At 65.3% G+C, this 47138-nt stretch carries 40 protein-coding genes, 6 pseudogenes and 1 riboswitch; of the genes and pseudogenes, 22 read left to right on the top strand and 24 right to left on the bottom strand.

Going from position 1 to position 47138, the window contains the following annotated elements; genetic code table 11:
- Positions 1 to 339: pseudogene (locus tag WJW29_RS12060) on the top strand (integrase core domain-containing protein); the annotation flags it as partial.
- Positions 340 to 370: 31 nt separating this feature from the next.
- Here WJW29_RS12060 and WJW29_RS12055 read toward each other — a convergent pair.
- The 7 genes and pseudogenes from WJW29_RS12055 to raxX form a co-directional block, all read right to left on the bottom strand.
- Positions 371 to 454: pseudogene (locus WJW29_RS12055) on the bottom strand (IS5/IS1182 family transposase); the annotation flags it as partial.
- A gap of 145 nt (positions 455 to 599) precedes the next feature.
- Complete coding sequence (locus tag WJW29_RS12050; RefSeq protein WP_011409252.1) at positions 600 to 1685, bottom strand: type VI immunity family protein; 1086 nt, start codon at positions 1683 to 1685, stop codon at positions 600 to 602.
- Positions 1682 to 2752, bottom strand: a complete 1071-nt coding sequence (locus WJW29_RS12045; protein WP_011409251.1) for a type VI immunity family protein — start codon at positions 2750 to 2752, stop codon at positions 1682 to 1684. Before WJW29_RS12045 ends, WJW29_RS12050 begins: the two co-directional genes overlap by 4 nt.
- A 7-nt stretch (positions 2753 to 2759) precedes the next feature.
- Positions 2760 to 3455 (bottom strand): VRR-NUC domain-containing protein, encoded by a 696-nt coding sequence (locus tag WJW29_RS12040; protein ID WP_113186839.1) that lies wholly within the window; start codon positions 3453 to 3455, stop codon positions 2760 to 2762.
- Entirely contained in the window at positions 3452 to 3901 is a 450-nt protein-coding gene (locus WJW29_RS12035) for a hypothetical protein (RefSeq protein WP_011260010.1), read from the bottom strand. Before WJW29_RS12035 ends, WJW29_RS12040 begins: the two co-directional genes overlap by 4 nt.
- A 329-nt stretch (positions 3902 to 4230) precedes the next feature.
- Positions 4231 to 7194 (bottom strand): aminomethyl-transferring glycine dehydrogenase, encoded by a 2964-nt coding sequence (gene gcvP, locus WJW29_RS12030; RefSeq protein ID WP_178383675.1) that lies wholly within the window; start codon positions 7192 to 7194, stop codon positions 4231 to 4233.
- A gap of 90 nt (positions 7195 to 7284) precedes the next feature.
- Positions 7285 to 7399, bottom strand: a riboswitch (glycine riboswitch).
- A gap of 257 nt (positions 7400 to 7656) precedes the next feature.
- Positions 7657 to 7839 carry a RaxX family RiPP gene (gene raxX, locus WJW29_RS12025; protein WP_027703308.1) on the bottom strand — a complete coding sequence of 61 codons (183 nt, stop codon included), beginning with the start codon at positions 7837 to 7839 and terminating at the stop codon, positions 7657 to 7659.
- Between the two features lie 430 nt (positions 7840 to 8269).
- On the opposite strand from raxX, the pseudogene raxST reads away from it, so the two are divergent.
- The 5 genes and pseudogenes from raxST (at position 8270) to WJW29_RS12000 (ending at position 14340) form a co-directional block, all read left to right on the top strand.
- A pseudogene (raxST, locus tag WJW29_RS12020) lies at positions 8270 to 9138 on the top strand (RiPP modification sulfotransferase RaxST).
- 61 nt (positions 9139 to 9199) lie between these two features.
- On the top strand, positions 9200 to 10438 hold the full coding sequence (locus WJW29_RS12015) for an HlyD family efflux transporter periplasmic adaptor subunit (RefSeq protein WP_011409246.1): 1239 nt from the start codon (positions 9200 to 9202) through the stop codon (positions 10436 to 10438).
- Positions 10435 to 12594: a peptidase domain-containing ABC transporter RaxB gene (gene raxB, locus WJW29_RS12010; RefSeq protein WP_041182251.1), complete on the top strand. Its 2160-nt coding sequence runs from the start codon at positions 10435 to 10437 to the stop codon at positions 12592 to 12594. The genes WJW29_RS12015 and raxB overlap by 4 nt, the downstream gene beginning before the upstream one ends.
- A gap of 294 nt (positions 12595 to 12888) precedes the next feature.
- Positions 12889 to 13919 (top strand): annotated as a pseudogene (locus WJW29_RS12005) (MFS transporter).
- Positions 13920 to 13935: 16 nt separating this feature from the next.
- A complete protein-coding gene (locus tag WJW29_RS12000; RefSeq protein WP_011260005.1) occupies positions 13936 to 14340 on the top strand; it encodes a hypothetical protein in 405 nt (134 codons plus the stop codon).
- 81 nt (positions 14341 to 14421) lie between these two features.
- On the opposite strand, the gene WJW29_RS11995 is transcribed toward WJW29_RS12000, so the two are convergent.
- The 4 genes from WJW29_RS11995 to WJW29_RS11980 form a co-directional block, all read right to left on the bottom strand.
- Entirely contained in the window at positions 14422 to 16440 is a 2019-nt protein-coding gene (locus tag WJW29_RS11995; protein ID WP_011409243.1) for a M2 family metallopeptidase, read from the bottom strand.
- Positions 16441 to 16551: 111 nt separating this feature from the next.
- Positions 16552 to 18222: a phosphoethanolamine--lipid A transferase gene (locus WJW29_RS11990; RefSeq protein WP_011260003.1), complete on the bottom strand. Its 1671-nt coding sequence runs from the start codon at positions 18220 to 18222 to the stop codon at positions 16552 to 16554.
- On the bottom strand, positions 18219 to 18983 hold the full coding sequence (locus tag WJW29_RS11985; protein ID WP_011409241.1) for a phosphatase PAP2 family protein: 765 nt from the start codon (positions 18981 to 18983) through the stop codon (positions 18219 to 18221). The genes WJW29_RS11990 and WJW29_RS11985 overlap by 4 nt, the downstream gene beginning before the upstream one ends.
- A 99-nt stretch (positions 18984 to 19082) precedes the next feature.
- Entirely contained in the window at positions 19083 to 20816 is a 1734-nt protein-coding gene (locus tag WJW29_RS11980; RefSeq protein WP_041182250.1) for a glycosyltransferase family 39 protein, read from the bottom strand.
- Positions 20817 to 21034: 218 nt separating this feature from the next.
- Between WJW29_RS11980 and WJW29_RS11975 the strand changes: the two genes are divergently transcribed.
- Both WJW29_RS11975 and WJW29_RS11970 read left to right on the top strand, forming a co-directional pair.
- Entirely contained in the window at positions 21035 to 21751 is a 717-nt protein-coding gene (locus WJW29_RS11975) for a response regulator transcription factor (RefSeq protein ID WP_011409239.1), read from the top strand.
- Positions 21744 to 23036, top strand: a complete 1293-nt coding sequence (locus WJW29_RS11970) for a HAMP domain-containing sensor histidine kinase (protein ID WP_027703305.1) — start codon at positions 21744 to 21746, stop codon at positions 23034 to 23036. Before WJW29_RS11975 ends, WJW29_RS11970 begins: the two co-directional genes overlap by 8 nt.
- A gap of 151 nt (positions 23037 to 23187) precedes the next feature.
- Here the strand turns inward: WJW29_RS11970 and WJW29_RS11965 are convergent, their stop codons facing one another.
- The 5 genes from WJW29_RS11965 to WJW29_RS11945 form a co-directional block, all read right to left on the bottom strand.
- Entirely contained in the window at positions 23188 to 23679 is a 492-nt protein-coding gene (locus tag WJW29_RS11965) for a hypothetical protein (protein ID WP_027703304.1), read from the bottom strand.
- A gap of 68 nt (positions 23680 to 23747) precedes the next feature.
- Entirely contained in the window at positions 23748 to 24005 is a 258-nt protein-coding gene (gene minE / locus WJW29_RS11960; protein WP_003484370.1) for a cell division topological specificity factor MinE, read from the bottom strand.
- Between the two features lie 2 nt (positions 24006 to 24007).
- Positions 24008 to 24817, bottom strand: a complete 810-nt coding sequence (minD, locus tag WJW29_RS11955) for a septum site-determining protein MinD (RefSeq protein WP_012444318.1) — start codon at positions 24815 to 24817, stop codon at positions 24008 to 24010.
- A 35-nt stretch (positions 24818 to 24852) separates the two neighbouring features.
- Positions 24853 to 25593 carry a septum site-determining protein MinC gene (gene minC / locus WJW29_RS11950; protein ID WP_027703303.1) on the bottom strand — a complete coding sequence of 247 codons (741 nt, stop codon included), beginning with the start codon at positions 25591 to 25593 and terminating at the stop codon, positions 24853 to 24855.
- A 4-nt stretch (positions 25594 to 25597) separates the two neighbouring features.
- On the bottom strand, positions 25598 to 26194 hold the full coding sequence (locus WJW29_RS11945) for a GNAT family N-acetyltransferase (protein WP_011259995.1): 597 nt from the start codon (positions 26192 to 26194) through the stop codon (positions 25598 to 25600).
- A 244-nt stretch (positions 26195 to 26438) separates the two neighbouring features.
- Here WJW29_RS11945 and WJW29_RS11940 point away from each other — a divergent pair, with 244 nt between their 5' ends.
- The 5 genes from WJW29_RS11940 (at position 26439) to WJW29_RS11920 (ending at position 30953) form a co-directional block, all read left to right on the top strand.
- Positions 26439 to 27635: a sensor histidine kinase gene (locus tag WJW29_RS11940; protein ID WP_011259994.1), complete on the top strand. Its 1197-nt coding sequence runs from the start codon at positions 26439 to 26441 to the stop codon at positions 27633 to 27635.
- Complete coding sequence (locus WJW29_RS11935; protein ID WP_010371538.1) at positions 27635 to 28276, top strand: response regulator transcription factor; 642 nt, start codon at positions 27635 to 27637, stop codon at positions 28274 to 28276. Before WJW29_RS11940 ends, WJW29_RS11935 begins: the two co-directional genes overlap by 1 nt.
- A 350-nt stretch (positions 28277 to 28626) precedes the next feature.
- Positions 28627 to 29808, top strand: a complete 1182-nt coding sequence (locus WJW29_RS11930) for an SRPBCC family protein (RefSeq protein WP_011259992.1) — start codon at positions 28627 to 28629, stop codon at positions 29806 to 29808.
- 81 nt (positions 29809 to 29889) lie between these two features.
- Complete coding sequence (locus WJW29_RS11925) at positions 29890 to 30276, top strand: DUF423 domain-containing protein (protein WP_027703302.1); 387 nt, start codon at positions 29890 to 29892, stop codon at positions 30274 to 30276.
- Positions 30277 to 30278: 2 nt separating this feature from the next.
- A complete protein-coding gene (locus tag WJW29_RS11920) occupies positions 30279 to 30953 on the top strand; it encodes a DNA-3-methyladenine glycosylase (RefSeq protein WP_011259990.1) in 675 nt (224 codons plus the stop codon).
- Between the two features lie 63 nt (positions 30954 to 31016).
- On the opposite strand, the gene WJW29_RS11915 is transcribed toward WJW29_RS11920, so the two are convergent.
- From WJW29_RS11915 to WJW29_RS11900, 4 genes and pseudogenes are all read right to left on the bottom strand, one after another.
- The gene (locus WJW29_RS11915) at positions 31017 to 31814 is read right to left on the bottom strand and encodes a M15 family metallopeptidase (RefSeq protein WP_011259989.1); all 798 of its coding nucleotides are present in this window, start codon (positions 31812 to 31814) and stop codon (positions 31017 to 31019) included.
- A gap of 130 nt (positions 31815 to 31944) precedes the next feature.
- Positions 31945 to 32124 (bottom strand): Arc family DNA-binding protein, encoded by a 180-nt coding sequence (locus WJW29_RS11910; RefSeq protein WP_011259988.1) that lies wholly within the window; start codon positions 32122 to 32124, stop codon positions 31945 to 31947.
- Complete coding sequence (locus WJW29_RS11905; protein ID WP_011259987.1) at positions 32121 to 32405, bottom strand: hypothetical protein; 285 nt, start codon at positions 32403 to 32405, stop codon at positions 32121 to 32123. Before WJW29_RS11905 ends, WJW29_RS11910 begins: the two co-directional genes overlap by 4 nt.
- Before the next feature lie 9 nt (positions 32406 to 32414).
- A pseudogene (locus WJW29_RS11900) lies at positions 32415 to 32822 on the bottom strand (SPFH domain-containing protein); the annotation flags it as partial.
- Positions 32823 to 33021: 199 nt separating this feature from the next.
- Here WJW29_RS11900 and purT point away from each other — a divergent pair.
- Complete coding sequence (gene purT / locus WJW29_RS11895) at positions 33022 to 34224, top strand: formate-dependent phosphoribosylglycinamide formyltransferase (RefSeq protein ID WP_011409230.1); 1203 nt, start codon at positions 33022 to 33024, stop codon at positions 34222 to 34224.
- A gap of 199 nt (positions 34225 to 34423) precedes the next feature.
- Here purT and WJW29_RS11890 read toward each other — a convergent pair whose 3' ends face one another.
- The 3 genes and pseudogenes from WJW29_RS11890 to WJW29_RS11880 all read right to left on the bottom strand — a co-directional run bounded on the left by WJW29_RS11890 (position 34424) and on the right by WJW29_RS11880 (position 35906).
- Positions 34424 to 34822: a transposase gene (locus tag WJW29_RS11890; RefSeq protein WP_143704877.1), complete on the bottom strand. Its 399-nt coding sequence runs from the start codon at positions 34820 to 34822 to the stop codon at positions 34424 to 34426.
- A pseudogene (locus tag WJW29_RS11885) lies at positions 34808 to 34978 on the bottom strand (transposase); the annotation flags it as partial. The gene WJW29_RS11890 and the pseudogene WJW29_RS11885, both read right to left, overlap by 15 nt.
- A 262-nt stretch (positions 34979 to 35240) precedes the next feature.
- The gene (locus WJW29_RS11880) at positions 35241 to 35906 is read right to left on the bottom strand and encodes a hypothetical protein (RefSeq protein WP_228329761.1); all 666 of its coding nucleotides are present in this window, start codon (positions 35904 to 35906) and stop codon (positions 35241 to 35243) included.
- 274 nt (positions 35907 to 36180) lie between these two features.
- Between WJW29_RS11880 and WJW29_RS11875 the strand changes: the two genes are divergently transcribed.
- The 6 genes from WJW29_RS11875 to WJW29_RS11850 all read left to right on the top strand — a co-directional run bounded on the left by WJW29_RS11875 (position 36181) and on the right by WJW29_RS11850 (position 44518).
- On the top strand, positions 36181 to 37059 hold the full coding sequence (locus WJW29_RS11875; RefSeq protein ID WP_011259982.1) for a M15 family metallopeptidase: 879 nt from the start codon (positions 36181 to 36183) through the stop codon (positions 37057 to 37059).
- A 109-nt stretch (positions 37060 to 37168) separates the two neighbouring features.
- Positions 37169 to 37429 carry a PAAR domain-containing protein gene (locus tag WJW29_RS11870; RefSeq protein WP_011409228.1) on the top strand — a complete coding sequence of 87 codons (261 nt, stop codon included), beginning with the start codon at positions 37169 to 37171 and terminating at the stop codon, positions 37427 to 37429.
- Between the two features lie 59 nt (positions 37430 to 37488).
- Positions 37489 to 38970 (top strand): hypothetical protein, encoded by a 1482-nt coding sequence (locus tag WJW29_RS11865; RefSeq protein WP_011259981.1) that lies wholly within the window; start codon positions 37489 to 37491, stop codon positions 38968 to 38970.
- 15 nt (positions 38971 to 38985) lie between these two features.
- Positions 38986 to 42723 carry a type VI secretion system membrane subunit TssM gene (gene tssM, locus WJW29_RS11860; RefSeq protein ID WP_011259980.1) on the top strand — a complete coding sequence of 1246 codons (3738 nt, stop codon included), beginning with the start codon at positions 38986 to 38988 and terminating at the stop codon, positions 42721 to 42723.
- Positions 42720 to 43703 carry a type VI secretion system-associated protein TagF gene (gene tagF / locus WJW29_RS11855; RefSeq protein ID WP_113084380.1) on the top strand — a complete coding sequence of 328 codons (984 nt, stop codon included), beginning with the start codon at positions 42720 to 42722 and terminating at the stop codon, positions 43701 to 43703. Before tssM ends, tagF begins: the two co-directional genes overlap by 4 nt.
- A complete protein-coding gene (locus tag WJW29_RS11850; protein ID WP_041182249.1) occupies positions 43700 to 44518 on the top strand; it encodes an OmpA family protein in 819 nt (272 codons plus the stop codon). The genes tagF and WJW29_RS11850 overlap by 4 nt, the downstream gene beginning before the upstream one ends.
- 52 nt (positions 44519 to 44570) lie before the next feature.
- Here the strand turns inward: WJW29_RS11850 and tssA are convergent, their stop codons facing one another.
- A complete protein-coding gene (gene tssA, locus WJW29_RS11845; RefSeq protein ID WP_011409224.1) occupies positions 44571 to 45644 on the bottom strand; it encodes a type VI secretion system protein TssA in 1074 nt (357 codons plus the stop codon).
- A 610-nt stretch (positions 45645 to 46254) separates the two neighbouring features.
- Between tssA and WJW29_RS11840 the strand changes: the two genes are divergently transcribed.
- Entirely contained in the window at positions 46255 to 46473 is a 219-nt protein-coding gene (locus WJW29_RS11840; protein WP_228329634.1) for a hypothetical protein, read from the top strand.
- Positions 46474 to 46593: 120 nt separating this feature from the next.
- Positions 46594 to 47138: type VI secretion system Vgr family protein (locus WJW29_RS11835; protein ID WP_146767481.1), on the top strand; the 545-nt coding region annotated here is incomplete at its 3' end.

Below are 47138 nucleotides of genomic sequence, written 5' to 3'. Positions count from 1 at the left end.
ACACAGTCGTGGCCTGCCGAAGGTGATCCGCACCGACAATGGTAAGGAGTTCTGTGGCAAGGCCATGGTCGCCTGGGCGCATGCCAATGGTGTGCAGCTACGCCAGATCCAGCCTGGCAAGCCGAACCAGAATGCCTACGTCGAATCCTTCAACGGCCGGCTACGCGACGAATGCCTCAACGAACACTGGTTCCCAACGCTGCTGCATGCGCGCACCGAGATCGAACGCTGGCGCCGCGAATACAACGAACACCGCCCCAAAAAACAATCGGCGGAATGACGCCGGCGGCCTATGCCCAGCAGTTGGCCAATAGCGAGATCATCAACCCCGGACTCTAAACCCGACTGCTACTCAGGATGGGGGGACGTCGCGCTTGCGGGCTTGCTCCAGAATCGGGCGAATTTGCTCGAACCGCTCACGGCTCACGTCACTTGGATCGTTCTTCTCGCGCATTCGTGGAGTTTGCACGGGTTGAATAAGATCGTGAACAGGTTCTCAGGGCCAGAACGCATCAACAGGCCGCCCGGCAACTCCAGCTTGTCTGCGTGCCCAGCCAGGAGGTTGGCCCAGGCGGCATCGATCGGGGAGCGCCCGTGTGTCATAGCGGCTCGGGCAGCACCGTGTCGGGCTTCAACTTGGGCATGTTCAGCAGCTTGGCCTGGTAGGTCACGAGGTCTTCGTCGGGGATGTCGAAGCGTCGCAGCCATTGCGCGGTGCCGACCACGCCCAGGAAGGGCTCCCCGCCCAGGGTGGCGCCGTGGAAGTCCTTGAGGGTGGTGCTGCGGAAGCGCTTGAGCAGGTGATTGACCAGCACGTAGGTGGCGGGCATGGGGTCGTCGTCGACGCTGGCGATCTGCGGCACGGGGCCGGCCTGGATGACGGTGCCGGCGCCATAGTCGTAGTAGGCGAACCAGTCGCCGGGCAGCTCGTTGCGCAGCGCGTCCAGGCCGGTACCGCCGTCGAGTTGCTGCAACATCGAATGATTGATGGCGGTGAGCCAAGAGACGGTTTTGATGCCGTCTAGGACTTTGCGCGCAATACTCGTCGGGTCGCCGACGTCTGCGCCGTGTAGTTTCTGCGACATGTACGCCTCGGTCGGCGCATCCGCGTCTCCCATAAGTGAGAGTACAAACCCGTAGCCGCCATGCCCATGCTCGGCCCTGAGGCGACGGGCAAAGTCGACGAAAAGATGTTGGAAAGTCGAAGGATGCTGCGCTATAAATTTCAGCGGCACTGAAAAACGCAGGGCATTGAGCCCCCAGCTGCGCTGTTCTTGCCACTGCCGTAAGTTTCCAGTGTAAAACTCGAATGCGCTCGCGTCCTCAGGCTTATTGCCGCCGGTATAGGCGAAGAGCGGTGAGTCGTCTGGGTCCAGTTTAAGCAACCAATCGCGCAAGGGCTTGGAGCGATTGAATTGCACCGGCTTTGTCTCATCCTTGATCAACCAGCGTAACTGGTCGCCAATGGTCGCCACATACTGATCGAAGCAGGCGCAGATCGCCTCACGCACCTGGGTGGTATAGCCGCCCTTGTAGTAAAGCGTGCCAGTGATCGCCAGCACCGTGCCCACGTAATCCCTTGGGCCAGAACGCATCAACAGGCCGCCCGGCAGCTCCAGCTTGCCTTCGTGCTCGGTGAGGAGGTTGGCCCAGGCGGCATCGATCAGGGAGCGCCCGTGCGTCATAGCCGCTCGGGCAGCACCGTGTCGGGCTTCAACTTGGGCATGTTCAGCAGCTTGGCCTGGTAGGTCATGAGCTCTTCGTCGGGGATGTCGAAGCGTCGCAGCCATTGCGCGGTGCCGACCACGCCCAGGAAGGGTTCCCCGCCCAGGGTGGCGCCGTGGAAGTCCTTGAGGGTGGTGCTGCGGAAGCGCTTGAGCAGGTGATTGACCAGCAAGTAGGTGGCGGGCATGGGGTCGTCGTCGACGCTGGCGATCTCCGGCACGGGGCCGGCCTGGATGACGGTGCCGGCGCCATAGTCGTAGTAGGCGAACCAGTTGCCGGGCAGTTCGTTGCGCAGCGCGTCCAGGCCGGTACCGCCGTCGAGTTGCTGCAACATGGCGTGGTTGATGGCGGTGAGCCAGGAGACGGTTTTGATGCCGTCTAGGATCTGTCGGGCAACGCCGCTGGGTCGGCCAACGTCGGCGCCACGTAACTTTTGGGACATATATGCTTCGGTAGGTGCATCCAAATGATTATTCAACAGTGAAAGCACGAAGCCATGTCCTCCGTGTCCGTGTTCGGCCTTTAGCCTGCCCGCGAAATCCACGAAGAGTCGCTGGAATGCAGACGGGTGATCTAGGGCAAATTTCAGCGGCACAGAGAAGCGTAAGGCGTTAAGTCCCCAGCTACGCATTTCCTGCCATTGACGAAGGTTGGCGTCGTAGAACTGGTACGCGCTTGCGTCCTCTGGCTTGTCGCCAGCGGTGTAGCCAAAGATCGCCGAGTCGTCCGGGTCGAGTTTCAGTAGCCAGTCGCGCAAGGGCTTTGCGCGTTTGAACTGCACCGGCTTGGTTTCGTCCTTGATCAGCCAGCGTAACTCGTCGCCGATGGTCGCCACGTACTGATCGAAGCAGGCGCAGATCGCCTCACGCACCGGGGTGGTATAGCCGCCCTTGTAGTAAAGCGTGCCAGTGATCGCCAGCACCGTGCCCACGTAATCCCTGGGGCCAGAACGCATCAACAGGCCGCCCGGCAGCGATAGTTTGCCTTCGTGTTCGGCTAGAAGTTTTGTCCATTCGTCATTGCTCATGAATTGCTTACCTTGCGGGGATTGGGCTGCGGCCGCCGGAAGCCAGGAAGGCTAGCCAGGCAGCTAGAGTTGCCACTGGCGCCAATTGCTCGATCTCTACCGGAGCAACGTGCTTTTGCGGCTGCTCTTGCTTGCTGCATTTGCACTCCGATGACTCAAGCAGTATCGGATCCTTACCCGCGATGCGCCTGTAGTCTTCTCGCTGAGCGTCACTCATCTCATCCCCCGGAAACTTTATCTCGATCACGTCCTCCAGATTGTCCTGGGTCGGTGGCCGGGTGGGGTCGATGACGGTCACCACGTCCGGGCGGCGGATCAGCCCGGCGCGCGGGCGGAACGGTGGACGGTCCTTGCCCGGCTCGTCCCAATACTTGTCGATCCAGCCCTTGAGCCAGTCGTGCGCCTTGGTGGCCAGGCCGCTGTCCATGATCGGCGCGGGCGGCTGCTGGGTCATGTCGTAGTTGACCTCGGGCTTGTAGCGGGACATGTGGTTCCAGTCCAGGCTGCGCAGTTTGCTGGAGACGCACAGTTGATAGAGCTTCTGCCCGGCCACGCCGGTCAGCGGGTCGTGCAGGCAGCTGCAGATGATCGGGCACAGCACGGCCATGTCCTGCGGCTTGGCGCGGCCGACGCCGGCTTGGTTGGTGCGGCCATCGACGGCCAGGCTGCCCTGGTCCTGCGGTAGTGCGGGCTCGTTGCTCATGGCGCGATGTCCTCGTCGGCATCCAGCAACTGGAACATCAGTGGCTCGTCGATGTCGCTGGCCAGCCAGTCGGTCATGCCGTGTGCGTCGGTCACGCAGTCCAGCTGCTTGCCGCTGGGCGTGCTCAGGCGCACGCGCCGGCCGGCGACCGGTTGCCGGCTGGCTTGGTCCAGCAGTTCGAAGCGGCCGGAGAACGGCGGGGCGCTGTCATGGCGTTGCAGCGCGTTGGCGAGCAGGCCGGCGCCGATCGCGCTGCCGGCCTGCTGCAGGCCGGAGGCCGCCGCGGCCGCGCCTCCGGCGTGTGGTGCGGTGGGGGTGACATCGAAGCTGGCGCCCAGCGTGCTCAGGGCATGGCAGCCGCAGGCCAGCCGGTGCCCCTGCAGCACGATGCCCAGGTCGTTGAAGGTGCTGCTGTCGTCGGCTTCGACAAAGTGGTGTGCGCGCAACAGTAGCCCAGGGCGTCGCCCACCGACAACCGCGTGTCGCGCCGGCAGGCTCCCAGCGCTGCGAGCGATATGCCTGATCAGGCAGTGCTAACCGCTGGGCATTTCCCCCAGGTGCGCCGTCGTGTGCGCCAGCGACTGCATGCGGCGCCTGGCCTGCAGATGGTTTGCCGCGCAGGCCAACGCTGGCGGTGGTGGCGATGCGATCACGCCGCCTTTGGACGGACGCAGCCAGCGGGTGCGTCCAGCCTGACATCGCGCACCGTGCGGCACGAAAAACCCCAGCCGTCCCCGGCTGGGGTTTCTTTAGTTCTACTGCGTACGTCCGACGCTCAGGCTTCGGCATCTTCCTTATACGCATCCACCGGGATCTTATACGCATCCACCGGGATGCACGCGCACATCACGTTCTTGTCGCCATACACGTTGTCCACGCGCGCCACCGGCGGCCAGTACTTCTGCTGCTTGAGGCTGGGCAGCGGGAAGGCGGCCAGTTCGCGCGGGTAAGCGTGGGTCCACTCGCTGGCCGACACCTGCGTTGCGGTATGCGGTGCGTGCTTGAGCGGGTTGTCCTCGCGGTCCAGACGGCCGTCTTCGATGGCGCGGATCTCTTCGCGGATCTGGATCATCGCGTCGATGAAGCGGTCCAGTTCGTGCTGCGATTCGCTTTCGGTCGGTTCCACCATCAGCGTGCCGGCGACCGGGAAGCTCAACGTCGGTGCGTGGAAGCCGAAGTCGATGAGCCGCTTGGCGATGTCTTCGGCGCCGATGCCGCTGGTCTTTTCCAGAGGGCGCACATCGAGAATGCACTCATGCGCCACCAGCCCGTTGCGGCCGGTGTAGAGCGTCTTGTAATGCGGTGCCAGACGCTTGGCGATGTAGTTGGCGTTGAGCAGTGCCACCTGCGTGGCCTTGCGCAGACCGGCGCTGCCCATCATGGTCACGTACATCCAGCTGATCGGCAGGATCGAGGCGGAGCCGTAGGCGGCCGCGCTGACCATGCCGCCGATGCGCGAGGAGTGTCCACTCCCGCTTCCGGAGTTGAATCCGCCGCCATGGATGGCGGCAGTTTGACCTTCGCCGGCATGGAGGCCGGCACGCGGCAGGAACGGCGCCAAATGCGACTTCACCGCACACGGGCCTACGCCCGGGCCGCCGCCGCCGTGCGGGATGCAGAAGGTCTTGTGCAGATTGAGGTGCGATACGTCCGAGCCCCACTTGCCGGGCTTGGCCACGCCAACCAGCGCGTTCATGTTGGCGCCGTCGGTGTAGACCTGGCCGCCATGGGCATGCACCGCTTCGCAGATGGCCACCACGTCTTCTTCGAACACGCCGTGCGTGGAGGGGTAGGTGATCATCAACGCCGCGAGACGGTCGGAATATTTCTCCGCCTTGGCGCGGATGTCATCCACGTCCACGTTGCCGTTGGCGTCGCACTTGGTCACCACCACGGTCATGCCGCACATCTGCGCCGAGGCCGGGTTGGTGCCGTGCGCGGATTCGGGAATCAGGCAGATATCGCGATGCGCTTCACCGCGCGAACGGTGATACGCGCGGATCGCCAGCAGGCCGGCATATTCGCCCTGCGCACCGGAATTGGGTTGCAGGCTCACCGCGTCGTAGCCGGTGCACTCGACCAGCATCGCTTCCAGTTCGTCGATCAGCTGCGCGTAGCCGGCCGATTGTTCTGCCGGTGCGAGCGGATGGATGGCGCCGAACTCGGGCCAGGTCACCGGAATCATTTCAGCGGTGGCATTGAGCTTCATGGTGCAGCTGCCCAGCGGGATCATGGTGCGATCCATCGCCAGATCCTTGTCGGCCAGCGAGCGCATGTAACGCAGCAGTTCGTGTTCGCTGTGGTGGGTGTTGAACACCGGGTGCGTCAGGAAGGCACTGCTGCGCAGCAGGCCTTGGGGCAGGGCATCGGCGGTGGCCGCATCGAGTGCGTCCACATCGGCCATGGCACCGAACAGCTGGGCCAGCGCAACCACGTCGGCGCGCGTAGTGGTTTCATCCAGGCTGATGCCGACCGCTTCGCTGTCGATGGCGCGTAGATTGATACCGGCCGCACGCGCACGGGCGTGGATGGCATCGGCATCGATCGCCTTGACGTGCAGCGTATCGAAGAAATGCTCGCCCACGGTAACGCCAGCGCCACGCAATGCGGCAGCCAGAATGGCGGCCAGGCGATGGGTGCGACGCGCGATGCGGGTCAGCCCATCGGGGCCGTGATACACCGCATACATCGACGCCATCACCGCCAGCAGCACCTGCGCAGTGCAGATGTTGGACGTGGCCTTTTCGCGGCGGATATGTTGCTCGCGGGTCTGCAGGGTCAAGCGATACGCCGGGTTGCCGGCGGCATCGATCGACACGCCGATCAAACGGCCGGGCATCGAGCGCTTGTAGGCGTCGCGGCAGGCCATGAAGGCGGCATGCGGGCCACCGAAACCGAACGGCACGCCGAAGCGCTGCGAGTTGCCGACCACGATGTCCGCACCCCATTGGCCCGGGGCGGCGATCAAGGTCAGCGCCAGCAGATCGGTGGCCACTGCGACCAGTCCGCCTTGTGCGTGCACGGCTTCTGCCAGTGCAGCGTGATCGCCGATGTGACCGAAGCTGTCTGGGTACTGCAGCAACACGCCGAAGCACTCGGCCTGCAGCGCTTCTTCCGGGGTGCCGACGCGCAGCATGATGTCCAGCGGCTCGGCGCGCGTGCGCAGCAGTTCCAGCGTCTGCGGATGCACCGCGTCGTGCACGAAGAAGATGTCGGACCTGGACTTGGCCGAACGCTTGGCCAGCGTCATCGCTTCGGCCGCGGCGGTGGCTTCGTCCAGCAGCGAGGCGTTGGCGATCTGCATGCCGGTGAGGTCGGCGCACAGGGTCTGGAAGTTGATCAGCGCCTCCATGCGGCCTTGCGAGATTTCCGCCTGGTACGGCGTGTAGGCGGTGTACCAGGCGGGGTTTTCCAGGATGTTGCGCAGGATGACCTTCGGCGTGTGGGTGCCGTAGTAGCCCTGGCCGATGAAGTTGCGGTACACGGTGTTCTTGTCGGCGATGGCGCGGATCTTGACCAGTGCTTCTTCTTCGGTGAGCGCCTCGGGCAGCGCCAGTGGTGCGGGCGACTTGATGTTGCCCGGCACGATGGCATCGGTCAGCGCATCCAGCGAGGCGTGGCCGACCACCTCCAGCATCTGCGCGATTTCCGCGTCGTTGGGGCCGATATGGCGTTCGACGAACGCGCTGTGGTGTTCGAGGTCGCGCAGGGAAGAGGGGGTCTGGGACATGGCGGGCATCCGGGGCAGGGGCAGACGAATGGTCGACCCGCACCGCAACTGGCATGACGCGCGCGTGCGCCCCACGACCTGCCGCAGCGACGGTCTTCCTCGCGCCCCTCTGTCCTTTTGCCTGAGAGTTTAAAAACGCGTCAAGGCGCGTGGCCCGCCTGCGTTTCGTGCCCCTTCGGCGCCGGCATCGGCCGGTCTCTCCAGAGTTGTCCTGCGGATGGTATCGGGCCTGAGCGATTACGGGCTGTTGCGCCTTCGGCAGCGGCAATGCCGCTTCTCCCACCGTGTTGCCCGGCTAGTATAGCCAGCGCCCGGCCGCTTGGCGAAACGCGTCGCGGGGTCATGAGCCGCTGGAGGCCGAACCAGTCGCCTGGTCCGGCCTCCAGGGTTTCAGCGCTCGCTGTTCTCCCCGTTACCGGGTGGTCCGGCAACGGCAACGCCCGCTCGCTCGCTCCTGCTAGCGCAGGCGGATCAATGGTGCCCGGGGTTGCGCGGCGGCGGATCGTGCTTGGGATTCGCGCCCGGCGGGGGATAGTCCCCACCGCCGACATGCTTCCACAGACGCTGGTCGAGCGGCTCCGGTCGGCCCTTGGCCCCGGCGGGCCGCTGCAGCGATGCCGCACCCTTGGTGGGCGATTTTTTCGAGTGGTTCATTCTGACGTCCTCGCAGGTTGTGCCCTTCTTACGCACCGTCACAGCGCCTGAAGGGACGGCGGCGTGATCGTCTGGTCCATCTGCCCGGTGGCGGGTGGCCGATGAGACGACAGTGGCCGCTGGAGCGCAGAGCCGGTGGCAGGACCATGGGCTCCAGCCTGCGCGGCTGCCTTTGCGACCCCAGGCCGGCGCACGACGGTGTGTGCGCGGGAACGAACGTCGCATCCGCCAGGTCCGTGCCGGTGCACGGCGATGTGATGCCGGTCACTGCAAGCGCTGCCGACCGCTCAGCCGGATCGCCGGCATTCGCAAAGCGCAGCGCTTTTGCGCAGTGTGTCCGCGTGTGCTGTGGCGCACGATGCACGCTTGGCTGGCGATGCGTCCCGCCGGCATGCCGCCGCCGACCAGCATCGGACAGGGGAGGCGCGACGTGGACTACCATTTCATTTCCGGGCTGCCGCGTGCGGGCTCGTCCCTGCTGGCCGCGTTGCTGCGGCAGAATCCGCAGCTGCACGCCGATGTCACCTCGCCGGTTGCGCGACTCTACGCGGCGATGCTGATGGGCATGAGCGAGGAACATCCCTTGTCACCTCGCCGGTTGCGCGACTCTACGCGGCGATGCTGATGGGCATGAGCGAGGAACATCCCTCCAACGTGCAGATCGACGACGCACAGCGCGTGCGGCTGCTGCGTGCGGTATTCGACGCCTACTACCAGAATCGCCAGGAGCTGGGCACGGTGTTCGACACCAACCGTGCCTGGTGCAGTCGCCTGACGGGACTGGCGAGGCTGTTTCCGCGCAGCCGCATGATTTGTTGCGTACGCGATGTTGGTTGGATCGTCGATAGCTTCGAGCGCCTGGCGCAGAGCCAGCCGTTCCGTTTGTCGGCGCTGTTCGGCTACGACCCGGAGGATTCAGTGTCGATGCACGCGGATCTGCTGACCGCGCCGCGGGGCGTGGTGGGCTATGCGCTGGACGGGCTGCGCCAGGCGTTCTACGGCGACCATGCTGATCGCCTGTTGCTGCTGCGCTACGACACCTTGGCGCAGCGGCCGGCGCAGGCGATGGAGCAGGTCTACGCCTTCCTGCAATTGCCGGCGTTCGCGCACGACTATGCCGGTGTCCAGGCCGAGGCAGAACGTTTCGATGCCGCGCTGCAGATGCCAGGCCTGCATCGCGTGCGTCGCGGGGTGCATTACGTACCACGTCGCAGCGTGTTGCCGCCGGCGCTGTTCGATCAGCTGCAGGAGCTGGCCTTCTGGGAAAGCGCGCCTTCGCATGGAGCGCTGCTGGTATGAGCAGGCGCGCGCAGTACAGCACCGGTGGACAGCACGCCGGGGCGTCGGCGGCCGCCGGCCGATGACGCGCTTGTTTCGGCGCGAGGTGATGGATGCGCAGCAGCGCAGTCGGCTGGGGCCAGTGGTGCTTCGCCAGCGTGGCGCGCTGGGTTGGTGCGTGGGCGTGCTGATGGCAACGGTGATCCTGCTGCTGGTGGGATTTTTCTGCCTGGGGTTCGCGCGTCGCCAGACCTTGTATGGCGCTGTCGTCCCGGCTGACGGAATGATCGCCATCACCACCCCGCAATCGGGCGTGGTGGCAAACGTCGGCGTCGTGCAGGGCCAGAGGGTTGCCGCTGGTCAGGTGCTGTTCGTGTTGGCGGCCGAGCATCGGGATGATCGCGGGCGGCCAAGCCAGCAGGCCGCTGCCGTGCTCGCCGAGCAGCAGCGCCTGACTGCCGAAGCGATGGTCCAACTGCGCGCCCAGGGCCGCTTGCAGCAGCAAGCGGCCGCGCGGGCGCTGGCCGGCCTGCGCAACCGCCTGGAGCAGGTCGACGCCGAGCTTGGCGTGCTGCGCCATCGGCAGCAGCTGACCCAATCCATCGAGCAGCGTTACCGCACCGCCTTGACGCGTGGCCTGGTCAGTCAGCAATTCGTCGATGAGAAGCAGGCCGACGTGCTCGACCAACGCGCGCATGCATTGGAACTGCAGCGCGAGCGCTTGACCTTGGCCGATGCCCTGGCGCAGGCCCAGGCCGAGTTGCAGCAACTGCCGGTGAGCTTGCGCCAACAATTGGCGCTGGCCGGTGCCAGCCTGCAGGCGGACCGGCGTACGGCGATCGAGCAGGCAGCCGCCTCGCGTTGGGAAGTGCGCGCTCCGCGTGCAGGGCGTGTGGCGTTGCGACCGCTGCAGCGTGGGCAGGCGGTCGGGCAGGGGCAGCGGCTGGCCGATCTGCTGCCGACCTCGACGGCGACCGAAGTGGTGTTGTACGCACCCTCCCGGGCGGCAGGGCTGATCGGCCCCGGCATCCCGGTGCAACTGCGCTTCGATGCCTTGCCCTACCAGCACTATGGCCAATTTGCCGGGCGTGTGGTCGAGATCGCCGCCGTGCCCGAACCGCCGCGTGCCGACGCGCCGTTGGCGAGCGAACCGTTGTACCGCATGCGGGTGCGCCTGGCCGGGGATGCCGCCCTGCGTGCAGGACATGCTGCGGTGCTGCGACCGGGCATGCGCGTGCAGGGCACGCTGGCATTGGAATGGCGGCGCTTCTCGCAGTGGGCCTTCGAGCCGCTGTCCAGCCTGCACGGCACGCTGCGATGAGCCGCTGGTTGGCGCAGCTGCGCAGAGCGTCCGGCGAACGCGCGCTGCCGATGATCTTGCAGGGGCAGGTCGGCGAATGCGGATTGGCGGCCATGGCCATGATCGCCCACTACCACGGTTGCCAGATTGGTCTGGCCGAACTGCGTCGTCGTTTCCTGCTGTCGCGCCAGGGAACCAACCTGGCCAATCTGGTCGCGATCGCGCAGGCGCTCGGTTTGCAGGCGCGCGCGCTAAGGCTGGAGATGGACGGGGTGCCGGATCTGCAACTGCCCTGCATCGTGCATTGGGATCTGAATCATTTCGTGGTGCTCAAGCGGGCGGGTGCCCGCCGTCTGCAGATCCACGATCCGGCCAGCGGGCCACGTGTGCTCACGCCGGGTGAATTCGCTCGGCATTTTTCCGGGATCGCGCTGGAACTCAGCCCGACCGCCGATTTCCGTGCGCAAGCTGCGGCACCGCCAGTGGCATTGTCCTCGTTGATCGGTCGCGTCCACGGGCTTGGACGGGCGGTCTGGCAGGTGCTGGCGTTGGCATTCGCGCTGGAGGTGCTCAGCCTGGGCATGCCGTTCCAACTGCAGTGGATCGTCGATCAGGCGGTGCCGTCGGCCGACATCGGGCTGATCCATGTCCTCGGTGCCTGGTTCCTGCTGGTGGTGGTGCTGCAGTCCTGCATCGGTCTGCTGCGTGGATGGTTGATCGCCAGCGTTTCGGCGCAGTTGGGCTTTCAATGGATGGGGCAGGTCTTCGCGCACCTGCTCGCGCTGCCGTTGGCGTATTTCGAGAAGCGTCACCTCGGCGGCATCCAGTCGCGTTTCGCCTCGATCACGCAGGTACAGCGCACCTTGACGACCGGATTCACCCAGACGTTGGTCGATGGTGTGCTGGTGGTCGGCACCCTGGGCCTGATGCTGGTGTACAGCGCTGGCCTCAGCGCGATCACGCTGGTGGCGGTGGCGCTGTATGCGGCGACGCGTCTGCTGTGGCTGAGCCGGATGCGCGAGGCGACAGCCGAGCAGCTGCTGTGGGACGCGCGCCAGCACACCCACTTGCTGGAAAGCGTGCGCTGCATCCAGGGCGTGCGGCTGTTCGGTCGCCAGCAGGTGCGGCGCATGGATTGGACCCATCTGCTGGCCGAACAGACCAATGCGCAACTGCGCCTGGCGCAGGGTGAGGTCTGGCAGTCGGCGATCAAGCTCTTGCTGTTTGGGGGCGAGCGCGTGCTGGTGATCTGGCTTGCCGCGTTCGCGATCCTGCGCGCGGAGCTATCGCTGGGCATGCTGCTGGCGTTCATGGCCTATCGCGAGCAATTCGCCATGCGCTTGTCCGCGCTGATTGACCGGCTGGTGGAGTTCCGCCTGCTGCGCGTCCATCTGGAGCGGGTGGCCGACATCGTCCATCAGCCGCGCGAAGATGCCGATCAGCGGGTTGATGCGCCAGACTGGAGCGACACCACCATCGAAGTGTGTGGCATCGGTTTTCGCTACGCTGACGATGCCCCTGCGGTGCTCGAAGAGGTCAACATACGGATTGGCAGCGGCGAATGCGTGGCTATTACCGGCCCGTCAGGATGCGGCAAGACCACCCTGGTGAAAGTGATCCTCGGGCTGCTGCAACCCAGTACCGGGCAAGTGAAGATCGGCGGGCGTCCGCTGACCCGCGCAGCGCTGGCGCACTATCGGGGCATCGTCGGCACGGTGATGCAGGACGATCTGCTGTTCACCGGTTCTGTGAGCGAGAACATCAGTTTTTTCGACCCGGAGCCGGACCAGGGGCAGATCGAACGCTGCGCGCGCATCGCTGGCGTACACCAGGAGGTGGAGCAGATGCCGCTTGGCTACGCGTCGTTGTTGAGCGAGGCCGGCACCGGCTTGTCTGGCGGGCAGCGGCAACGCGTCTTGCTGGCGCGCGCCCTGTACAGGGCGCCGCGCATCCTGGTGCTGGACGAGGCGACCAGCCATCTGGACGTCATCAATGAGCACCGCGTCAATCACGCCATCCAGGCGATGCAGGTGACCCGGATCATCGTGGCGCATCGGCGCGAAACGGTCAGCATGGCCGCGCGGGTCATCACCCTGGAACGGGGACGGGTGACGAGCGATCAGCCCATCGCCGCATGGCAGCGCCTGCAGGAGCACTCCGCCGCCGCTGCCGACTGATCGGTGTGGCGCTTGGCACTGCGGGCCTCGTCGCTGCCTGCACGCGCGCGGGCTCGGCTGGTCGGGACGATGATGCACTGAAACGCAGCGGGCGCGACAGCGGCTGGCGTTCTGCATGCCGCGCACCCGATCCACATCGCGGGCGCACCCGGTGGCCATTGGCGTGAAGTGTCCACCTCCGCTGCCCGCGCGCGCCGCAGCGGTCGTTGGCCTGCGCCGCTGTCGGTGCCTGCGCGTTGGCAGCCCTCCGGGTGCCGTTGCGCATGACGTCTGCTGCTTCCCTCCACCCATCGCATGGCGCTGCTGTTTGCCTGGCTGGCGATGTTCGGCCCGTTTTCGATCGACCCCATCTTCCCGGCGTTCTCGCAGCTCAGCCGCAGCCCGGCGGTGGACCAGGTGGCGATCCAGCAGACAATCAGCGTCTATCTGCTGGCCTACGGCCTGATGAGCATCGCGCATGGGCCGCTCTCCGATGTGTGGGGCCGAGCGGATGATCCTGGGCGGGCTGGCGTTGTTCATCGCTGGCTCGATCGGGTGTGCGCTGTCGCAAGACTTGCCCAGGTTGCTGGCGTTCCGCGCGCTGCAGGGCCTGTCGGCTGGCGTGGGTATGATCGTCGGGCGGGCGATGATCCGCGACCTGTTCAATGGACCGGATGCGCAGCGGCTGATGCGCCATGTGTCGATGATTTTCGGCATTGCACCAGCCATCGCGCCGATCATCGGCGGCTGGATCCTGCTCAGTGGCGCCGGCTGGCCGTTGATCTTCCGTTTTCTGGTGGTGTTCGGCCTGGTGCTGCTGGTCGCAACCATTCATGCAGCATCTGAAGCTGGGCGAAGGCGACTTCGCCTGGCGATGCATTCCTGCCATCGGCGGCATGACCCTGGGTGCGTTCTTGTCCGGGTGCATGGAGCCGATGCGGCAGATCCGCATCGGCTCCATCTGCTGCGGGGTGGCGGCGCTGGTCGATCTGGCCTACACCTTTGCTGTAGCGCAGATCGCCTTGCCGTGGGCAGTGCTGGCGATCTTCCTGACGGGCCTCGGCATGGCGCTGATCTTCCCGATCCTGGCGCTGGCGGACATGTACCCGCAGCAGCGCGGCCTGGCCTCCTTGCTGCAGGCCTTCACCCAGTTGATGACCAATACGGTGGTGGCCGGGGTGCTGTCGCCGCTGCTGAGTGAACACCCACGGGACCTGGCGATCGGCATGACCGGTTTTTTCTTGCTTGGCTGGCTATTCTTGCGTTGGGAACGCCGCAGCGGCCGCCGGTTACGGCACCGCCAGGCCACCAAGGCAGTGCCTTTGGAGCCGGCCGACCACCTCTGACCTCACAGGAGCCTGCATGTCCACCGATTCCAAGTTGCGCCGTGATGCCCGCAAGCGCGCCGCCGAGCGCCAGCGCAACCAAGCCGCTGCCAATCCCGCGCCGGTCTCTCCGATCGAACCGCATGCCGAACTCCGCGACCAGCAACGTACGCTATTGGCTGGCATCGTCCGCCGCGACGGCGAATGGGTGCTGGGCATGGATGGCCGCATTGCCGGCGAAAGCACCAGCGCCGCCCAGGTGCTTGCGCTGATCATGCGCGCCGCCGAGTTGCACGAGCGCCAGGGCACGCCGGTGCGGCTGACTTACTCGGACGCCCTCAAGGACGCCGCCCACGCCGAAGCCCGTGCCGACGGCATGGAGTTCGAGCAATTCAAGACCAAATTGAGCGAACGGTTGCAGGGGGGCGCCAAGCTCAATTGAGCTTGTTGCAGAAGTGCGTTGAGCGACAACAGGTTATGTTGTTGCGCGAGCCGGCAGTGACATAACGGTGAGCACCGTGTGTCAGCGCGGCGCAGCAGGCGCAGTTGTCGTGCTAGCTGGAGCGGCAGCCGCTGCCTGCCACCCACACATCTGCCCCTGATTCTGCTGCTTCAGCCATTCGCTCATTGGCGCGAAATATTCCAGCATCGGGCCGGCATCGAGTTTGTCGTTGCCGGTGAGTTCCTTCAGTGTGGTTTGCCAGGGTTGGCTGGAACCACGTTGCAGCATCGACCAGAACTTCTGCCCGGCATCCTTGTTGCCGTAGAAGCTGCATTCGTAAAGCGGGCCCTGATGGCCAGCGGCCTGGCACAGGCTTTTGTAGAACTGGAATTGCAGGATATGCGCCAGAAAATAGCGCGTGTACGGCGTGTTGCCCGGCACGTGGTACTTGGCGCCAGGGTCGAAGAAGTCTTCGCCGCGCGCGCTCACCGGCGCCACGCCCTGGTACTTTGCTTTCAGTTCCCACCAGGCCTGGTTGTAATGCTCGGGCGTGATGGAGCCATCGAACACGCCCCAGCGCCAGCGGTCGATCATCAAACCGAACGGCAGGAACGCCACCTTGCTCAGCGCCATGCGCATCTGCCAATTGATCAACGCCTCGCGGCCGGTCCGTTGCTCGCCCACCATGCCGATCGACTGCAGGTACTTGGGCGTCATCGCCAGCACGATGGTGTCGCCGATCGCCTCGTGAAACCCATCGTTGGCGCCGTTCTGAAACAGCGGCGGCAAGGGCTTGTAGGCCAGGTCGTAATAGAGGTGGCCGAGCTCGTGGTAGATGGTGGTGAAGTCTTCTTCGGTCGGTTGGATGCACATCTTGGTGCGCACGTCCGCGCCGATGTTCTGGTTCGCCTCGCCACCCATGTTCATATCCCAGGCGCTGGCGTGGCACACCACATCGCGGTCCAGCGGCTTGATGAACTGCGAGCGCTGCCAATAGGTGTCCGGCAGCTTGGGCATGCCCAGCGATGTGTAGAACTCCTGCGCGCGCTCGGTCATCTGCTTGGCGGTGCGCAGCTGCGCTTCGTGCTCGGCGTTGAAGCGTGCGGTCGCGCCACCAACGCCACCGGTGTTGCGTGCCAGCACTGCGGTGAGGTTGCCCTGGTACTGTTTTTCCAGCGCGGAGGTAATGTCCAGATCGCCGGCCCCGGGGTAGGGCTGCAGCAGATCCCACAGATTGCTCCAGTCCTGCTGCCACATATTGCCCATCAGATGTGCAGGCAGCAGACCGCCAGGCACCTCGCCCTTGTCCTTGCCGTATTGCGTATCGAGTTTGCCGCGCGCATAGCACTGCAACTGCACGTACAGCGTTTTGACCTGTTCCCACAGGCGGTCGGTTTCGCTGGCCAGTTGCGCCGGCGGCATGTCGTAGCCACTGCGCCACAACACCCCGACGTCGGCGAAGCCGAATCCGCGCGCGCCTTCGTTGGCGAGCTCGACGAAGCGTTGGTAATCCTTGCGCATCGGCCGTGCGGTGCTGTGCCAGCCCTGCCAGGCGTCGAGTTGTTCGTTGTAGTCGCGGCTGCTGGCCAATACTTGTTCCAGTTCGCCGAGCTGGCGGCAGCGGCGCTGTTCGCCTTCGCCCACGCAGTAACTGCCGGCGCCGTAGTCGCCTTCCATCTTGGCGGCGATGCGGGTGAGTTCGGCGAGTTTGGCCGCATCGCGCGGTGCGGGCAGGGCGCTCATCAATTTCAGCAACTGCAGCGCGCGCGCGCTGTCGGCTGACATCGGTGTGCCGGCGTACTGCTTGGATTGTTCGATCCAGCGATCCAGCTGCGCCAGCGAGCGCTCGTTGGCCTTGGCCGCGAGCAATTGCGAATCGCCGTTGATATAGGTCGACGACAGCCACTGCGCGGCGGTGGTTTCCGGATAGGCCGCCTTGTATTGGGCGCTGATGCGCGCAACGAACTGGTCGGCGCTCTCCGCCGGCGCGGTCTTGGTCGCGACGGGTTTGGCCGGCGGTGCCGCATCCCGGCGGCAGGCCGACAAGCTCAGGGTGCCGACAGCCACAGCCAACGCCAGCAACAGCAAACGAGGATTCACGGGTGGTCCTTGCAGTGAAGTCCGGCGAAGGCTAGAGCGCACCGGGTTTCAGGGCAAGGGGCAGCACCCGCCACGCATCCACTGTGGCGGTCTAGCTGCAGGCGCTGCCGATCAGCGCAGCGTCGTCGTGCCTGTGCACTTGGCGAACAGATCGCGCTCGGACGCGTAGACGCTGGTCTTGACCTGCATCAACCCCAGTACCGACGAGAACAGCGCGTCCTGATCGGTGTATTGCCCTGCACGATGGCGCAGGCAGGCTTCATCCAGGCCGCGATCGCGCGCGAACTCCGGCGAGAACCACATCACCATCGGCACATGGGTCTGCTCCTTGGGCGCAATGGCATACGGCACGCCATGCAGATACAGGCCTTTTTCGCCGAGCGATTCGCCGTGATCGGAGAGATAGATCATCGCTGTGTCGTAGTCCTGCAGACCGCGCAGGGTGTAGATGGCCTGATTGAGGAAATGGTCGGTGTACAGGAGCGAATTGTCGTAGGCGTTGACGATGTCCTGGCGGCTGCAGCTGCCCAGATCTGCGGTCTTGCAGACGGGCTTGAAGCGTTCGAACTGCGCCGGGTAACGTTCGAAGTAACTCGGCCCGTGGCTACCCAGTTGATGCAGCACCACCACGCGGTCGCCAGGCTTGGCGCGCACCTGCGCGGCCAGGTCGCTCAGCAAAATCTCGTCCATGCAGCGGCCATCGGCGCACAGACCCGGTGTGGTCGCATCGTCCAGCGTCTGGAGCTCCAACCCGTCGCACACGCCCTTGCAGCCGGACTGGTTGTCGCGCCATAGCGTCGAAATACCGGCGTGTTCCAGCACGTGCAGGAACGACTGATGGCTGCGAATCATGTCCTCGTTGTAATCGCGACGCCCGTACGGCGAGAACATGCAGGGCACCGAGACCTCGGTGCTGGTGCCGCACGAATGCATGTCCGGGAAGTTGATCACCCCGGTCTGCGCCAGCTCCGGCGTGGTCTGGCGGGCATAGCCGTTGAGGCCCCAGTTCTGCGCGCGTGCGGTTTCACCCAGCACCACCAGCAACAGACGCGGGCGGCTGCCCGGCGCACGCGGAGTGGCCGTGGCGTCGTGTTCGATCGGCTGCTTGGGCGCGCGCTTCATCGGCGAATCGGATTTGAGATTCTGCCGCAGTGCCACGATGTAATTGATCGGCGTGGCCAGGTAGCGCACTTCGCGATGGTTGCGCATCAATGCGGAAATATCCTGCGATGACAGCATGGTGCCCGCAGCACCTACCAGCGCCACGACCAGCAGAAAACCTGCCCGCACTAGGAACGCCTTGCCCACGCTGCGCGCGCGCAGACGCGTGCGCCATAGCAGCGCGCTCGGGATCAGGAAGTAGCACAGCAGCGGCAGGATCAGGCCCGGCGTGAGCAGCTCACGCGATTCCTTGTGATCGGTATGCAGCACGTTGCGCAGCATGTCCGCATCCAGATAGACGTTGTAGCTGTCCATGTAGTGCGCGGCCAGGGCGGTGGTAAACAGCAACAGCGTCAGCAGCGGCTTTGCATTCCAGCGCCACACCACGATGCCCAACAGCAGCGCATGCACGGCCACCAGCAACGCCATCAACGAGATGCCAAATCCAATGCTGCCCGGATGCGTGGCCATGGCCGTGCGCCAGAAGAGCTGATTGCAGACGAATGCAAAAAATAAACTCGACAGCAGTACCAGCGCTTCGGTCGACACTGTCGGCCGCGTACTCCACGTCAGCGCCCGCAGGCCACTGCGCCTGCGCGGTTCCGGTAACCAGGTACTCATGCTGCGTTCCCCGTTAGCAACATCAAGCCAAGTACGCGACGCGGCCGTTGCAGCATCACGCAGTACAGTGCAAGTGCGCTCACCCAACACACTGCCAACGACCACAGGTCGTGCGAGAGAAAATGCGCGCCGCGCAGTTGTTGTGCAACACCGAAAATGAGACCTGCGGCCAACCCTATGAACAAACCTGCAAACCGCCATGCAGGACGGAGCGCGAGCGCGCAAAAATACAGCGCCACCCACGCATAGCCGGCACTGGCATGACCGGCGGGAAAGCAACCGGAGGCGGCAATACCGTGACGCGATTCAAACAGACCGATCATCGCTTGCGTACCGCCGTAGCGGCTCAGGTCCCACGGGCAATCCATCGCCGTCCACGACTTGAGCATCGACACCAGCGAGGTCGACAGTGCGACCGATGCGGCCAGGTAGGTCAGCGGCCAGCGCAGCACCTTCAGGCGTGGCCTGCACCAGGCGACAATGGCCAGGACCAGCACGCCGACGCCGGCAGCCGTGCTCAACCATTTACCAACGCGGTGGATCACGCCACTGGTGAACCAATGGTCCTTGAGCAGCCAGTGGCCGCCTTCCACCCGATACAGCACATCGGCAATCCATTGGTCGCCACCGGCGCCCATCAACAGTGCACTCGCCAGCAGCACGCAGGCCAGCGGCAGCCACAGATGGCGCACAAAGAAGTGCGCCTCCAGACCGCTGGCGGTATGCGCCACGGTTGGCACGTGGCTGGGAAGCGTTGTCATCGAGATGTCGGCCTGTGTCAATGTACGACATCTTCGAAACCCGGATGTCGGAAAGCGGTCGGACCGGAGTTGCTCGGCCGTTAATCTTACAACAAGCGTTCAGTCAGCATCGCCTTCGCTACCGGTTGGTTCGGCGTCGGACGCAGTGGAGATGCAACCGGCATGCCATGCCGTGCCCGGCAGCAATTCCCATTGATTGCGATTGGACTCGCCGATCGCGATGCGTTGCGCCGGATCGATGCATGCCGGTACCGCCTGCTTGAGCACGAACAGCCAGCGGGTGTGCGGCGATTGCGCGAGCCATGGGCCGGCCTTGGTCCATTGCTCCTCCCAGCTCGCCTTGAAGCCGAAGTCGGTCACCGGGCGATCGGCCTGCAGCAGGTTCTGTTCGCGCCAGGCCAGCATGCCCAGCTCTGCGTCCGGGCCGATGCGCTGGCCCACGCGCTGCATCAACCGTGCGGACGAGCTATACGGATCCAGCGCCGGCATTAGACCCAGGCCGTACACCGTCCACAGCGCGGTGGTCATCACCACCAACGCGATCCCCGCGCGTCTGCCACGCGACCATGTCGTCGCGGCCACGCCGACCACGCCCAGGCCGATCAACCAGAAGCCAACCCACTGCAGCGAGGCGAGCTCCATGCCGCGCTTGACTGCGGTGTTTTCGGCCCAGTGCAGATGCAGCGCAATGCCGCCGCCCAGCACCAGGCCAGCGACGGCAAGCAGCAGCACATACCCGGTCAGCAGCATCCGCACGCCGCGCTGGCGCAACAGCCCGGCCAGCAAGGGCGCCGCGGCAATGCACAGCGCCGGCAGCATCGGGAAGATGTAAACCTCGCGCTTGCCCGGGCTGGCGCTGAAGAACAGCAGCACCAACACGCTCCAGGCCAGCAGCAGCACATAGCGTGGGTCGCCGCGCCGTAGTCGCCGCCACCAGGCTGGCAGCAAGCACGGCAACAACAGGCAGCCTGGCAGCCACAACGTGGCGATCACCTGCAGGTAGTACCAGAACGGTTTGACGTGATGCCAGGCATGCGCGTAGCGCGTACCGGTCTGCTTGAACAACAGTTCGTGTGCATAGGCGTGCAACTGCGGGTCGTCGCTGTGCAGCAGCGCAATGCACAGCGGACCCAACCACACTGCAGTGCCCGCCACGAAGGCCGGCAGCACCAGCAACCAGCTACGTCCTGCCTGCGCACGCGCCGGCAACACGCTCACATGTGTGCGTCGCAGCGCCATCCACGGCAGCAACAGCAGCAGCGGCAGAAAGCCGACGCCCTTGGTCACCGTGCCGACACCGGCGGCAAACAGGCCCAGCGTCCATGCGCGCCAGTCCGGCCCGCGCAGCAGGTGGCGCAACATTCCCCACAACGACAGGGTGGTCAGTGCCACCAGCACCATGTCGATCTGCGCACGCTTGGCCATCAGGCCGAACTGCAGCACGGTGAACAAGGCCAGCACTGCATAGGCCGCCACGCGCCGATTCCACAGCCGGCGCGCGATATCCCAGGTCAGCCACAACGTGGCCAGCGCGGCCAGCAGCGACGGCAGCAGGAAGGCCACCGGCCAGTGCGGTATCGCCGCGTAGGTCGCTGCCTGCAACCACATGAACACCGGTGGTTTTTCGGCGTACAACTCGCTGCCACGGTGCGGCAACAGCCACTGACCGGTCTGGACCATGGCGCGTGCAGCCAGCACGAAGCGCGGTTCGTCCGGCGGGTTGGGCTGGCGCATGCCCAGACCGGCCAGCAGGCTGACAACGATCAACAGCACTGCCGCCAGCAGCGCGCGCTGGCGGGATGGCGAGGCAGCGATGGCAGGCGACACGCGCACGCCCTGAGTAAATGCGGGAACACACTATCTTGCAAGTGGGTCGGAAATTTGTCGAAGCAGAGCGCGCCGCATGCAGGGTGGCAGCGCAGGCATCGCAGTTGCGCGGGGGATTCGAGCGCAACCGATGGGAAGGCCGTACCGGCGATACCGGCCGTGTTTGGTTGGCCTCGGTTAGGATGCGCACACCGTGCCTGCTGGGCCGCCCCGGAACCCCGCTCATGCGGCTGCTGGTCATTGAAGACAACCGCAATATGGTTGCCAACCTGTTCGACTACTTCGAAGCGCGCGGGTATACCCTGGACGCTGCGCCCGACGGCATCACCGGCCTGCACCTGGCCACCACCCACCACTACGACGCCCTGATCCTTGACTGGATGATGCCGCGCATGGATGGGCCGGAAGTGCTGCGCCGGCTGCGCGAACAGCACCAATCCGAGCTGCCGGTGATCATGCTCACCGCGCGCGACGAACTGCCGGACAAGATCGCCGGCTTCCGCGCCGGCGCCGACGACTACCTGACCAAACCCTTTGCACTGCCCGAGCTGGAAGTGCGTATCGAAGCCTTGCTGGCCCGCGCGCATGGCCGTCGTCGCGGCAAGCTGCTGCAAGTGGCCGACCTGCGGCTGGACCTGGCCACCCTGGAGGCCACCCGCGCCGGCCAGGTGCTGCATCTGTATCCGGCGTGCCGCAAGTTGCTCGAAGTGCTGATGCAGGCCAGCCCGGCGGCGGTGACGCGGCAACGCCTGGAGCAGTCGCTGTGGGACGACGACCCGCCCGACGGCGACATGCTGCGCTCGCATATCTACGAGCTACGCCGCAGCGTGGACGGCCCGTTCGCAGAAAAACTGATCCACACCTTGCCGCGACTCGGCTACCGGCTGGCGCAGCTGTATGCGGCCGAGGCGCCTGGCGCGGGCGACAGCAGCGATGTCTAAACAGCGCCCCTTGGGTCTCCGCGTGCTGGTGTGGTTGTTCGGCTACACGCTGTTGATGACGCTGGCGGTGTTCGGCACTGCGCAGTACCTGCACGAACGCGCCGAACACGGCGTGTGGCGCTCGTTGCTGAATTCCGAGCTCGACAGCATTCTCGAGCGCAGCGTGCAGAACCCGGATTACCACTGGCAGGACTCGGACACCTTGCGGCTGTATCACATCGACGACGTCGCGCGCGCACCACCGGTCTTGCGCACCCTGCCTCCGGGCTTGCACGACGGCCTGGAAATCGCCGGCCGCCAGAGTGCAGTGATGGTGCGCGACACCGCGCATGCCGGCCGCCTGGCGCTGGTGCTGGACATCACCGATTTCGAAGCGCTGGAAAAATTCCTGACCCGCTGGATGCTGGCCGCGGGCATCGCGTTGATCGGCATCACCTTGCTGATGGGCACTTATGCGATGGCTCGGCTGGTGCGCCCGCTGGTTGAACTGGCGCGCGATATCGGCGGCTTGCGTCCGGAGCAGCGCGCGCAGCAGATTGCGGTCGGGGCGCAAGGCAGTGCCGAGCTGTACGTGATTGCCGATGCGCTCAACGATTATCTTGAGCGCAACAGCCAGTTCGTGGACCGCGAACGCGCCTTCATCGACAGCGCCAGCCACGAATTGCGCACGCCCATCGCAGTGATCGGCAATGCGGTGGAGTTGGCGCTGGATCAACCCGGCACGCCGCCGGCGGTACGCCATCAACTGCAGCGCATCGCGCAGACCAGTGCCTCGGTCGAACAGTTGATCACCTTGCTGCTGGTGCTGGCCAAGGACCCGGGCCGGCTCGTGCGCAGCGGCGATTCGTTGCGGCTGGACAAACTGCTGCCGGATATCGTGGCCGACCACACGCATCTGTGCGCCGACAAGGATCTGCAACTGGTCCTGGAGGAGCCGCTGCCGCCGTGCAGCTTGGTCGCGCCGGTCGCCATCGTGCAGACCGCCATCGGTAACCTGCTGCGCAACGCCATCGAAAACAGTGATCGCGGCATCATCCGCATCTCGCTATCGGCGCCCGGTGTCGTCCGCATCGCTGACCCGGGCCACGGCATGACGCCGGAAGAGATCAGCGCCATCTACATGCGTCTGGCACGCGGCAACGCACGCCAGGGCAGTGGCATCGGGCTGGAATTGATCGGGCGGTTATGCGAACACCTGGGCTGGCATCTGCAACTGGATTCCAACGCAGGGCAGGGCACGGTGGCGACGCTGGATATGTCCGGCGCTACTGCCACGGCTCGCTAAAAGCGTCGATGAACCAACTGCGCTCGCTGCCTGGCCGCGGGCTTGGTGCTGCATGTAGCACGCGTCCACCAGGATTCTTGCGCGCTTCATCCACGCATGCCTGACGACTGCCCGCCACGGTTCGGTTGCCGCTCAAACGCTCAGCGCAGGATCACGCAGGCAACAAGCCGCGTGCGTCCAGCCAGCTGCGCGCATTCTCCGCGTCCTGCTCGAACCAGGCGCGCGTGGAGCCCAGTCGATACGTATAGCCCCAGCTGTCCATGTCGGCCATCAGGCGCGCGCTGCCCACGCCGGGCAACTGCTGGGCCAGCAGGATCTGCAGGTAACAGGTCGCGTCTTCTTCATCCACCGAATCGGTGGCGTCCGTATGCACCGCGGCGCGTTTTTCCGGGGGCAGCACGATTAGATGTCCTGCTTCGTGCAGGAGCGAATGCACCGGCGTGTCGTCGCGCACATACACATCGCAGCCGATGATGCCGGCTTCCGGTTCGCCCCAGAAACTGCCGGGAATCGCTGCGCCAGCGTCCACACGACGCAGGCGCAAGCCATAGCGCGCGAGCAGGGCAGCAGGTGCGTCCAGGCCGATATCGGCCACGCACAGAACATCGCTAGAAGTGGGTGTAGCACTAGGGGCGGTGGTCACACACAATCGCTCGCGGTCGGGTCACAGGCAACAACGGCACCGTGCGAACGCGGTGCCGTTGTTGGCGCTTACTTGTCGCCGTCTTCCGGCAAGGCGACCGAGATATCCAGCACGTCGTGTTCGCCATCCTTGACCAGATCCACACGGACCGCATCTGCATCGATGTTGACGTACTTCTTGATCACTTCCAGCAATTCGCGCTGCATCAGCGGCAGATAGTCCGGCCCGCCGCGGTGGTTGCGCTCCTGCGCAATGATGATCTGCAGGCGGTTCTTGGCAGTCTCGGCGGTGTTCTTCTTGCTCTTGAGAAAATCGAGCAGGCCCATGCTTAGCCTCCGAACAGCTTGCTGAAGAAGCCTTTCTTCTCCACGGATGTGAATCGCATCGGGCGCTCCTCGCCCATGATGCGGGCGACTGCGTCGTCATACGCCTGGCCGGCCGGGGATTCGGCATCCAGGATCACCGGCTCGCCCTTGTTGGAGGCGTTGAGCACGTCGCCGGATTCGGGAATGACGCCGATCGCCTTCAGGCCCAGCACTTCTTCCACGTCGGTGATGCTGAGCATCTCGCCGCCTTCCACGCGGCCCGGGCTGTAGCGGGTCAGTAGCAGGAACGCCGGCACGGCCTTGCCTTCCTCGGCCTTGCGGGTCTTGGAATCGAGCAGGCCGATGATGCGATCGGAGTCGCGCACCGACGACACTTCCGGGTTCACCACCACCACCGCGCGGTCGGCGAAATACATCGCCAGGAACGCGCCTTTTTCGATACCGGCCGGCGAATCGCAGACGATGTAGTCGAAGCCGTCGGCAGCCAGGTCCTTGAGCACCTTTTCCACGCCTTCCTGGGTCAGCGCGTCCTTGTCGCGGGTCTGCGAGGCCGCCAGCACGTACAGGTTGTCGAACCGCTTGTCCTTGATCAGCGACTGCTTGAGGGTTGCTTCGCCGTGCACGACATTGACGAAGTCGTACACCACGCGCCGCTCGCAGCCCATGATCAGGTCCAGGTTGCGCAGGCCGACGTCGAAGTCGATGACCGCAACTTTCTTGCCGCGCTTTGCCAGCCCGCAGGCCAGGCTTGCGCTGGTGGTGGTCTTGCCGACGCCGCCCTTGCCGGAGGTGACTACGATGATTTCAGCCAAAGGATTTCTCCGAATATTTCTGTGGTTGGGCCGCGTCAATCAAGCGCAGCGATCTTGATCTGATCCTGCTCCAGCCAGACCTGGACGGCCTTGCCACGCAGGTCCATGGGAACATCGTCCAGCACCTTGTAGTTGCCAGCGATGGCAACCAGTTCGGCGTGGAAGTCGCGGCAGAAGATGCGCGCGTCGGGGTTGCCCTGCGCGCCGGCCAGAGCGCGGCCACGCAGGGTACCGTAGATATGGATGCTGCCGTCGGCGATGACCTCGGCCCCGGCACCGACCGTACTGAGTACGGTCAGGTCGCAGTTCTCCGCATACAACTGCTGGCCCGAACGCACCGCGGTGCGTTGCATCCGGCCCGGGGCCGGTCGCGCGGCAGGCGGTGCCGGTTCGGCACGTGCGGGCGGCGGCGGTGGCGGGCTCACCCCCGCCGACTCGTACTGGGCGCGGAATTTGGCCAGCAACGGCACACCCAACTGCTGGGACAGCAGGTCGATCTCGCTGGTGCCGTAGGCCAGCGCTACCGGCAGCACACCGGCTTCGTGCAGGCCGTCCAGCAGCGCCTTGGCGGTGGCCAGGTCCGGCACCTGCGACAGTCCGCCGAAATCCAGAATCACCGCGGCACGGCCGAACAACTTGGGTGCGCGGGTCACGCGCTCACGCATTTCCTGCACCAGCCGCGGCACGTCCAGCGTGCGCACGCGCAGGTTGGCGATGCCCACCTGGCCGATCTTGAGTTCGCCGGCCTGTTCAAAATCCACATTCACACTTGCCACTACTTCAGCTCCGCGTCGATGGGTTGGCGGTGGCGGCATGACGCGGCCGGCCCACCCAAGGCAAGTCTTCGGGCAACTTGCCGCCATAGGTCTCTTTGATCCAGGGATAGCTGCACATGTCCTTCATCAGCATGCTGGCGCGCACTTCCACATCGACCATGGTGTTCTGGCCAACCGCGCGGAAGCCGAAGCTGCCATGGAACAGCAAGGCCGCATCGGCGCCGTGGTCCAGGAACACCTCGCAGGCCAGCTGCGGGTAACGCAGCTCGGTATAGCTCTGCACATCGGCATATAACGCGCGACCGACACCGCCGCCGCGGCGGCGGCTGGCGACCACAATGCGGTCGATGTAGAAGAATTCCGGGTAAAGGTCCCGGAACCAGGCGAAATTGCTGCTGTCGTGGGCACTGCCGCTGCCGAATCCGACCAGAAACCCGGCCAGGTTGCCGTCGCGCTCGGCGACGCGGAAATATTCGGCCTGCTCGTAGAAACGTTGCAGTTTGGTTGAATCCAGCGGCAGGATCGCCAGTCCGGCATTGTTGTTCAGGGCCAGGACGGAATCGAGCTCGTGCTCGCGCACATCGCGGATGACGATCGACATTGGGGCTCCGTGGGGTAACGCGTCGACCCGAAATCGGATCTGCGTTGGATTATTACATGCGGGGCCTGAAGCGGCGACCCAGCGCACGCGATCGGTCCGGCGCGCGGCATGCATCCGTATGCATCGCCGCGCAGCACTCCCGCCTCTGCTGCTACCACAGCCGCTGAGCCCATCCGCGTCCACCTGCCGCATGCATGACTTCCGGCAAGAGGGCAGCGCGGTCGCTTACGCCTAAGATGCGGACATGTTGGGATATCTCAGTCATACGCGCGTCCTGCGCTTCGCCGGCCTGTTCACCTGGGCGATGATCGTCATGCCGTTGGTGTATACGTACTGGCCGCCGGCCGAAGAGGGCGACCACCGCAGCGTGGCCGAGGCGGTGATGATGTCGGCGTTCTTCATTGGCTTCGGTGCCAGCTACTTCTGGCTGACCCGCGGTTTGAACAGCGGCGGTCACGCGCACTGGTACGACCGGCTGATCCTGCTGCTGCTCACCATCTGCGCGCTGGCGGTGAGCTATCTCAGTGGAACCGGGCTTGGCAGCATCCTGATGATGGTGGCGGCCGGGGTGATCCCGTGGCTGCTGCCGCTGCGCGTGGGCGTGCTGTGGCTGGTGCTGAGTCAGTTGGCGGTGCTGCCGGTGTTCTACTACCTGCGCCCGGACTTCACCCTGTTTGCCGCGCTGATGCAGTCGTTGCTGTACGGCGGCTTTTCGATGTTCATCTTCGTCACCAGCCTGGTGGCGCGTCAGCAGACCGATGCGCGCGAAGAACAGCGCCGGCTCAACGCCGAGCTGCGCGCCACCCGCGCGCTGCTGGCCGAAAGCGCACGCATCAACGAGCGCACCCGCATCTCGCGCGAACTGCACGACCTGCTCGGCCATCACCTCACCGCGCTCAGTCTCAATCTGGAAGTGGCCGGCCATATCACCGAGGGCCAGGCGCAGGAACATGTGCGCCAGGCGCATACGCTGGCCAAATTGTTGCTCACCGATGTGCGCGAGGCGGTCAGCCATCTGCGCGACAGCGGCGCGATCGACCTGGAAGCGGCGCTGCGCCCGCTGGTCACCCAGGTGCCGTCGCTGGATATCCATCTGGATATCGCCCAGCCGCTGACCCTGGACGACCCCGAGCGCGCCCACGTGTTGCTGCGCTGTACCCAGGAAATCATCACCAATGCGGTGCGCCATGCCGGCGCGCGCAACTTGTGGATTCAGGTGCGCCGCGACGCCGATACGGTGCTGATCGACGCGCGCGACGACGGCCACGGCGCCGATGCGGTCGCCCCCGGCAACGGGCTGCGCGGCATGCACGAGCGGCTGAACCAGTATGGTGGGAAGCTTGAGATCCAAACCCGGCGGGGTGACGGCTTCGGCCTGCGCATCGCTGTTCCAGGCGCGCCGGCCCTGATGCCTGCGGCCGTGACCCAAGGAGTGTTGTGATGATCCGTGTGTGCCTGGTCGACGATCAAACCCTGGTGCGCCAGGGGATCCGCTCGCTGTTGGCGCTGGACGACGGGATCGAAGTGGTGGCCGAGGCCTCCGACGGCAAGCAGGCGGTGGAGCAGATTCCGCAGATCCAGCCGGACGTGGTGCTGATGGACATGCGCATGCCGGTGATGTCCGGCCTGGAAGCGCTGCAGATGCTCTCGCGTAACGGCACGCTGCCGCCGACGATCATCCTGACCACCTTCGACGACGACCAGCTGGTGCTGGCCGGGCTCAAGGCCGGCGCCAAGGGCTATCTGCTCAAGGACGTCTCGCTGGAACAGCTGGTTGGCGCCATTCGTACCGTGGCCGACGGCGGCTCGCTGGTGCAGCCGGCGGTGACCCAGCGCCTGCTGTCGGGCCTGGAACATATGCGCAACGAGTTCGTCAGCCTGGATCGGCCCGATCCGCTCACCGACCGCGAGACCGAGATCCTGCGGTTGATGGCGAGCGGATTTTCCAACAAGGAAATCGCCAACTCGCTGGGCGTGGCCGAGGGCACCATCAAGAACCACGTCTCCAACATTCTCTCCAAGCTCGGCGTACGCGACCGCACTCGCGCGGTGCTGAAGGCGTTCGAGTTGCAGTTGGTGTGAGGTTGGCGCGCCGCCGCTGACCTCGATGTGCGCGTGCCGGCGGCAGGGCGGGGAATCGCATTCAGGGCGCCGCCGCCCCGTTCAAGCCGCGCTATGGGGCCGTGCAATGCCGCACGGCAAATGCGACATCACACACCCGCAGCGCGCGATGTGCATGATAGCGGCGCGCAATCGCTCAAACCCTTGTGCAGGTTGGGATTGCGCATCCCCCACGCGTCGTGTTGCGCGATGAATGACACCGTAAGACCGCGCTACCCGTCGCACAACTGAACATCTTTCTCGAAGCCTGCTAGGATGGTGGCTTCGCTTCACTCAACCCGGCCGTGGGATCGGCCCCGGAGACCTCCTGAATGACCCGTATTATCGAGTTCCTGATCGCCTTGGGGATCGTGGCTGGCTTGTTTGTCGTGGTGGGCTTGGTGTTGCCCTCGGAGCGGCAGATGTCCGAGAGTGTTGAGACCAACCGCAGAATGACGATTGTTTACGACACAGTGAACAGCTTCCGTCGTTTCAAGGATTGGAACCCGCTCGTGCTGCGTGACCCGAAGATCCAGCTGAAGCTGGCCGGCCCGGAAGAGGGCAAGGGTGCACGCGTCGAATACAGCTCCACCGAGGGCTATATCGGTAACGGCAGCTGGGAGATCACCAACAGCGTCAAGAACGAGCGTGTTGAGATCGCGATCGAAGATCCCACCAAGGGCTACGACAAGGTCACCAATTTCACCCTGGTGCCGACCGGCAAGAACAACAAGAACGTCAAGATCACCCAGGACTACAGCGTCAAGTACGGCTGGAACCTGTTCGGGCGTTATGCCGGCCTGTACGTCAGTCGCCACGTGGGCGACGACCTGAAGCTGGGTCTGTCGCGGCTTGCGACCGTACTGGCCACTGTTCCGAACTTCGACTACCGCGCTGAGCTCGACGGCAAGCCGGTGTTGAGCGACCTCAAGATCGTCGATGTGCCAACCGAGGACCTGTTGGTCGTCACCGCGGGCAACATCGATCGTGACAATGAGACGATCAAGAAGTCGATCAAGGACAACCAGGAGTGGATCAAGCGCGTCATGGATTCCAACGGCCTTGAGGCGGCTGGTCCGGTGCGCATCGTGACCACTGACTTTGCCTCCGACAAGTACGCGTTCGACGTCGTGCAGCCGGTGCGCAAGCGCGCTGGTGGCGCTCCGAAGACCGACGCCAAGGCAGACACCGCCAAGGCCGACGCCAAGAAGGACGGCGCTGCTGCCGCTGCACCGGTCGATGCAACGCCAGTGGCTGCAACGGGCGACGAGCTGAAGCTCAACATCCCCTCTGAAGCACCGGTGAAGTACCAGCGCGTTCCGGCGCACCGTTCGGCATTTGCGACCTATGCAGGTCACATGGCCGGTCTGGATGCAGTGCGTAACTCGCTGCGTGCATGGGCTGTCACCAGCGGCATGGATGTGACCGATCGTCCGTACGAAGCCTGGAAGGGTGGTGTGGACAAGTCGTTCACACAGGACGGCACGTACGACGTCTATTGGGCCATCAAGTAATCGTCTCAGCACGATGACCTGATCCAGACCGAAAACGCGCCGCAGCCCTGCGGCGCGTTTTTTTTGCGCTACGGCGCTGCCATGGAAGTTGCCTGCATGTCGTTGCTCGATCGTCGTAAGAAACACGCTTCGCTGCTGGCGTTCTGCGGCGGCCTGTTGGCTGCGACTGCCGTCGGTCTGTCGGCCTACGCCTCGCACGGCGTGGCTGATGCACTGGTGCAGTCGCGACTGCAACTGGCGGCGCTGTATGCATTTGGCCATGGCGCGGTGCTCACCGTGCTGGGTGCTACCGAAACGCGCGCGCTTGGCCAGGTAGGCTTGTACTTGCTATTGCTCGGCACCTTGCTGTTCGCCGGTAGCCTGGTTGGCGGTGCGTTGCTGCATTGGCCGACCAGCCTGGCGCCGATTGGCGGGAGTGGCCTGATGCTGGGCTGGGTGGTGCTGGCCATCGGCGCCTTGAGACACTGAGCATGCCGCGCCACGCCCGCGGATTCGATGTGGAGGCTGCGTTCGCGCATCTTGCTCGGCGTGACCGCGCGTTGGGCGCGTGGATGAAGCGCATCGGCGCGATCGCCCCGCAGCCGGGGTGGCGCAAACCGTTTGATCCGGTGGATGCGCTGGCGCGCGCGATTCTGTTTCAGCAGCTCAGCGGCAAGGCGGCTTCGACCATCGTGGCGCGGGTGAAAGTGGCGATCGGCGCGCAGCGGCTGCATGCCGATACGCTCGGTCGCATCGACGATGCAGCACTGCGTGCCTGCGGCGTTTCCGGTAACAAGGCGCTGGCCCTGCGCGATCTGGTGCGGCGCGAAAGCGCAGGTGAGATACCGTCGCTACGCAGGCTCGCTTTCATGGAGGACAACGCCATCGTCGACGCGCTGGTGCCGGTGCGCGGCATCGGCCGCTGGACGGTGGAGATGATGCTGATGTTCCGCCTGGGCCGCCCGGATCTGCTGCCCATCGACGACCTGGGCGTGCGCAAAGGTGCGCAGCGCGTGGACAAGCAGGAGCATATGCCCACCCCCAAGGAGCTGGCCGTTCGTGGCGAACGCTGGGGCCCATACCGCACCTACGCCGCGTTCTATCTGTGGAAAATCGCCGACTTCAGCGTGGCGACGAACGTGCCGACACCGCGTTCGCAGGAGTAGCGCGCTCGCACGCGGGGCCGACGCGACGGTCGGTTGTGTCGCGTCGCATGAGGTGCCGCCGACTTACGCTGCCGACCAACGCCAGTGCCACGGCTCGTAGACGATGCCATGCGGGTTGTCGCGTGGATAACTCAGGCGGTAGCCGAACGCGTTCGCGTTGTTGCGCAACCAGGCGAATGCAGGCGTGGTTGCGAAGGATTCCTCGGCCGGCGGTTCGCCCGGTGTGCCGATGTCCAGGGCGTCGCCGCTGTGATGTTCGCTGAAACCTGGCGCGGCGTTGACCGCCAGAATCTGCTCAAGGGTGAGCCCGCGCGCGCGCTTGCGCTCGAAGATGCCCAGTTGGTAGTCGTGGCTGCGGTAGCCGGAGATCGCATCGAGCACGATGTCCGCGCGCAGCGCAGCCGCGCGCAGCTGTCGCCATGCACGCGCAGCGCCGGCACTGAGCCACAGCGGACGACCGAAGCGATCGCGCCCGCCAAACTGCAGGGCAACCGGTTCGGCGATCAGTTGCAGACCGGTCTGCTCAGCATAGTCGTTTGCAGCGAGTCCCAGTTGGCTCAGTCGGCGCTGCAATCCGTCGATCGCAAGCACGTCGTCGAGGACTTGGCCGGCGCGGCCACTGGCGGTCTGCAGACGGTCCAACGCGTCATCCAGGCCCGGCTCGCGTGCCAGCCGCGGGATCAACGGCATCATGCCTTGTGGCAGATGCGCCGCCAGATAGCGCCCATCGCGCTTACGTCGCAATAGCCAATCGGCCTGCGCCAGCACGCGCGCATCCGCGTTGCCGCGCGCGCGCAACAGATCGGCCGGCCACAGTTCGATCGTGCTGGTATTGAGGAGCAGACGTGGGCAATTGCGCATCCGCCCAGCTTAGCCGGTGCTGGGTGAGGGCTGCCAGTGCGCAGTGCGGTGAGCGCTTGCATGCGTCCACGGAGAGTTCGACCGAGACTGGAGCAGTCGCCCTTTCGCCATCAATCACGCTTGAACGCATTCAAGGGCCGGAGTCTTTCTCAGCCTGCGGCTTCGGCAGTCGCCCGGCCTTGCGCAGTGCATCCCGCAGCACGTACGCGATCTGTGCATTGAGGCTGCGCAATTCATCGTCGGCCCAGCGCTGCACGGCGGCCAACACATCGGCGTTGATACGCAGCGGGTAGGCCTTTTTTTCGCTCATTCGCCGTCTCTGCCGCTGCCGTGCCGGCGCAGGTGCATCACCATCGACACGATCAGCACGTTGACGCCGATGATCATGCCGATCACCACCGCATAGATGCCGGCGCGATTGTCGCCAGCCAAATACAGGCACGCGGCGCCGACCAGGATCACTAGGCTGATCAGCGCCCAGCGCAGGCCCAGGCCGCGTGCGCGGTCGTCATCGTCCGCGCCGATAGACGCGGCGATCACCAGCGCGGGCACGCCGGAAAGCGCAACCACCAGGGGCACCATGACATTCATCGATTTGCCTCAATACAGCGAGCCGGCGTTGACCACCGGTTGGGTCCCACGATCAGAACACAACACGGTGAGCAGGTTGCTGACCATATGCGCCTTGCGCTCTTGGTCCAACTGCACCACGCCGTTCTTCTGCAGTTCCGATAGCGCCATTTCGACCATGCCCACGGCGCCAGCAACGATGCGCGAGCGTGCGGCAATCACGGCATTGGCTTGCTGACGCTGCAGCATGGCCTGGGCGATTTCCGGTGCGTAGGCAAGGTGGCTGATGCGCGCTTCGATCACGTCCACGCCTGCCTGAGTGAGGCGCTCGTCCAGATGGCGTTTGAGCTGCTCGCTGATCTCGGCCGGATGACTGCGCAGCGAGATCTGGTCGTCCTCGTGCTGGTCGTACGGATAGCTGGCCGCCATCGCGCGCAGCGTCGCCAAGGCCGGCGCCTGCGACGAGAACGACGGGAATGCCGGGTAACGAACCGATCGTCTTCTCTATTCGTGAGGGCGAGTCCTTGTGGAGTTGGAAAACCATATCAATATGATATCAGGCAAGCAGCAGTCGTTCGTCCGGCGTCGGCCTTGGCAGCCGTTAGAATGGCGCCCCCCTTCGTTCTGGACTGCGCCCATGACCACCCTTGGCACCCCGCTGTCGCCTTCCGCCACCCGCGTGCTGCTGCTGGGCTCTGGTGAGCTGGGCAAGGAAGTGGCGATTGAACTGCAGCGTTTCGGCGTGGAAGTGATCGCGGCCGACCGCTACGCCAATGCGCCGGCGATGCAGGTGGCGCATCGCTCGCACGTGCTGGATATGCTCGACCCCGCAGCGCTGCGCGTGCTGATCGCCAGCGAGCGGCCGCATGTGATCGTGCCGGAGATCGAAGCGATCCATACCGAAACACTGGTGGCACTGGAACGCGAGCAGGGCCAGAAAGTCATCCCCGCTGCGCGTGCCGCACGCCTGACCATGGACCGCGAAGGCATCCGTCGGCTGGCTGCCGAAACGCTGGGCCTGCCGACCTCGCCGTATCGCTTCGTCGACACCGCTGCCGACTACCGCGAGGCGATTGCGGCAGTGGGCCTGCCATGCGTGGTCAAGCCGGTGATGTCGTCCTCGGGCAAGGGCCAGAGCACCTTGCGCAGCGAAGCCGATATCGATGCGGCGTGGGAGTACGCGCAGACCGGAGGGCGTGCCGGCGCCGGCCGCTGCATCGTCGAAGGCTTTATCGATTTCGATTACGAAATCACCTTGCTCACCGTGCGCCATGCCGGTGGCACCTCGTACTGCGATCCCATCGGACATTGGCAGCAGGACGGCGACTATCGCGAAAGCTGGCAGCCGCAGCCGATGTCGGCCGCTGCATTGCGCCGCTCGCAGGAGATCGCCAAGGCCATCACCGACGATCTCGGCGGCTGGGGCCTGTTCGGCGTGGAATTGTTCGTCAAGGGCGACGAAGTGTGGTTCAGCGAAGTGTCGCCGCGCCCGCACGACACCGGTCTGGTCACGCTGGTCTCGCAGGAACTGAGCGAATTCGCGCTGCACGCCCGCGCCATTCTTGGCCTGCCGGTGGGCGCAGAAGACGGCGGCGTGATCGGTCAGAGCGGCCCCTCCGCATCCTGCGCGTTGCTGGCGCACGGCAATGGCGTGCCGGTGTTCGACAACGTGGCCGACGCGCTACGCGATCCGAACACCGCATTGCGCCTGTTCGGTAAACCCCGCGTGGATGGTCATCGCCGCGTCGGTGTCACCCTGGCGCGCGCGGACAGCATCGATGCTGCGCGCGAGAAGGCGCGTGTGGCGGCGGCTGCGCTGGGGATACAACTGACTGCCTGAGCTTGCGGCCGACTCGCACTGGTGCAGCGGCAGGATTGCTGCATTGACCATTTAGGGCACCTCGAAGAACCAGGTCGGAGCCGATGCAGCGCATGCATGGCGCTGACTATAGCTTTCGAAATATCAGCAATCTGCCATGTTCGGCCATGCTCTCAGCTTGCCGATGCAACGCGCGATGCGCTCTTCCGGTTTGCGGCATTCATCCCGGCCGCATCCCGGCCTGCTGCAATCGCGCCAGACGCAGCAGGTGATGGCCGGCAACCTTCAACCCGATCACCCCCTTCGCACGTGCCAAGCCGAGCGTGCGTAGGCACTTGCCACCTTGGTGCATCAGTCGCGCGAACGCGTGCTCGACAAACACCCGATCTTTGGCGATGCGCTGATTGCGACGCTGCTGCGCCCGGCTCAATGGGTTGCCGCGTGTACCGTTGTGCTGGATATCCACGCGATATCCCTCTTCCTTCAAGCGAGCTTTAGGGTCTCGATCGGCATAAGCGCCATCGACACGAATCGTGCGGGCGGTATTACCCGCATCCAGCAACCGCTCGAAGTGCCGCCTGTCATGCACGATCGCGCCGCTGACATCGTGTACGCGCATGCCGCCGAACTTGCTGCGCCACAGGGAGTACGAGGCCTCACTGAAGCCATGCCGATGGCAGAGATCCTTGATCGGCATGCCGGCCTCGGCTTCGCGCAGGAAGCCGATGATCTGCTCTTCGGAAAAACGCTTCTTCACGTCCAATCTCCTCGGGATAGGGAATTGGACTCCAAACTGAGGTGCTACTCAAACTCGGGCGGACGTCGGGCACACGGTGGAGTACCGCTAAGACCTGCGCGACCAGGTGGTCGAGGTGACGATCAACGACGACGCGCCCATCGCCATCGAGCGCGACGCGCTGGGCCGGCGCGTGTTCAAGCGCAACCCGACCCATACTACTTCGCGTGGCGGCGCCAGATAGTGCAGCGACGTGGCGCCCATGGCCGCAATGGCGAGGAATCGCTTGCGATGCGCCGCGTCAGTGCGCCGGGCAGGCCGGATCTTTGCCGGTGAGCGCTGCGCAGATATTTTTGCGGCACTCCAGGCCAGCCATCGTGTTGGCGTCGGGACATTGACGCAGTTGGCTCTGCACGTTGGAGCTGGTCGACGCCGAGCGCGAGCCGATTGCGTCGAATGCCGCGTCGGTCTCGGTCGCGTTCTTACTGTCATTGGCCTGGATCTTCGCGATCAGCGAATCAATCGAGTCTTGTTTTGCCGTCGGCTTTTCGTCGCGCTTGATGATGCCCATCAGTGTGGCCAGCAGGTCGCTGCTGTCGTCCTGTACGTGCTTGCCGCTGGCCGGCGCAGCGCGTGGTTTGCGCTGCGAGGCGGCCGCAGCCGGCTTGGCTGGCGCAGTCGCGGCGCTGGTGGTGCTGGCGGATGCGGCGCGGGGCAATCCGTCGACGGCGTGGGTCGGATCGCTGACGGCGTTGTCGTCTACGATCATTGCGCCGCCCGGCGCCGGTGTTGTGGCGGTGGTGCCGGTGCCGGCGGCCGTTGCGGGATTGGCCGGAGAGACGGTGTCGGTTGCCGGTACGGTGGTGTAGGCGTCGAACTCGGCGTCGGCCTCGGCACGTCCGGCATTCCAGCGCAGCGCCGTGAACGCCGCGCCCAGCAGCGCCACTCCGAGGACGGCGATCAGCACCAAGCGGGTGCGGTGGGTCCGCGGCGCCTTGTTGACACGGACGCTGGATGGCGCGCTGGTTGCGCGGCCTTCCATATCGGCCAAAATGCGCCCGGAGCCGAGTGGCTGGGTCTGTCCCCGGCCCGAAAGAAGACTCGGTCGATTTAATCGGCCATTATTCAAGTGCAATCCAGCCCTTGTTCGGCGAGCGCCGGGGATTTGTCTATCTTCATTCTAGTGCTTGGCGCCGGCCCGTCAACCGCACAGGAATCATCAGCATAATCAGGAGGATGTAGTGGCAGTCGTCGTTGCGGGCGTGGTGATCTTCCTGCTGGTGGTGTCTATCGCCTGCTGGCTGCTGTTGTTTCCGGAGGCGCTGGAGCGGGTGCAGGCCTGGTTAGGCGAGCGCCTGCGCGGCCTTCGGCAAGGCGCCGGGCGGGTCGGCCAGCGCGTGGGCCGCAGCGCTGGCGGAGTCGGCGAGGGGGTGCGCGGCGGGATCGGCGGGGTGACGGATTTCTTTCGGCGCCATCGCTGGGTCATCCTGTGCGCGACGCTGCTCTTGCTGTTGCCGCCGAGCGTGATCCTGCTGGTCCGGCAGAACGTGGTGCTGGAGGATTTCCGTGCCGACGACATGAATGAATCCAGCAGCATGGTGGCGCAACTGCTGCGCGGCGAACGCTTGGTGCCGCCGCTGGCGCCGCCGCCGGAGGTATTCACCACCGAGGAGATCCGCCGCACCCGCCCGGAGATCGTCACCGCGGACCGGCGCTGGGAAAGCATCGACGCCGACCTGCAACAGCGCGTGCTCGCGATCTACGAGGTCATGCGTCGCCAGTACGGCTACGAAATGGTGCTAGTGGAGGGCTATCGCAGCCCGGAGCGCCAGGCCGAGTTGATGGGCGGCGGCCGTGCCACCCGCGCCGGCTCTTGGCAGAGCTGCCACCAGTATGGCCTGGCGGTGGACAGCGCGCCGCTGCGCGACGGCAAGCTGCAGTGGGACATGGGCGATCCGTGGACCAGACGCGCCTACTTCCTCTACGGCGAGCTTGCGCAGCAGGCCGGGCTGGAGTGGGGCGGCAGCTGGCGCAGTATCAAGGACTACGTGCATCTGGAGAAGCTGGACGCCTGCCGCAGCGCCCGCGCCGCCAAGCGCGCTGAATTGGCCCAAGGGTGAGCCGTGGCTGAACTCCTGCTATCTTCTCCTGCGTGGCGGCGATCGCGTCCCACGGGGGGGATGGCGGCGACGGACCGGCCCCGGCACAAAGACCATGGAGGCAATACTTATGTCACGACCTTTTATTGTTGTAGGCGATCAGCTCGATCATGGCGGGCGCGTGGTCACAGGTTCGGCCGAAACCGATGTGGACGGCAAGCCGGTGGCGCGTATCGGCGACAAGGTGGTGTGCAACGTGCACGGTCAGACCGAGATCGCCAGCGGGGACGCCACGGTGATGATCGACGGCAAGCCGGTGGCTCGGCACGGCGACAAGACCGCCTGCGGGGGTATACTTATCTCCACTCAGGGAACGACTGGCATCGGATGACGACGCGAGGTAATTCGGCTCCCGTCGATGCCTAATCCACTCATGGAACGAGGATGCTAATGTCCGGAATTTTTCGGAACCTGTTGTCGGCCGCCGCGTTTTTCGGTGTGGCGTGGGGCGGTTCGATCTTCTATTGGCGCAGCAGCGGCACCGCGCCCAACGGCATGCAGATGCTGATGTATCTGGGCATCCTGCCAGCCGGCCTGCTGGGCGGCAGCTGGCTGCTGCGCGATATGGGGTGGCGCGCGCTGGCGCGCGCCGGCGACAGCGCTGCGGCCAAGGCCACCGAACCCAACGATTCCAAGGCGGCCGCGGTGAGTTCGTCTTCGGCGCCTGAGGCGCTGGCGCCGACTGCCGGCGCCGCGCCGGCAGTGCTTGCCGGTGCGCTGAACCTGGCCTTGGGCCAGCAACCGCAAGCCATCCTCGCGCTGCGCGGCAATCTGCCGTGGCCTGGGTTGCACAAGCAGTTCCGCGACCGGGACGGGCTGCCGGTCTTCGTCGTGCAGGTGCCGGAACTGGATGCGCCCGCTGCGACCGCGGCGATGCTCGCCTCGGTCGCAGCGGGCGCCGACGCCAACGAAGGCCCGTTGGAGCATCACAAGCGTGCCATCGCTCTGCTCGAACCGGTCGCCGAGGCGCTGTTGCTGGAGGCTGCGCAGGCGCTGCCGCCGCTGTCCGAGCCCCAGGACCGCGTGGTGGCCGGGCTGCGTCACCGGGTCGAGGCGCAGGTGCAGAACGTGCTGCGCATCGAGCTGTGGTTGCCCGCGGACTGGCCCGCTTCGCTGCACAAGGCAGTGGGCGACTGGGTGCTGGCGTCCGCCAGCGAACATGGCCTGGATCCGCGACGTTTCGCCGTGGAGGTGATCCCGATGGCGGGTGCCGACGATGCATGGTCGCGGCTGCAACACCTGGCGCGCGGCGCGCAGTCGCCGGTGGATGGCTGGCAGCTGGTCATGGCCTGCCATTCGGCGATCGACCAGACACAGCTCGAGCACATGCTCGAAAGCGGGCGGCTGATGACGCGCCGTTCGCCTGATGGACGCGTACCTGGCGAGGGCGCCAGTGGGGTCTTGCTGGCCAGCGGACCGGGCGCTTCCGGCGACGTGGTGCTGCATCCGCTGCAGCGCGCCCGGGTGCCGCTGGACGGCAGCGTCAAGGCCAGTGCGCGGCTGAGCGGCGAACTGGCGGCGCAGACCCTGCAGCGCGCCGCGCTCGCGCCCACCCACGTGGACTTGGTGCTCAGCGACGCCGACCACCGCGCCGTCCTGGCGGCCGAGGTCGCCGCCGCTGCCGCGCTGGTCTGCCCCGATCTGGATACCGCCTTGCAGTGCCTGCCGCTGGCCACCGCCACCGGCGATCTGGCCGCGGTGCAACCGCTGGCGATGCTCGCGCTTGCCCATGCCCATGTCGCCGCCGAGCAACATGCGGCACTGATGCTGAGTGTGGATCAGGCAGGTCTGCGCATCGCTACACTCATCAGTCCCCGTGTTTCCCCCCAGCCAGATACCGACGTCGGCGCCTTGCCTGCGTCCGCCGCCTAACCGGAACAGCACCCGATGTTCAGCAATCTCAGGTATTACCTTCGCGATTACCGTCTCTGGATGATTCTCGGCTTGCTCGCCGCCGCCGCAGTCGCCTACTTCGGCACCGAGGGCTTGCGCGAAATTGGCCTGTGGGCGGCGGCGGTGCTGGTGGTCTGTCTGACGATATGGCTGCTGGTGTGGATCGTGCGCCGGATCATCGCGCGCCGCGCTGCGCGCAGCCTGGATGCGATGGTGCAAGGCGAAGCCGATCGCGCGGTCGCCGCCGCGCAGCCGGCCAACCGCGCCGACACCGAAGCGCTGCGCTCGCGCATGTTAGAGGCGGTCAAGGCGATCAAGTCCTCGCGCCTGGGCGTGCTCAAGGGCAAGGCGGCGCTGTACGAACTGCCGTGGTACGTGATCATTGGCAATCCTGCGGCTGGCAAGAGCACCGCGATCCTCAATTCCGGGTTGCAGTTCCCGTTCGAGGACAATCGCGGCAACGTGATCCAGGGCATCGGTGGCACGCGCAATTGCGATTGGTACTTCACCATGACCGGTATCGTGCTTGATACCGCCGGTCGGTATTCGGTCAGTGTCGAAGACCGCCTGGAATGGCTCACCTTTCTCGCGCTGCTGAAAAAGCACCGGCCGCGCGCGCCGATCAACGGCATCATCATCGCCGCCAGCATCGCCGAACTGTCCGGTAGCAAGCCCGAGTTCGCGATCGAGCTGGCCAAGAACCTGCGCCAGCGCGTGCAGGAAATCACCCAGCGCCTGGAAGTGTTCGCGCCGGTGTACGTGGTGTTTACCAAGGCCGACCTGATCGCCGGCTTCTCCGAATTCTTCCACAATCTGGATCCGTCCGAGCGCGAGAACGTGTGGGGTGCGACCCTGCCCTACGATCCGACCGCCAATACCGATGCGCTGGCCGCCTTCGACACTCATTTCGACGAACTGGCCGAAGGCCTCAAGGAAATGAGCCTGGCGCACATGGCGATGCAGCGTGGGCGTCAGGTGTCGCCGGGCCTGCTGACACTGCCGCTGGAGTTCGTCGGCATCAAACCGGCGCTGCGCACCTTCATCGCCACGCTGTTCGAAGAAAACCCCTATCAGTTCAAGCCGGTGTTCCGCGGTTTCTACTTCAGCAGCGCGTTGCAGGAAGGCCATTCCGTGCACCACGCCTCCGAGCGGGTGAGCCGCCAGTTCGCGCTGCAGGCGCGTGCGCAATCCGGCGAAGCGGTGCCGTCGGGACAGACCGCTTACTTCCTGAAAGACCTGTTCCGCAAGGTCATCTTCACCGACAAACAGCTCGTCCGGCAGTACTCCAGCCCGCACCAGAACCGCCTGCGCTACGGTGTCTTCCTCGGTGGCGTCGCCGTGCTGGCGTTGGCGCTGGGTCTGTGGACCTGGTCGTACACCACCAACGTGCAACTGGTGAACAACGCCACCAAGGATCTGGATCAGGCCGTGCGCGTGCAGGCCAACCGGGTCGACTTGCAATCGCGCATCGACGCGCTGCTGCTGTTGCAGGATCGGCTCGAGCAGCTGGACCGCTACAAGCAAAAGGGCGGCATCACCTCCGGGCTGGGCCTGTACCAGGGCGGCAACATCCGCAAGAAGCTGCTGGCCGAGTACTACAACGGCATGCGCCAGGTGATGCTTGAGCCGACCACCGCCAATCTGGAGTCGTTCCTGGGGCAAGTGGTCAGCGAGCGCGACAGGCTCGGCAAGGCGGCCGGCCCGCAGCAGGCCGCGCAGCAAGACAGCGTGCTGTATCAGGACGCGTCGCCGACCGATACCAACGACGCCTACAACGCGCTGAAGACCTACCTGATGCTGGGCAACCGCAAGCACGTGGAGAGCGCGCACCTGACGCAGCAGCTGACCCTGTTCTGGCGCGGCTGGCTGGACGCCAATCGCGGCCAGATGACCCGCGAGGAGATGACCCGCGCGGCCGAGAAGCTGATGACGTTCTACGTCGCCCAGGCCGAAGATGCGCAGTGGCCGCAGGTGCAGACCAAGGTCACCCTGGTCAACGACAGCCGCGAGGCGCTGACCCGGGTGATGAAGGGCCAGCCGGCGATGCAACGCGTATTCGCGCAGATCAAGGCGCGCGCGGCGGCGCGCTTCCCCACGGTGACGGTCAACGCGCTGATCGGCGAGGAAGCCAACAGCGGCGCGATCACCGGCAGCTATGCCATTTCCGGGGCGTTCTCGCGCGAGGCGTGGGAAGAATACGTCAAGGACGCGATCAAGGAAGCGGCCAATACGCAGCTCAGCACCACCGACTGGGTCCTGGACACGAGCGAGCAGAGCGACCTGTCGCTGGCCGGCAGCCCTGAGCACGTCGCGCGCGAACTGGTGACGGCGTACAAGCAGGAATACGCCAAGGAGTGGCGCAAGTTCATCCAGGGGATCAGCGTGGCGCCGTTCCATGGCTTCGACCAGGCGCTGTCGCGGATGAATCGCATCGGCGATCCGGCCAACTCGCCGTTGCGCAAGCTGCTGGAAAAGATCGACGAGCAGACCATCTGGGACAACCCGATGGCCGACGCCTTATCGAAGAAGGCGTCCGGCGGGGTCGTCGCCTGGTTCCAGCGGGTGATCCTGCGCCGCGATCCGGCCGAAGCCGGCAAAGCTGAGCAGCAGCCGGTCGGCCCGATCGGCAAGACCTTCGAGGGCCTGGCGCGGCTGATGACCAAGCGCACGGACCAGCCGGCGGTCATTGATGCCTACTTCGACAAGTTGGCCAAGTTGCGCACGCGCATGAACGCGATCAAGAACCAGGGCCAGATCGGCGTCGGCGCGCGCAAGCTGATGCAGGACACCTTCAGCAACGAAGGCTCCGAACTCAGCGCCGCGCTGACCCTGGTGGACGAGCAGATGCTGACCGGGCTGGATGAAACCCAGCGCGACGCGATGCGTCCGCTGTTGCTGCGTCCGTTGACCCAGACCTTCGCCGCGCTGGTGCCGCCGACTGAGAACGAGATCAACCGGGTGTGGGCGGCGCAGGTCTACGAACCGTTCCGTAACGGCATCGGCCAGCGCTATCCGTTCAACCTCAACACGGACGTGGATGCCGCCCCCGGCGACGTGGCTGCGATCTTCGGCGCCAGCGGCGCGATCGCCGCGTTCAACAAGGACGCACTCGGCACCTTGGTGATCCAGCGCGGCAACCTGCTCGAATCGCGGCGTTGGGCGGGCATCGGCATCACCTTGTCCAGCGAACTGGTGGCCAACTACGGCAACTGGGTCAGCGGCCAGTCCGGCGCGGTGGCCAAGGACGTCAGCATCTTCGAGCTCCTGCCGATGCCGGCGGTAGGCGCGATCGAATACACCATCGACATCTCTGGCCAGACGCTGCGCTACCGCAACACCCCGCCGCAGTGGATGACCATGCAGTGGCCGAACGCCGGTGCGGTGCCCGGTGCCAAGATCACCGCGGTCACCAGCGACGGGCGCAGCGTCGAGATGTTCAATGCGCCTGGCGACAATGGCCTTGGCCGCTTGATCAAGGCAGCCGCCCAGGAACCCGTGGACGATGCCACCCGTCGCTTCACCTGGAGCGACCAAGGCGTGTCCATCAGCGTGCAGATGCGCATCGTGCAGAGTGCCGGCAAGGCTACCGGGGGGGGCGACTGGCAGCGTGGCCTGCAACTTCCGGCGACGGTGGCCGGTAGCCCGACAACCGTCGGTGCCGATGCGCCAGCGGCCGCTGCGCCGCCCGGTTCGGTTCCGGCGGGTGCGTCCGCACAAGAAGGTGGCCAATGAGTCGCGAAGTCAGTGTAGGCGTCTCCTACTTCGGCAAGGTACCTTCCCGCGGCGATTTCGTGCGCGCGGCCGACAACCATCAACTGCTCGGCTGGCTCGACCGCTGGGCGGGTCTGAGCGTGGATCTGCTGAGCCAGAACCCGGACTGGAAGCGGCTCTACGACGAAGCGCCCGACATCCACTACGCGTTCCTGGGCTCGCGCAGCAAGATGGTGCTGTGCGGGCATTTCCAGCCCAGTCGCGATGCGTCGCAGCGCCGCTTCCCGTTGCTGTCGGCGGTCCGTCTGGAGGCCAGCGAGCCGCTGTCGTTCATCGCCCGCAGTCCGCTTGCGATGTCCAAGGTCTGGTCCGGGCTGTCGCGGATGGCCAAGCAGGCGATGGTCGCGGACGATGCCGGCCCGGCGCTCACCGCGCTCGCCGACACCCGCTACACGCTGAGCACCGACGCGTCGGCGTACAACGCCACCTTCAACGACTTCCTCGATATCCAGACGGTCGGCTCGATCGAGGCTTTGCTGCGCACGGCCGGCCATCCCGACGTGTCGTTGAAGAAACTGCTGCCGGCACTGGGCCTGCTGCTGCAGCCGATCCTCGCCGGCGGCAACGTGTCGGTGGACAAGGCGCTGGAGCTTCCGCTGGTGCAGGACGCGCTGTACCGGCCGCTGCTGGCCGCGTTCTGGCTGGACATCGTCGCCTGCTTCGTTGCGCGCGGCGATTTCGAACTGGCGGTGCTGATCCGCAACGATGCTGCACCGCGCATGCTGATCGGCTTCAACGGTGCCGACCACCAGGCGCTGCGCGCAGCGCTGGACCCACGCGAGGCCGGTGATTTCCTGATCCGCGTCCAGGACGCCGATTGGGTCGAGGACTACATGCACAGCGATTACAACCTCAACAAGCTAGCCAGCTATCTGGATCGGGACGACCTGGCGTTGAAGACGGCCCGCAAGTTGTTCGGCGAGATTTTCCTGGGGACATGAATATGCGACACCTGAGTGCCAGAACCCTCGCCCTGAGTGGCCTGATAACCGCGTTCGCCGCCTCCGCCCAGGTCGCCGCGCCTGCCGCCACGCCTGCCGCCACGCCTGCCACGGGCGGTGTCGGCGAACGCCCGGTGATCGTGGAGGGCGTGGTGCCGGATCAGGCCACCAAGGTCCGCATCCTGAATAACCTGCGTGACACCTACGGCAGTGCCCGCATCGTCGATCGGGTGCAGGTCGAGTCGATTCCCTCGCCGCCGAACTGGGGCGAGTACGTCGCCAAGATGGTGTCGCCAGGACTCAAGCGCGTGGCTGCAGGCAAGCTCGAGGTCAACGGCCAGGCGGTGCGGATCAGCGGGCAGGTAGTCAACGAAGCGCAGCGGCAACAGGTCGCCAGTGACCTTAGCCTGGCCAGCAACACCTCCTACACGGTGACCAACAGCCTCAAGCTCGGCGGCTCGGAACAGGGCGTGCTGGACCAGACGCTGGGCAACCGCATCATCGAGTTCCAGAGTGGCAGCTCGCGGCTGACGCCGCTGGGCATGCGCATCCTCGACGAGATGGTGGAAAAGATGTCGCAGATGAAGGACGCGCGCTTCCTGATCATCGGCCACACCGACAATGTCGGCCAACGCGAGAGCAACCTCGCGCTGAGCCAGGCGCGCGCGCAGGCGGTGAAGGACTACATAGTGCAGAAGGGCATCGACGGTGCGCGCATGAACGTGCAGGGCAAGGGCCCCGACCAACCGGTGGCCGATAACGCCAGCCCGGACGGGCGTGCGCGCAACCGGCGTATCCAGTTCAAGATCCAGTAGGCGCCTGTGAGGCCGTCCCGCGCGACGCGCGGGGACGGGGCGGGTTCGTAACCTACTGCTCCAGGTTCTGGTTGACGTCCAGCATCTCTTCCATCTGGTTGAGGACGCTGCCGTCTTTGATAACCCGCTTCAACCACACGTGCAGCGGCATCTCGCCCCAGCGCGCGGCTTTTTCGGCCAAGTAGGCGACGGGGCTGTGCGGTTCGGTACGCCGGAAGAATTCGGCGACCTGACGCAGCTGCGCCAACGCTTCCTTGCGGGTGGTCGGTGCGCCGCCCGGCTCGCGTGGCGCCGGCGGCGGCGCCGACGGCGCGTCCTTGTTCGCGGCCGGGCCGAACCCGATGCCCGGCATGTCGTGCGGGCCGGCTTCGGCCTCGCCATCCAGCAGTAGCCCAGCATCGCGGGCGAACCGCGCCACGGTGCGCTGCAGGTGTTCCACCTGCTCGCGCACCGCGCTGAAGCTGGGTCCGTCGATGCCTAGGCGATCGTCCACCGCCGCCTGTAGCGACTGCAGCGCTTCGGCGCAATTGAGTAGCGCATCGACCAACTGCCGGTAGAAATCGTGAGGCGTATCGCGCCGTACGGCCTCGAGCAGGTCCAGGCTGGGCTGGCCTTCGTCGTCGCCGGATCCGGCATTGGCGCTGCGGGTATGCGCGGCCTCGAAAGCGTTGAGACCGAAACGGCCCTGCGGTCCCGAGGCGATCGGCACCGCGCGCAACCAATGCAGCGAATTGGTCAGCAGCCAGCTCAGGTTGCCGATGCGCTCTTCGTGGTCGCCATCGACGACCAGCGGGTGCACCTCGTCCCAGTACCGGTCGCATAGCCCGGCGATCAGCCGGTAACCCAGCGCCAGCCCGGCGAAGCCGTCGATCTGGGTGGTCGCCTCGGTCATCCAGCCGGCCAGGCGTAGGTCCTTGGTACGCGTCTGCAGCAGATCGCCGCACTGGCGGGCGACGCTGGACCAGTCCGCATACTTGATATCGGTCTGCCACTCGCCCTGGTCCAGGGTCGGATCGTCCGAGCGTCTGGCTTCCTGGATGCGATCGAACTCGATGGAGAAAGACAGGTCTTCGCCGGCCGGCTGATGGTCGGAAATCGGCGCCAGCAGGGCATCCAGATCCAGCATGGCAGTTCTCGTCGGTAAGGGGCGTTGGAGATTCTAGCGTGCCTTGATTGGGGCGGCGGGTCAGATTTCCCTGAAAAACCTGGCGGCGATGGAGCTGTCGCGCTACCTGCGGCGCGCGCTGTGCAGCGGCCTGCCGTCGGTTCCGGCGTGACACATGCGGTTGGCGCCGCCACGTCGTCGTCCCTAGGGGGGGAGGGGGGCGAGTCCGCTTGCCGGCGGCGTGGGCGCAAACCCTTGGTCTATATTGCCTTTGCGCAAGGAGCGACGCGCCGGTGCCAGCGCTGACCCTGTCATCGAAGATCCCCGGGCCGGCAAGCACGCGTGGACCACGCTGCCATCCTGGTCTATTGTTCGTGCCGTCCGGCGACTTTGCGCTGCCGTATACCGGGGGGAATTCCCACAGCGCGACCCGACGGATGCCACGGGGCGTTTTCGAATTGCAAATGCTGACAATGCAGACGGCGCAAGTGTGTCAAGGAAGCGGACTTCTTCATTTTTCCAAGGAGAGTGATCATGCGAACGCGTATTGCCAACTATTCGTCCGTGGCCTTCGTCGGCGCGTTGTGGGTGGCGCTGCTGCTGTTCGGCGTATTCGCGGCGGTATCGGTACATGAAGAGCGTGCGCGATCGCGTCGACGGCATCGGCGTGACGGCGATCCACCATGGAGAGGCCGGGTGTTCAGTCGCCGCCGCGCTGTCGCTGCTGACCGTCGGTTTGTGCAACGCGACGCCGTCTCTGCGCGCAAAAGGCGTCTGCGCGAAAGAACAGGCGCGGCAATGCCGGTACGTCGGCCGAGCCGCCAGGATTGCCCAAGCAGCACCGAACTGAGGGTGTGCCGCAGACGGGGGACCGTCATGCCCGCCGCAGCATTCGTCTGTTAAATTCGCCGTCCAGGGCCAGGAAACGATGTTGCCCGGGGCGCGATGGCCCGAGGACAGAGGTATTGTGATGGAAGCACTGAATGCATTGATGTTTCAGGGGGCCTTGCTGTCCGACAGCGGTCGCCTATACCGCTTGCAGCTGCCTGGCGGGGATGTCCAGGTGGTGGAGCGCTGGAGCGGGTCGGAACGGCTGAGCGGCGGTTTTGAGTGGTGGGTGGACGTGCTGAGCACGCAGGCGGGCTTGCCGCTGGAGGCGTGGCTGGGGCGGCGCGCGACGCTGTACAGCCGGCTGGCCGATGGCGATGAAAGCCCGCGCACGGGGCTGATCCACGACGCGTACGCACTGGGCAGCGACGGCGGGCTGGCGCGCTACCGGGTAGGCTTGGTGCCGTGGACGTGGTGGTTGTCGCAGGGCCGGCACAGCCGGGTATTCCAGGAACGCACGCTGGTGCAGATCGTGGAAGCGGTGTTCGCCGACTATGCGCCGATGGCAAGCTGGCAGTGGAGCGAGGAGACGAGCGCGTTCCTGGCCCAGGCGCGGCCGCGCAGCTACTGCGTGCAGTACCGCGAGAGCGACCTGGATTTCGTGCAGCGGCTGCTGGCCGAGGAAGG

The organism is Xanthomonas sp. JL1, from assembly GCF_038405005.1.
This window is presented reverse-complemented; position numbering and strand designations above follow the sequence as displayed.

Coding starts and splice junctions, on each gene's coding strand:
- WJW29_RS11850 (WP_041182249.1), top strand. CDS start 43,700: ATGAATATGCGACACCTGAGTGCCAGAACCCTCGCCCTGAGTGGCCTG.
- WJW29_RS11920 (WP_011259990.1), top strand. CDS start 30,279: ATGCCGCGCCACGCCCGCGGATTCGATGTGGAGGCTGCGTTCGCGCAT.
- WJW29_RS12045 (WP_011409251.1), bottom strand. CDS start 2,752: ATGAGCAATGACGAATGGACAAAACTTCTAGCCGAACACGAAGGCAAA.
- WJW29_RS11910 (WP_011259988.1), bottom strand. CDS start 32,124: ATGAGCGAAAAAAAGGCCTACCCGCTGCGTATCAACGCCGATGTGTTG.
- WJW29_RS11870 (WP_011409228.1), top strand. CDS start 37,169: ATGTCACGACCTTTTATTGTTGTAGGCGATCAGCTCGATCATGGCGGG.
- raxX (WP_027703308.1), bottom strand. CDS start 7,839: ATGAACCACTCGAAAAAATCGCCCACCAAGGGTGCGGCATCGCTGCAG.
- WJW29_RS12000 (WP_011260005.1), top strand. CDS start 13,936: ATGTCCACCGATTCCAAGTTGCGCCGTGATGCCCGCAAGCGCGCCGCC.
- tagF (WP_113084380.1), top strand. CDS start 42,720: ATGAGTCGCGAAGTCAGTGTAGGCGTCTCCTACTTCGGCAAGGTACCT.
- minE (WP_003484370.1), bottom strand. CDS start 24,005: ATGGGCCTGCTCGATTTTCTCAAGAGCAAGAAGAACACCGCCGAGACT.
- WJW29_RS11840 (WP_228329634.1), top strand. CDS start 46,255: ATGAAGAGCGTGCGCGATCGCGTCGACGGCATCGGCGTGACGGCGATC.
- purT (WP_011409230.1), top strand. CDS start 33,022: ATGACCACCCTTGGCACCCCGCTGTCGCCTTCCGCCACCCGCGTGCTG.
- raxB (WP_041182251.1), top strand. CDS start 10,435: ATGAGCCGCTGGTTGGCGCAGCTGCGCAGAGCGTCCGGCGAACGCGCG.
- WJW29_RS12015 (WP_011409246.1), top strand. CDS start 9,200: ATGACGCGCTTGTTTCGGCGCGAGGTGATGGATGCGCAGCAGCGCAGT.
- tssM (WP_011259980.1), top strand. CDS start 38,986: ATGTTCAGCAATCTCAGGTATTACCTTCGCGATTACCGTCTCTGGATG.
- WJW29_RS11905 (WP_011259987.1), bottom strand. CDS start 32,405: ATGAATGTCATGGTGCCCCTGGTGGTTGCGCTTTCCGGCGTGCCCGCG.
- WJW29_RS11915 (WP_011259989.1), bottom strand. CDS start 31,814: ATGCGCAATTGCCCACGTCTGCTCCTCAATACCAGCACGATCGAACTG.
- WJW29_RS11945 (WP_011259995.1), bottom strand. CDS start 26,194: ATGTCGATCGTCATCCGCGATGTGCGCGAGCACGAGCTCGATTCCGTC.
- WJW29_RS11890 (WP_143704877.1), bottom strand. CDS start 34,822: ATGCGCGTACACGATGTCAGCGGCGCGATCGTGCATGACAGGCGGCAC.
- WJW29_RS11925 (WP_027703302.1), top strand. CDS start 29,890: ATGGAAGTTGCCTGCATGTCGTTGCTCGATCGTCGTAAGAAACACGCT.
- WJW29_RS11990 (WP_011260003.1), bottom strand. CDS start 18,222: ATGAGTACCTGGTTACCGGAACCGCGCAGGCGCAGTGGCCTGCGGGCG.
- WJW29_RS11975 (WP_011409239.1), top strand. CDS start 21,035: ATGCGGCTGCTGGTCATTGAAGACAACCGCAATATGGTTGCCAACCTG.
- WJW29_RS11935 (WP_010371538.1), top strand. CDS start 27,635: ATGATCCGTGTGTGCCTGGTCGACGATCAAACCCTGGTGCGCCAGGGG.
- WJW29_RS11985 (WP_011409241.1), bottom strand. CDS start 18,983: ATGACAACGCTTCCCAGCCACGTGCCAACCGTGGCGCATACCGCCAGC.
- WJW29_RS11940 (WP_011259994.1), top strand. CDS start 26,439: ATGTTGGGATATCTCAGTCATACGCGCGTCCTGCGCTTCGCCGGCCTG.
- WJW29_RS11970 (WP_027703305.1), top strand. CDS start 21,744: ATGTCTAAACAGCGCCCCTTGGGTCTCCGCGTGCTGGTGTGGTTGTTC.
- WJW29_RS12040 (WP_113186839.1), bottom strand. CDS start 3,455: ATGAGCAACGAGCCCGCACTACCGCAGGACCAGGGCAGCCTGGCCGTC.
- WJW29_RS12050 (WP_011409252.1), bottom strand. CDS start 1,685: ATGACGCACGGGCGCTCCCTGATCGATGCCGCCTGGGCCAACCTCCTC.
- WJW29_RS11865 (WP_011259981.1), top strand. CDS start 37,489: ATGTCCGGAATTTTTCGGAACCTGTTGTCGGCCGCCGCGTTTTTCGGT.
- tssA (WP_011409224.1), bottom strand. CDS start 45,644: ATGCTGGATCTGGATGCCCTGCTGGCGCCGATTTCCGACCATCAGCCG.
- gcvP (WP_178383675.1), bottom strand. CDS start 7,194: ATGCCCGCCATGTCCCAGACCCCCTCTTCCCTGCGCGACCTCGAACAC.
- WJW29_RS11930 (WP_011259992.1), top strand. CDS start 28,627: ATGACCCGTATTATCGAGTTCCTGATCGCCTTGGGGATCGTGGCTGGC.